Genomic DNA, 56,812 nt, shown 5'->3' with positions numbered 1-56,812 from the left:
ACCCCACGACCGCGTGCTTACTGGCCGCGTAGCCGTCTCCGGCACCGGACCCGTTACCGCCCGCACCGGACAGGCCCTGAGTCGAGCTGGTCAACACGATCGACCCGCCCTGGCCCTTGGCGATCATGCTCGGAACCCCGGCCTGAACGGTGTTCCACACACCGAAGAGATTGACCTCCACCACATCGCGGAAGGTCTTCACTTCGTCGGGGTTTTCGGCACCCTGGGGTGCTATTCCGGCATTCGCCAGAATGATGTCGATGGGTCCGAGTTCGGCTACCGCCGAGTCCACTGCCGCTTTCATCGCGTCGTAATCGCGGACATCGGCTTCCTTGGCGACGATGCGCCGATCGAGCGCCTCGACTTCTTTCACGGTCTGTGCGAGATCTTCCGATGTGGCCATCGGATAGGCGACCGTATCGATCTGTGCGCAGATGTCGACCGCGATGATGTCGGCACCTTCTTGCGCGAGACGAAGCGCATGGCTACGCCCTTGTCCACGTGCTGCACCGGTGATGAAGGCTACTTTCCCGTCGAGCTTTCCCATGATCGAACTTCCTTGATCGTCGGATGAAAACGGTACGAGCGCAGAACGCTTCGACGATTGGCCGGATACGTCCGCGGCAGGATGTCCGATGTGAAGGACATGATTCGACGCTATATGACACCCAGTGCACATGTGGCCGAATTACTTGAATCGTTGTCGATTTACGTTCCGTGGACGCGAGAACAGGACGACCGATTCAGACTTGCACACGCAGTGAAGTATCGAAGTGAATTGCGCGCCGAGCCGTCACGAACTCTGTCGCCGCTGCAGGCCGTCGCCGTGTTCGAGCGCCTCACGGATTCGGCCGAGCAACGCAGTGGCGTCACGAAGGGTGCGTTGCTCGGCCGGCGTCAGGTCGTCGAGGATATTCACGAGAAGCCCCTCTGCCGCAATGTCGTAGATGCGCAATTGCTCTCGGGCAAGATCGGTGAGGCCGACGCGCATGCTTCGAGCATCCGAGTCGTCGGGTCGGCGAGCGACGAGCCCGTCCGATTCCATCGTTCGGACGAGGTTGCTGATCGTTGGGCGAGCCAACCCCAGCTGACGTCCGAGCACTGTGGGGCCCTCCCACTTGTCCGGAAAGAGTCGCCGCAGGATCTCGATCTGTGCGTCGGGCAGGGCTTTGAGCCCCGCGCGGGAGCGGGAGGCGTTGAGCAGCACGCGCCGGAAGGGGCCAATCTCCTCGCTGAGATGGCGGGCAATATCGGCGAGACCGGGTGCGCTGTCGGAATCGTCCACCGCGCCAGACTACTCAGTCTGAATTTAGGTTTGCAACAAACGCATTTCTGGGTGATCATGGAAATCATGAGCATTCACACCAGCGTTGCCGACCCCACTCCCGAACAAGCCCTGGACTCGATCCTCGGCCATCGGTTCATCTACACCTACGCCAACGGGTGGCAGTACGAGATGTACGTCAAGAACGCCACCACCATCGACTACCGGATCCACACCGGAATGGTCGGCGGCCGGTGGGTCAAGGGACAACAAGTCGATCTCGTCGGACTCGGCCGCGGCGTGTACAAGATCTCGTGGAACGAGCCCACCGGCACGAGCGTCGTCGTCAACGTCGTTCCCGAGGACCGCGTACTGCACGGCACCATCTTCTTCCCTCACTGGGTGGAACTCGACGGGTCCAAAACCGTCCTGTTTCAGAACGACCACCTCGACGAGATGCGTCAGTTCCGCGATCAGGGCCCCACCTATCCGATCTACGTCGTGCCGGAGTTCGCGCACATCACCTTGTTCGAGTACGTCGGTATCGACGACGACACCGTCATCGACACAGCACCCGCTGACTTACCGGCAGGCTTCGCCGACCGGAGCAACTGAGATGAACATCCATAACCCCGGCGTGGCCACGCTCACGCTCCCCCACCGTGGGCAGGTGATCCGCGGCCACGAGTATCGACCCACGAACTCCGACAGAACAGCGCCGTCCGTTCTGATCGTGCACGGCTTCAGCGACTCGAGCATCGGACCACAGCGTCTCTTCGTGCAGATCGCTCGACGCCTCGTCGAAGCGGGAGCAGTCGTCCGCGCGTACGACCGACTCGGCCACGGCGTCAGCGACGGAGAGTTCGAGGACATCACCCTGCGCGACGAGGTCGAGCAGGTGTCGACCATGATCCGGGAGTTCGCTGCCGATCGATCTGCACCGGTGCACGTTCTCGCCCACAGCCTCGGCGCAGTGGAAGCGGCAATGGCGGCCACGCTCTTGTCCGACCGTGTCGCCAGTCTCACCTTGTGGTCACCTGCAGGCGTTGTCGTCGACGACATCACCGTCAAGCACGAGATCCAGGGCCAGCCCATCGATTCCGTCGCACAGAACGGCGGCTTCGACTTCGGCGGCATGTGGCTCGGACTGGCATTTTTCGACGACATCCGCAATGGCCTCGATGTGTACGAGGCTGCGGCCGGATACGACGGCCCCGTCGACATCGTCCACGGCACGGCAGACCGGATCGTGCCGCTCGAGTACGGACGCCGTTACGCAGAGTCGTTGCCACACGCGACATTCACCGAGGTCACCGGTGCCGACCACACCTGGTCATCGCGTGCGTGGCGAGGCGAACTTCTCACGCGTCTGCTGTCGTTCCTGGGGTTACCGGACGCTGGGTGAGCAAGGCTCCGGCGCGAGTCCGTCGATCACGATTCCGATCGATCCCGAGCCAGGATGCGTTCGAGGTAATCGAGATCCTCGCGGAGCATCGAGATCGCACGTTCGGGCCCCTCGGGTACGAGAGGCGTTCCGCTGTCCTGGACGACGGTCCGCAATGCCATGTCGGCGAGTTGAGTGGCCACACTCCGATCGACGTCCGGGTCACCGCTCTGATGCCACCAGGCGACCCAGTTGAGCATGCCGATGATGCCGAGTGCTGCTGTGCGCGGGTCGACAGGCCTGAATTCCCCTGCCCTGACGCCATTTTCGACGACCGTCACGAACTCCTTGAGCACGTGCCTGCGACTCTGCTGGTACGTCCGCGAAATCTCCTCGGGCAGATCGGCTTCCGACCTGATGATGAGCTTGAAGCGGTCGGCGGTTTCGGCCTGGTTCAGGGCGATCGCGGTGGCCATCTTGCGTAGCTTCTCGGTAGGGCCGAGATCGGATCGCGCATTGATCTCGTGCAGAACTGCGGCCGGGGTCTCGGTGCTCTCGCTGATCAGGCGCGAGAGTAGCTCGTCCTTGTTCGCGACATAGTGATACAGCGCCGGGCGGGTCAGACCGGTCGCGTCCGCGATGTCCTGCAGTGTGGTGCTGGCAAAACCCTTCTCGGCGAACAATCGCGTGGCCTGGTCGAGAATTTGCTTCTCGACCAGCTCCCGACGCGGATTGCGCGCCGATCCTCGTGGTGAGTCCTCGCGTGTCATGACCGAAGAATAACCGTCACCGTCGTCGAGAACCGACAAACACGAGGTGGGTACGCGCACTGACCAGACCTGCCACCGCATCGGACAAACACTCCTCCGGCACGTCGACGACGACGAGCGCACCGGTGCTGCGCATCATTCGCTCCGCGAAATCGAGTCGGGTCAGGACGTGATCACGCTCGCCGGACCCCGTCAACCACACCGTGGAACTTGCCCTGGACTCGTCGACGATGGCCGTCGCCTTCTCGTTCCACGCAGATTCGACGTCGACGGAGACCACCGTCGTCGTCGGGTCTTCGCGCAGATCGGGCGGGGCGAATCGATCGGAAAACGACCGCCCACCGTGTTCGATGCGCCGCGAGAGGATCCAGCGGGACACATCGGCAGGAACCTCCGAGTCCGCGGGAACCTGCGCGTAGCTCGCGATTCCCTTCCACGCCACCTCGGGAGCAGATTCGAGGAATCGCTCGAGACCGACCTTTCCGGCGCGCGTCATGTACGCCACCATCAGTTGGTCCACGGGCAGATCCATGCGCTGCGGAAAGGACTCCCACCACTGTTCACTTCGCACGGCAATCTGCTGAAGGTGTTCGACCGCGGGGCGACGCACCCGTTCGTACTCGGTGAGGGCATCGCCGACGGTCGCAGCCGACGCCAGTGCCGCATCGAGGGCGATGGCGTCCTCCATGGCCAGCTTCGTTCCCGATCCGATCGAATAGTGCGCAGTGTGCGCGGCGTCTCCGAGAAGAACTATGTTGTCCACCGACCACTTTCGACACTTGACCGTTCGGAACTGCATCCACCGGGTCCGGTTTCCGATGAGGCTGTGATCCTGAAGAGTGACGGAGAACGCTTTCGCGAGATAGCGCAACGATGCCTCGTCGCTGTGGGCTGCGCCCGTGGCAGTAGTTGTGACGTCGAAGCCCGCCCGGTGCCAGGTGTCGAGATCCGTCTCGATCAGGAACGTACTGCGATCCGGCGCATAGGGATACGCGTGGGCAACGAACGTGCCGTGCTCGGTGGTGACGGGTACGAATATGGCGCTCTCTAGTGCGAAATCCGTTCCACACCAGAGGTAGAGGCCTGTTCCGGTGGTGATGTCGGCACCGAATCGACCGTCGGCCGTACGGGTCGCGCTGTTGATTCCGTCCGAGGCGATCACGAGGTCCACATCGAGGTCGGCGGGTTCGCGGCGTTCGCCGAACTCCAGCCGAACTCCTGCATCGCGCGCTTGTTCCTGCAATACGGACAGCAGAGACGTCCGCGCTATCGCGAGAAGATCACCGTGAGCCAAGCGGGCCGTTCTGTTCCCTACCTGCATCGACATCTCGTGTGAGTACGCCTGAGCGACAATCGCATCGAGTGACGCAGCGTCGGCCTGACGGAGATTCCGCTGTGTCCGTGAGGCGAGGCCGACTCCGAACCCGAACGTGGTGTCCGGTGAACTCTGTTCGTAGACGGTGATCTCCGCCTTGGGATTGGACAGTTTCAGCAGCCGTGCGGCGTAGAGGCCGCCGGGGCCCCCGCCGATGACTGCGACGCGGTCGAGTTTCATGGTTGCCTCTCGAGCTTCGCGGCGATGTCCAGCCGCAAACGCTTCTTGTCGATCTTGTTGACGTTGGTTCGAGGAAGCGCGTCGAGCCATTCGAGGCGCTCCGGCCATTTGAACTTGGCCACACCGAGACCCGCGAGATGCTCCTGCACGTCGGCCATCGTCAACGGGTCCCCGTCGGTGACGAGATACGCGCACGTCTTCTCGCCGAGTCGAGGGTCGGGCATCGCGACGACGGCCGCGCCCACGATGGCCGGATGGTCGAGGAGGAGCAGTTCGACCTCCTCGGCATTGATCTTCTCGCCGCCGCGGTTGATGAGGTCCTTGATGCGCCCCTCGATCGTGATGTACCGCTCGCCTTCTACGACGGAGATCGACGCCAGATCGCCGGTCCGGTAGAAGCCGTCCGAGGTGAAGGCAGTCCGATTGTGCTCGGGGGCCCCGAAATACCCGGTGATCGTGTACGGGCCACGGCAACACAATTCGCCGACTTCCCCGTCGGACAGCTCGATCTCCGTGCCGGGATCGAGGATGCGCACCTCGTCCTCGGCGCAGACAGGAGTGCCGACGGTGGTGATTCGAGCGTGGCGAGGGGCGGCTACCGGGGTGACGGTGAGCAGCCCCTCGGACATCCCGAACAGCTGACCCGCCCAATGGTCTCCGCCGTCGTCGACGCGGTCCATCAGCGCCGGTGACACTTTGGCCCCGGACAGGATCACGTGCCGCAGACGCCCACGCACCCGATCGAACTCGGGACTCAGTACGGCCTGGTAATGACCGTGGCCGATCAACACCTCGGTGGCCTCCGCACGCTCCATGAGGTCCAACGCCGATCCGACATCGGCGGTGGAGAGCACGAGACACGCGCCCACCGAATGCGAGGCGTGCAGACCGCAGGCAATGCCTGCGTTGTGCACGATGGGTATCAGATGGGCGACGCGGCTGTCCGACGTCCACTGCAGCCGCTGCGCATACATGAGTGCGTTGTTCCAGTATTCGGCATGGATCCGCGGAATGACCTTGGGTACTCCCGTTGTGCCGCCGGACAATTGGAACGCAACCACATCCTCGGGAGCCGTCTCGGCCTCGATGGCTTCGACGAGAGCTCGGGCCTCGTCGGGGTCGATGTCGCGGCCGATGTCCTCCAACCGCAGTCCGTCACCTTCGTTCGCCCCGACCGTCACCACGTGGCGAACGGTCTCGCTCCCTGCGGCGTGTTCGTGGGCGAACGAGACCAGGTCGAACGACGGCAGACCGGCTTCGACCACGTGCGCGACCGCGCCCACCGCGGCACCGATGTGCGCGATCTCGTGCATTCGGTGCGCGGCCAGTGTGGCGACCGGAACCAGTCCGGCCTTGATGCAGCCGTACCAGGCCAGCACCGTCTCGAGCCGGTTCGTCATCTGGAACAGCACAGGGTCCAGGCGCACCAGTCCCTGTCGAATCAATCCGGCGGCGATGGCATCGGTACGACGATCGAGTTCGGCGAACGTCATCGAGCCCTCGGCGCTGATGATCGCGAGCCTGTCGGGATACCGAAGTGCGATGTCGTGGAACCGGCGACTCGTGGGAAGTGAGCTCCACGAACCACTCCGGCGGTAGCCCTGCGCGCGATCCTCCGGGTATCCCACCAGCCTGCCGTCCCAGTCCGAGTGGGTCGTCTCCGTGGTCACCGTCATCGTTCGGCCACCGCAGGAAGTAGTCGAGAGATCTCCAACGAATGATCGGGATGATCGGCAGGAACGATTCCCGAGTACACGGCAGTCCAGCATCCCGGGCAGCACAGCTGACGGAACACGATGGGTGTGTCGACGTAGATGGAGGGATCCGATGTCACCTGCGGCCCCGCCGCCGAGGACGGCCCCTCGTAGCGAGCCAGATCCAGTACACCACTCGACTTCTCGTCACCGAGGAGCCGGCCGCACTGTGCGCAGGCGATGACCCGAACGTCCCCGACGGTCACCTCGGACAGGTTGTCGTCGAGACGTCTTGCCAGCGAGAGATCCATGGTGGGAGCGTCGGAGTGCTGGGTGGAACGCGTGCGCCGTTCGTCGATCATGTCTCGACGTCGTCGCGCAGTTGCTGCCTCGTCCACCTTTCCCGCGTCGATGACCACGCCGTAAACGACGTTCGCCCCCTCTGCGGTGACCTTGCCCTCGCGTAGGTCCACGACCACAGCCGCCGGATCGCGATGCAACGGATCTCCGTAGCCGCCGCCTCCCTGCCAATGCATGTACAGCACCTCACCGGGAGCGACATAGCTTTCGGCGTAGCACGCGCCGAATTCCTTTCCGCCGCCAAGATCTTCGAGGGCTCCGGGAATCTTTCCCGCTGCGAACTGCTCGATGACGTCGGTACTGCGCGCCAGAATTTCGAGTCCGGTGTTGCCGGGGTACCCGCCGGCCAGGCCGTTGTTCTGCGCCACGGCTTTACCCGCCGAGGCGAGGACGAGGCCCATCGGGAGCGAGGTGCCGTACGGCGTCACAGCGAGCGATGCACTGACGCCACCGCGTTGACGACCGGGTCCACCCGAGTCGGGCTCCTCACGACGCCACAGTGTGAGCAGCGGGTAGAGGAACTCGGTCATTTCCGTATCGGGGATGCGCCCCATCGGAATACAGAAGAGTCCGCCGGTGTCCATGCCGTCGGCGGTCGGTCGTGCGCCGTAACCGCCTGCCATCGGTTCCATCATGATGTTCAGGAACGGAACGGGTTGGTCCCCGCGTTCGTCGAGGCCTGCGATCACCGCGGTGTCCCAGGTACCGCAGCACGCGGCCTGCACGCTCTTGCCGAGGTCGACCGATCGGTCGAGCATCTGCGACAGGCATTCCGCGATGAGGGTTCCGGTCAGCCAAGCGGGTCCGATGGGACCACGGCTGACCGCTGCCGGGAAGCTCGCGTTGTTGATGGTGCCCTCCTCGGACACCAGGTCGAAGCAACGCATCAATCCGCCTGCGGACCAGGGAATGTCACCCGCGAGGATCGGAAGCAACGCGAGCATGACGCCGCCGCGCATCCCAGCGTAGGTGCAGTTGATGACGCCCGTCTGCTTGTCGGTGCCGGTGAAGTCGAACGTGAGATGGTCGTCGGTCTTGCTCATCGCGACGGTGATCTTGTGAACCTCGCGGTCACCGGTGTGCGACTGGTCCTGGTAGCCGGTGGCCTTCCAGGTCCCGTCGGGGAGCGAGGAGAGCTTGCTGCGCAGTCGCCCTTCGGCGTCGGTCATCATGCGCTTCATGACGGCTTTGACGGTGTCGGCACCGTACTGCTCGATGACGGCCAGCATGCGGTTGCGTCCGACGGTGTTCGCCCCGATCTTGGCACGCAGGTCGAGTCCGACCAGCATGGGAACGCGGGAGCGTCGAACCCAGAGGTCTGCGACGTCGCGTTGTAGCTCGTAGTCGCGGACCACCTTGACCGGTGGAGTCGGAAGCGATTCGGAGAAAACATCTTTCGCCGACGGATCGAACGATCCGAGACCGGAACCACCGCGACCGCCTTCGTGGCAGATCGCGCTGGTCCAGGCGAACAGCTTGCCCTCGTGGAAGATGGGTTGGTAGACGATGACATCACTCTGATGTAGTCCCCCGCCGACCCATGGATCGTTGCAGAGGAACATGTCGCCCTCCACGATTCCGGGGTTGGTGGCGCGGTGCTGCAAGGTCCAGTAGATCGCCAGGTCAACGGCTCCGACCAGCATGGTGTTGTAGAGGCCGACCTGAACCTCTTGTCCCAGTTCGTCACTGATCGCGAAGTCGAAATCGTTCGCGTCGGTGACGATGGGTGAGCCGGACATTCGTTTGAGTGCCTCGCCCATCTCGTCGGTGACCGACCAGAGTCGGTGCCGGATGACCTCGTAGGTCAGCGGGTCGAGTTCGTCGATCTGCTGCTGGGTGACGGTGTGCACCGGCAGCGTCGGCGGGAGCGCGCGGGCGAGGGCGTCGGGGTCGACGGGGCGGGACGAGAAGATCTCGGACCCGGGAATCGCTGATGTCATGTTCGGTTCTCCTGTGGTCTCAGCCGGCGACGATGTTGAGGTTGCCGAGGCGGTCGACAGTTCCGGTGGTGCCGTGCGGGACGACGACAGTGGTCGTCGGGACTTCGACGATGGCGGGGCCGGCGAGCACATGCCCGGCGGCGAGCTTGCTGTAGTCGTAGATGTCGGTGTCGACATAGCCGATTCGGCCGTCCAGGTTGACCTTTCGAGTGCCGATGCGAGCGATCGAGGCGTCGGCGGAGTCGGCGGACTTCAGTTCGGGGAGGGTAGGCGAGAACGGCAGGACGCCGGTTGCACGCACGCGATAGGTGATTGCTTGGATACCTGCTTCACGGAATCCGCTGTCCTTGCCGTACAGATCTGCGTAACGCTGCTCGAAGAGATCGGAGGCGTGTGCGACGCTCGCCGAGTCCAGCGAGCCCTCGGGAATGGTTGTTGCAACCTCTGCCAACTGCATCGTGTACCGCATGTCGATTTCACGTTCGACCTGGACCGACGTGAAATTGAGCCCTTGTCGACCGAGGGCTTCGCGGACGCGCTTCTCGAGACTGTCGAAATTCGCTTCTGCGCGAGCAGGATCGAGCGGCATCGCTGCCGGGTCGGACAGCTCGGCCGCGAGCACGATGTTCGACGACGCAAGACCGTAGGCCGAGAACGCCGATGCCACCTGCCCGAGCGGAACGATGACCTCCTTGACTCCGACTTCGGCTGCATAGGCGGCGCAATGTGATGGGCCGGCTCCGCCGAACGCGTAGAGAACGAAGTTGCGCGGATCGTGCCCGGCTTCGACGACGGTCTTGCGCAGAAGGTCGCCGGTCTGTGCGTTCTGGACGGCATAGATCGCGGCGGCTGCGTCCTCGACCGACAGACCGAGCGGTTCCGCGATGCGGCGTCGAATGGCCTCGCGCGCACGCTCTTTGTCGAGTGGTTTGCGTCCTCCCAGCAGGCCGCGCTCGGGGAGAATCCCGAGGACGAGATTGGCGTCGGCGTTGGTGGGTTCGGTGCCGCCCTGCCCGTAACAGGCAGGTCCGGGTACCGCCTGGGCGCTGTGCGGACCGATCTGGAGGTTGCCACCCGCATCCACCCACGCTATGGCACCGCCGCCCGAGCCGATGGCGTGCACCTGCAGGGTGGGGACATTGATCGGGTGGTGGTTGATGATGGTGCTCGACGCACGCACCGGCTCACCGTCCACGACGAGGCCGACGAGGAATGTGGTTCCGCCGACGTCGGTGGCGATGATGTTCTTGTGACCGAGCTGCTTTCCGAGTGATACCGCTCCGACCACGCCGCCGGTCAACACGGACCCGACTGTGCTGATGGCGTTCTTCGGGGCCTCGGCTGCGGCAACGGCACCGCCGTTGCTCTGCATCACCAGCAGTGGTCCCGCGAGATCGAGGGCACGTAGCTTCTTCTCCAACGAGCCGAGGTAATCGCGCAACCCTGGGCCGATCTGGGTACTCATGATCGTGGTTGCGTTACGGGCGAACTCGCGGATGCGCGGGCTCACCTCGGAGGACAGCGAGACGAACATGTCGGGGTCGATCTCGTGCACGAGTTCACGAATGCGTTGCTCGTGCACGGGGTTACGGAACGACCAGAGCAGCGAGACCGCGATGCCGGAGACACCGTCGTCGACGAGGCTTCGGATGGCGATACGTGCGGACTCTTCGTCGAGGGCTACGACGACGTTGCCGTCTCGATCGAGGCGTTCGGTGACCTCCAGCGCATGCCGCTTGGGAACGAGACCGTGGGACTTGCTCTGCCCCAACACGTTCTGCAGTTGCTCGGGCGAGCCACCGAGGTACCGGCCCTCGACGTTCATGATGTAGATCGAATCGCGATGCCCCTTGGTGGTCAGGAACCCGACCGGCGGGACGTTACCCATCACCAGAGCGTTGAGCGAGGACGTGGTGCCGTGCGCGATGTGGTGGGTGTTCGCCAGCATTTCCTGCACCGGGCATCCGAGTTGCTCGGCCAACGCTTCGAGAACGTCGATGACGCCCTGTGAATAGTCGGGCGGAGTCGAGGGCGCTTTTGCAGCGACCACGGTCCCGGAACTGTCGTCGAGTACTGCGTCCGTGAACGTTCCGCCGACGTCCACTCCGATCACATAGGTCATGCCGGTGTGCTCCTTAGGTCCGAGTCGAAGACGTCCTGGCGTGTGAGAGCGAAACACCCTCGAACACTGCTTACGTCTGTGTCGAGTATTCGACGTAGACGACAACATGTCAAGCACGAATGTGAGTGCCGTCACCCTCCTCGATACTGCCCGAACGGACGCATCGATTCGATTTCCCTGGTCCAAGCCGCTTGACGAATCGTCGCAGACGTCGAATACTCGTCATCAGCGTCAATTACCGAAAGGCAGTTCATGAGTATTCATCGTGTGGGCTTGGTCGTACCGAGCTCCAACGTCACCGTGGAAACGGAGATGCCCGCATTGTTGGCGCGACATCGACATGCCCGGTTTTCGTTCCACTCCTCGCGCATGCGCATGCAGGCCGTGTCGCCGGAACAATTGCGGGCCATGAATGCCCAGCGCGAACGGTGCATCCTCGAATTGGGCGATGCCGGAATCGACGCTGTTCTCTATGCGTGCCTCGTCGCCCTCATGGTCGCCGGGCCCGGGGAACACCAACGGGTGGAGGGGCTCGTCGCGGAACAACTCGCCACGGGCGGGTCCGATGCAGCCGTCAGGTCGAGCGCGGGCGCTCTTGTGGAAGGCCTTCGTGCCCTGGACGCCAAGAACATAGTTCTCGTGACGCCGTACATGCGACCACTCGCGGAGAAGGTCGTCGACTACATCGAGGCCGAGGGCATTCGCGTACTCGATTGGCGTGCGCTGGAGGTGTCCGACAACGCCGAAGTCGGCTGCATCCCAGGCGAACGAGTCATGGACGCGGCACGGTCGTTGGATCTCACCGGTGCCGACGCCCTGGTGATTTCCGCGTGCGTACAGATGCCGTCCCTACCGCTCGTCCAGGCTGCCGAGGACGAATTCGGCATCCCCGTTCTGTCGGCCGCGACGGCAGGTGCCTACAGCCTGCTCCGTGCGCTGGACCTACCCGTCGATCTTCCGGACGCCGGCTCACTTCTTCGGGCAGACGCCGTCGTCACGTCCTAGATCGTCACTTTCGTAGAGAGGAAATCTTCATGTCCGACTTGCCACACAAGGTCCGGGGCGTCGACCACGTCGCCTACCCCACGTTCGATCCGGCAGCAACGGTCGAGTTCTACCGTGACGTTCTCGGGTTCCCCGTCGTCCACTCCATCTGCGCAGCAGGATGGGGCCCGGAGAAGCATCCGGACTTCATCCACTTCTTCTTCGACATCGGCAACGACGACCGACTCGCGTTCTTCTACTACTTCGGTCTCGAACCGTTCGACGGAGGACCACAGGGTGATTCGTACTCGCGTTTCGCCGAGGACGTACCGATCTTCTTCATCCGCTCGCGTCATCTCGCGATTCACGTCGACAGCGAAGCGGACCTGATGGAATATCGGCGACGGTTGGACGGCAGTGATTGGCCCGTGGAGATGCAGATCCAACACGAGACGATCGAGTCGATCTACACACACGATCCCAACGGCTACATGATCGAGCTCACCCGCGCGATGCGTCCGGTCACGCCGCAGGAAGATCTCGACGCGAACCTGACGATCGACGCCCTGATCGACATCGTGCGCGGACCCGACCCGAGCATGGCGAACCTGTTGACCCGCAAGGCCGAACTGATCGTCGAACGTGCGGCCGACTGGTCGGCCGAGAACGAGGTGGGAGTGTCGTGACCACGTTGTATGTGCTCGACATACCCGAGAACACCAGTATCGCCTCGGTGGCCGACGTCGACCCAGCCGTACGCGTCGACCACGTCGGCCCGTACTTCCGCATAGTCTCGGACAAGGACATCGTCATCGATCGTCGAGCCACCGGATGCAGGCACGCCGTCTGGTACAGCAGCGTCTCCGGCCTGTCGGAGTCTCGAATCACGCAGTGGGACAAAGACGCCCTGCGCGTCGAGCAGTCATGAATCGGACCCGACTCGGTGCTGGACGCTACCTCGATGCGGCCGAGGCACCGACGAACACCGTCACGTCGACGCACGAGCTGACCACTGCCGATGGCGCCAAGGTCAGTGGAGTGTTGCGAACGGTTCCCGGCGCGGACCTCGTCGTTGCGTTGATGCACCCGCGCCAGGATCTGACGCATCACGTTCTCGTGCCAGAGCTGCTTGCACGCGGATACGCAGTGTGGACCCAGGGCACGCGATCGGTGAACAACGACATCTCGCTGGTGCACGAGCAGGCTTTGCTCGACGCCGCGGCCGGGCAGGTGTTCCTTCGCTCCCGCTCTTTCGATCACGTTGTCACACTCGGACACTCGGGCGGTGGAACGCTGTTCGCGTTCTACTGCGAGCAGGCCGGGCTCACGCCCGAGGAGCGGCTGGCAGCAACGCCGGCCGGCCGGCCGATCGACCTCGCATCCGCGGAGATGCCCGTACCGGACGGTGCGATTTTCATGGCTCCACACCCGGGACAGGGCGCGCTGCTGCTGCGACTGATCGATCCGTCCGTGGTCGACGAATCGGACCCCATGTCCGTCGACCCGGCACTCGATCCTTTCGACAGTGCGAACGGATTCGTCGAGGCACCGGAAAGCTCTCACTATTCCGCCGATTTCGTTCAGAAGTACCGCGCCGCTCAGCTCGAGCGCGTCACTCGCCTCGACGTGATCGCGCGGTCACGGGTCGCCGAAGCATCCGAGGCCCGACGGCGTTTCAAGACAAACGGCAACGCCCACGACCGTCGAGAGGCGTTGGCACCGCGGATATTGACCGTCTATCGCACCGATGCGGACCTGAGATTCACCGACCTGTCGCTCAGTTCCAACGCCCGCCCCTACGGTTCACTGTTCGGCCGGCGGCCCGATCTGACGAACTACGGACTCGTCGGCTTTGCGCGCTTGTCCACGCCGGATGCCTGGCTGTCGACGTGGTCCGGTCTGAGCTCCAATGCCGACTTCGTTCGGTGCGCACCGTCGGTCACGGTCCCGTCGTTGTTCGTCGAATTGACCGGCGATCAGGCGTGTTTCCCGGAGGACGCGTCGAGAATGGTCGAGGCTCTGGGCTCAGTGGACAAGTCTCACGTGGCGATCGAGGGCACCCACTTCGGTGGCCCCATTCACGATGGCGCGCCCACCGGCGCGTCTCTGGCCGCCGCCGATATCGGTGACTGGTTGTCCCAACACTTCATCTGACCCTCTCGCGAGCGGAATATCATGTCACGTAACACTTTTTCTCCCGTCGTTGCGCTGTGCCTGGCGGCCTTGACGTTGGAGGGGTACGACCTTCTGATGTACGGAACGGTGGTGCCGTCGCTCCTGGCGTACGAGCCGTGGGACCTGGATCCGGCGACCGTCGGTGTACTCGGATCCGTGGTGGGAGTCGGCATGCTGGTCGGGGCACTCGCCGCGGGCAGCATCGCGGATCGTTGGGGCAGACGACGCGCCTTGATCGCCGCGGTCGCCCTGTTCTCGGCCGCAATGGGATGCTGCGCAATTGCACCCTCGCCCGAATTGTTCGGAGCAGCGCGATTTGTCGTCGGCGTCGGTGCTGGGGTTCTGATGCCGACCGCGGCGTCGATGCTGATCGAATTTTCCCGCCTCGACACCAGAGCGAGAACGGTCGCACTGGGGTTCGTGGGCACCAGCGTCGGCGGTATCGCAGCGGGGATCCTGTCGCTGTGGCTCGTCCCGGCATTCGGCTTCCGAGCGATGTTCGCAGCTGGGATGATCCCGGCGTTGTTGATTCTGCCGATGATGATCGGATACCTCCCCGAGTCGCCCGCCTTCCTCAACGCGCGGGGTAGGACGGATGCAGCACAAAGGATCTCGACTCGTTACGGACTCGAGGACACAGTCGAGGTTTCCGGTGGTGAGCCGACATCGACAGATCGCGGAATCGCTGCGCTGTTCACCGCGAACCGTGCGCGAGTGACGTTGTCCTTCTGGGTGATGACCCTGCTGTGTCTGCTCGTGTTGTTCGGCGTCGCGACCTGGTTGCCTGCAGTGATGCGATCGGCCGGATACCCGCTCGGTGCCGCACTGTCATTCCTGCTGGTGCTCAACGTCGGCGGTGCAGTGGGCGCGCTCGGCGGCGCTTACCTGGCGGACCGGTTCGGCATCAAGCCGGTGACGACCCTCGGATTCCTTTGTGCAGCAGTGTCGTTGGCATTGATCGCGACCACTCCCCCGATCGGGATCGTGTACGTTCTGGTGCTGATCGCAGGAATGGGAACGACCGGGACGCAGATCCTGCTGAACACCTTCATCGGTGGCTACTACCCCGTGTCCTGCCGGACCACAGGACTGGGCGTCGCGCTCGCGGTGGGGCGACTGGGCGCGATCGTGGGTCCTACCTACGGTGGACTGTTCGTCGCCGCGGGTGCGGGAACCAGCACTCAGCTTCTGGCTTTCGCCTTGCCGGCGATCATCGGAGCCGGGGTGACGATTCTGATTCCGGCGGGACGACAGCTGCGTAGCAGCCGAGCCTCTACGTCGGAAGGTCTACACCAGGTACCCGAGGCAAAATGAGTGCATTCACGATCGGATTCACTTTCCGGTCCATATCGGGTCCCGTTTCTGCATGAAGGCCATGATTCCCTCGACAGTGTCCGCCGATCGGCTCAGTGACTCCAGGGCCTGTTCGCTGAGTTCCCAGCTGCGGGCTTCCGTCTCGATCTCGCCGTCATCGATCCCGCGAGCGACGCGCTTGCTCGCCTGAACAGCGAGAGGTGCGTTCGCGGAGATGACGTCTGCGAGGGCAAGAGCAGTGCTCATCACTTCGGCCTGAGGAACGACGCGGTTGACCAATCCCCACCGGAGCGCGTCCTGGGCGCTCATGGCGTTCCCGGTCAGCAGTAGCTCCAGCGCGACAGCACGCGGCAGGGCTGTGGTCAATCTGAAGACCCCTCCCGCTCCGGCGATGAGACCGCGCTTCACTTCGGGAAGTCCGAAGGTCGAATTCTCCGCGGCTACAACAAGATCACCGGCCAATGCGAGTTCCGTGCCACCGCCCAGGGCGCTGCCGTTCACTGCGGAAATCACCGGTTTCGCAATGTGGTGTTTGACGATTCCGGCGAAACCCCAGTGCGCGGTCTCGGGTGGAGTCACTCCCGCGGGCCCGGATGTGCCGAGAGCTTTCAAATCTGCTCCGGCGCAGAAGATTTTGTTGCCTGCGCCCGTCAACACCACAACTCGAATGTCGTCTGTCTCCTGCGCAAGCTCCCATGCAGCGCCCAAACCGCGGTGCACATCGGCGTTGATGCTGTTGGCTGCCTCCGGCCGGTCGATGGTGACGACGAGGGTGTGTCCCCGCACTTCGGTGAGTACCACTTCGGACACGTCGATCCTCATTCCTTCGGGCCGTGAGACCCCACAACACTAATTCAGACAGTCACTGTCTGCAATGGTTCGGCCTGTAGCCCGGTCGTTCAACGGCTAACTCAACGCTCGCAGAACGGTGTCGACGACCACTGTCGAGTGGTCAACGGCAGCAGTGGTTCTCGATCCTGAGTGCGCCTGCGAGAAGAGCGCACGCGCCAACACCGCTCCCGTCACGAGTTCGAGCAGTAACGTCGTCGACGTGCCCTCGGGCAGCTCTCCACGCGCGACAGCCCGGCGGACGATGCGTCGAGCAGTGACGAGGCGGCTCTGGTTGAGAGTGTCGGTGAGATGGGACAACAGGTCCGGATTCACCCTCGCGTCGAGAGTCACCCGTAGCGAGACCAAGCCGGAGAGCTCCCCGTAGCCGACGGCCAATTGTTCCGCAAGTTCGACGAGGTCCCCACGGACCGATCCGGTGTCGATCGGCGTCGACAGCGGCGACCGAGCTTCGAGCGCCTGGACCAGAAGTTCTTCCTTGTCGGCCCAGCGGCGGTAGAGCGCTGCCCGGCCGACCTTGGCCCGCCGCGAGACTGCGTCGAATGTGAATCCGCGCCAACTGGTTTCCCAGTACACCTCGAGCACGGCGGTGTACACGCGGTCCTCCATGTCCGCGTCACGGGGCCTGCCCGGTCCTCGGGGAGAATCTTCAGACATGACTGCATCCTCTCACCGGTCTGCCGGCCGAACGCGACGATCACATGCAGAAATCGACGGCAAGGTTCCCTTCGCTGTCCACCAGGTCTATTCGGCGTCCGACGGCCGACTCGTTCTGCACGGACACGAGGTCGTGAAGCGTCGTTGCGAATTCATGTCCAGCTCGGCCCGCTACCCGCGCCCCATCGTCGGTGGCAGCCACGACAAACGCTTGCTCCGGCAGGCCGCTACGGTCGTACGTGACCGTAGCCGTCTCGATGGTCGCCGGTCCCGAGTAGCCGTGCACGACGCGTGCCGGCGTACCCGACACAGTCACCTGCTCCGGGTCGCCGATGTATCCGTCGCGATGAGCTCTCGTGGACAGCAGCACCACGTGCTGGTACGTCAGATAACCGCCGTTTGCATGAACCAATGCGACTCCGGAATTCTTGCGCAGCAGTCGCGTCGATTCCGCAATGGCATGGAGCGAGTAGCTGCTCAACGGCCCACCGAAGAACGAATGTCCTCCCAGGACAGTGGGAGTCGCCCCCTCGGCCAGGCCGAGCTCGTCGGCCAACAGGTTCGGCACGATCGGAAAGCAGCTGTATGCATCGACGAATGCCAGGTCCTCGCTGGCCACCTCGGCCCTCGACAGTGCCCGCCGCACGGCCGCGCGAAGAGCTGGTGCGTCGTCGAACACCGGGCGCGCCAACACATCCGGATTGTCGACTGCACCCGCACCACCCCACAGGTACACGATTCGATCCTCCGCCACACCGGCCTCACGGGCGGTCGCCAAGGAACAGACCATGACCGCAGCTGCTTGATCGACGAACGGCATGGCGTTCATCGATAGCGGATAGCAATCGGACACAGACCGATTCGATGAACTGACGGTGCCGATGTCTTCCGGCGTGCGTGCAACAGGGCTCCATGCAACGGGATGTTCGGCCGCAATTGCCGAGAAGCGGGAGTACATGTCGGCCGATTCGCGCATCCCCTGGTCTGGGTTCAGGCCACGGCTGTGGGCACGCGCGTTCTCGAAGAGCGGGTAGATCTGTACCGGTGCCAGGATTCCTGCTCGCTGCATTTCGGCGCTGCCGAGGTCCTCGGGCGAGAACGACGGAGGGCCTCCCGGTACGGTCGTCCAACCCGATTCACCGGGGTCCACACCCGCTTTCGTCATGGCACGGACGGAGGCCTGCGCCTCGCCGCCCACCACCAGTGCTGCAGTAGTGCGTCCTTCGGCGATATCTCGACCGACCTGGTCGAGTAGGCACGCGGGGTGATGCCCACCGATCGTGCTCGAGGAGCTGGATGTGAGGGTGACGCCCAACCTCTCGGCGACCAGAGCCGGAAGATCGGCGTAGTTCCAGCTCGTGGTGCGAACTGCATGTATCGCATCGAGCTGCGCGCTCAGACCCGGTGCTCCTGTGTCCTCGATCGCCGCATTCACAGCGCGCAGAACGAGATCGAGCGGCTCGATGGCGCTCTGCGCAGTGCCGTCGCCTGTGAACTTCAGGTCACCCACACCCACGATGACCGGGACTCGTTCCGCATTGATGGACATGCACACAGGCTATACGGACACAAATTGTCTGCAATCGATAACCGTCCTGTCAAGAACAGCGACTCACCGAGTGACCGCCGGCCGAATTCGGAGCGTCCGTGCACCCACTCCCCCACCACCCCGACCTGGTGATTGACATCACAGGGACCGGCCGCTATCTTTCAAACTGACATCAGTTCAGTTTGACGAACGTTGCGGCTGGTTCGAGCGCGTACGTGAAGTCTGCGATCGATGTCGCCCGACTCCACGTCAAACGATGGCTCGCCGAGTTCTTGGGAAGTCATCGACGTGCCCGAAAGGAACGCAGGCATGAACAAGTTCAGGACGACGCTCGTTGCCGTGATTGCAACGGCCACGATGGTAGGCCTCACCGCATGCGGAGGCTCGTCTTCCACCGCGTCCGCTCCGGTGGAGGGCGACTGGGATGCCGTGATCGCTGCCGCGAAGGAGGAGGGCAGTGTGATGCTCTACTCCAGCCAGAAGCCGGCCAACCTCGATGCGCTGACAGCGGCTTTCGAGGCGCAGTACCCGGAGATCGACATGGAGTACGTGCGCGGCACCGACTCCGAGATCAATCCCAGGGTAGAAACCGAGAACCGAACGGGGGCAGGGATCGCTGACGTCCACATGACCACCGACGCCTCCTGGATCGAGAATGCCGCCGAATCCGGCCGATTCTCCACCGACCTCATCGGCCCCGACCTGGATGCGCCCGCTTTCGATCCTGCGGACAGCGTCATCAACGATCGGTTCTTCCTCTCCAGCGCAGCGGTGTTCGGACTCGGGTGGAATACCGCAGCGGTGCCGGACGGCGTCGACGCTCCCGAGGACCTGATCGATCCGAAGTTCCAGGGCAAGATCGGCATCGTCAACCCCACCGGGTTCGCGTCGTACGTCGATCTGTACAAGTACTACTCCAAGACCTTCGGAGAGGACTACTGGAACCAGATCGCCGAACTCGCGCCCCGGGTGTACCCCAGCGCACTCGCAGTAGCGCAAGCTCTGACCTCGGGTGAAGTGACTGTCAGTCCCATGGTTCAGCCTCTCGTCACCGAGGTTGCCGCAGGCGCGCCGGTCGACTGGGCATTGCCGGACAGTCCGTGGGGAACACCTTGGTACTCAGAGGTTCTCGGTGCTTCCCAGCATCCCAACGCAGCGCAGGTGCTCGCGAACTTCATGGTGACAGCCGAAGGACAGCAAGCACTGAACGGCGGCTACGCGGCCGTTCTGCCGGATATCGAGGGTGCAGTCGCGCGAGCCCAGGACATCGCATCGCCCGACCTCGCCGAACTGACGCCGGAAAAGGTCGAGCAATACTCACAGGAATGGCAGACCCTGTTCCAAGGCTGACCCTCCACTGTTACCGAGTTCGCCTGGGCGCTCGACCCACGACATGCACTGTGACAGCCACGCACACCGATACTCCGAAAGTGAGTACGCAATGACCTCTCGATTCGCGGTCTCCGGACTGACGAAGAAGTACGGTACGAACGTCGTTGTAGACAGCCTCGACCTCGAGATCGAGCAGGGCGAATTTCTGGTCCTGCTCGGGCCGAGTGGTTGCGGCAAGACCACGACGTTGCGGTGCCTCGCCGGACTGGAGACACCCCAGGGCGGCTCCATATCTTTCGCGGGCCGGACAGTGTTCGATGCGTCGTCGAAACTCCATGTGCCTGCGCACAAGCGGAACATCGGCATGGTGTTCCAGTCGTATGCGCTGTGGCCCCACATGACGGTCGCAGAGAACATTCGGTACCCGTTGACGGTGCGCAAGCTGAAGAAGGCGATTGCCGACGGCGCGGTCGAGACGGCCGCGAACATGGTCGATTGCGGTGCGTTGCTCGACCGGTACCCCTCGCAGCTCAGCGGCGGCCAGCAGCAACGTGTCGCGGTCGCTCGCGGGCTCGTGGCGCAACCGGATCTGGTGTTGTTCGACGAGCCTCTGAGCAATCTCGATGCGCGCCTGCGAGATCAGGTCCGATCGCAGATTCACCAGTTGCACCAACAGCTCGGTTTCACCGCCGTGTTCGTCACTCACGACCAGTCCGAGGCGTTCGCTCTCGGCGACCGTCTCGCGATCATGAAGGCCGGAAAGATCGAGCAGTACGACGAGCCCGAGCACGTCTTCGAGAATCCGGCGTCGGAATACGTCGCCGCGTTCATCGGGATGGGTAATCGGCTCGAACTGATGCGCGGCCACGACGGATGGGTCACGAGCGGCTCGGACGTCATCGACCTTCAGACGGCCACCGTTCGTGAGCGTGCCGACGAGGGCACTCGTGCCGTAGCGCGGTTCCGACCGGACGACGTGCTGTTGCACGACACTGCCGACCAGGTGCCGCCCGGAAACATTGCCCTGCACGCAGAACTCGTGACGTACGAATACGGCGGTCGGTACTTCGACGTGGCAGTCAAGACCGGCGACGAGCAGTTGACGCTGCGAGCCACGGCTACCGAACACAGTGCGGCGCTGCGGCGTAGCAGGCCCGGACAGCCGGTACTCGTCAGCTTCGCGCCGTCGTGTCTGCGGGTGTACGCGCTGCCCGACGCGTCGTCGGCCGCGAGCTCCGAGCTCGTCGGTTCCGCAGGAAAGACCTCGTGATGGCCACGCTCGTCGACGTCGAACGTCCCGAGTCCACCGAGACGACCGGTAAGCGCTCACTGGCGATCTCGCCGAATTGGCGCGCGCGAATCGGGTACGCCGCCGTCCTCGCCGTGTTGGCCTACCTGGTGGTACTCCCCATGGTGCGTCTGCAGATGCTCGCGTTCGAGGACGGAGCTGCCGGATACCGAAGTCAGTACGGCCGCTTCGACATCGGCGTCACCCTTCGAACCACGGTGGCGTTGGCGCTGGGTTCGTTGGTCATCGCGATGGTGCTGGGAACGCTGCTCGCCTTCGCCGCGAGCAGGCTTCCCGCCAAGCTCGGTTGGCTGCGTGTCATTCCCATCCTGCCGATCGTGATGCCGGCGGTGGCAAGCGTGGTGGGGTGGGCATTCCTGCTCTCCCCCGGGCCCGGTTACCTCAATGTGGTGTTGCGCCTGCTGCCGTGGTGGAGCGGATCGGACAGTGGGCCGATCGACGTGTACACCGTCCCGTGGATCATCGTTCTCACCGGCTTCGGTCTGACGTCGTTCGTCTATCTGTTCGTCAGTTCCGGCATGCAGAACATCAGCTCCGAGCACCTCGAAGCAGCTCAGGTCAGCGGATCGTCCACGGTCGGAATCTTTTTCAAGATCGTCCTCCCGCTGCTTCGACCGTCCCTCATCTACGGCGGCGGTATCGCGCTGCTCCTCGGACTCGGCCAGTTCACCGGCCCCCTGCTACTGGGTGCGAACACCGGAGTCAAAGTGCTGACCGCCGAGATGTACCGCCGGGTGTCGGAGTCCCCGTCGGACTTCGCCGCGGCAGCGGCCGCCGGGTCTCCGCTGGTGATCTTCGGACTGGTACTCGTGCTGGCGCAGAAGGCGTTGCTGGGCAACCAGACTCGTTTCGTCACGCACGGCGGCAAGGCATTCGCGCCGTCCACCGGTAAAGCCACGTGGGCCACGGTCACCATCGTGGTGTTCGCACTCTTCGCCCTGGTCATCCCGCTGGTCGGTCTGATCATCGTCTCGTTGACGCCGTACTGGTCGGGATCGTTGTCGCTGAGTCTGTTGACGCTGGACAACTTTCGGGCACTGATGGATACGACGGCGGTGGTGGAGTCGGTCCTGACCAGTGTGCTGACCTCACTGGGCGCGGTCGCGATCTGCATTCCGCTCGGATACCTGATGGCAAACCTTCTCGTCCGCGGTCGTCGGTTCAGAATTCTCGCGCTGATCGCAGACCTCATGACCGCACTGCCACTGGGCATCCCGGCCGTGATCTTCGGCGTCGGATTCCTGCTCACGTACACCGAACCGCCGCTGATCCTCTACGGAACCAGAACGGTGATCATCCTCGTGTACATCGTGCTGATGCTGCCGTTCTCGACGAGGATGCAGATGACGGCCATGCTCTCGCTCGGCAACACGTACACCGAGGCGTCGGCCACCAGTGGCGCGTCGCCTTTCGTGACGAATCTACGAATCATGTTGCCGCTGATGCGTCCGACGATCCTCAGTGCCGTCGCGCTCATGTTCATCCTGCTGACCCATGAATTCGCCGCGTCACTTCTCGTGCGAGCGTCCACCACTCAGGTGATGGGCACGCTGCTGTTCGACATGTGGCAGAACGGCTCCTACCCACTCGTGGCTGCAATGGCACTACTGATGACTGCTGTGACCACGATCGGTGTCGCCGCGGCGATGCTCGTCGGTGGGCGCAACGTACTGAGCAAGCTCTGATGGGCGCGCAGTCCCGCCTCCAGGACAAGGTCGTTCTGGTCACCGGGGCAACCGGAGGAATCGGCACCGCGATCGTCGAGCGTCTGGCCTCGGAAGGGGCCGTGATCGTGGTGACCGACGTCGACGGTAACGCGTGCGCAGCCCTCGTGGCGGACCAGGCCGACAGTGAACGCCATCTCCCGATCGCACTCGACATCACCCGGGAAGATCAGTGGCACAGCGCTGTCGAGGCAGTGGCCGCGCAGTACGGTCGGCTCGACGCCGTGGTCAACAACGGTGCCATCGGTAGCCTCGGAACCGTCGTCGACGAGGATCTCGACCGCTACAACCGAGTTGTCGAAGTCAGTCAGACCGGGACGTGGCTCGGAATGAAGCATGCCGGCGCGTATGTCGAGCGCTCCGGAGGAGGATCCATCGTCAACATCTGTTCCATCCTCGGCAGCGTCGGCGGCCTCGGCAACAGCTTCGCCTACGCCGCGGCCAAAGGCGCTGTGCGCACGATGACCAAGAATGCAGCCCTGCACTGGGCCACGAAGGGTGTTCGAGTCAACTCCATCCACCCTGGCTTCATCGGCACAACGCAGTTGCTCGAACGCTACGAGGGCTCCGAACGTCACAGCGCCATGATTGCGCACACTCCGATGGGTCGACTGGGGACCGGGGCCGAAGTGGCTGCCGCCGTTGCCTTTCTGGCCGGGGACGACTCGACGTTCGTCACCGGGACCGAGCTGTACGTCGACGGCGGTTGGACCTGCGACTGACCGCTCGGGTAGGGCTCTCGGGGCGGATGCTTCAGCAGGTGGTGAAGAAGTCCACCCCGTTGGAGGTCCGCGCCGACAGTCTGCCGCGCTGGACCAGAACGTCCAGGTGCGCCAGCGTCTCGCAGGTCGCCACCATCTGGTTGAAGCTGTCCAGGCTGGCGAACGATCGATCGTGCCGAGTCCACGTCAGGCCGGCCGCCACGTCGACCCCGGTTGCCCGAGCAGCAGATTCGACGCCGCTCTCGGTAGCGGCGAGACGGCGATCGTGGTGTTCGAGCAACTGCCGGCAGCGCTCGTGCACGCCGGCACCCGGATGGCCGTGCGACGGCAACATCGCCCGGTCCGGTTCGTCGAGCATCGCGGTCAGCGACGTCAGGTACTTGCCCAATGGAAGGTCCCACTCACCGAGCTCGAACCCGATCGACGGCGTGATCGTGGGCAGAACGTGGTCTCCCGTGTAGCACACGTTCCGGTCGGTGTCGTGAAAAACCATGTGACCCTTGGTGTGCCCGGGGGTGTGTACAGCGACAACCGCATGGCCGGGAATGTCGACGGGACCGGGTTGCAACCACGCGTCCGGTAGCTCCCAGTCCGAGGCGTCGAAGGGTTCGGCCTTCCCGCTCTCGGAGGCGGTGCGAGCGATCTCGAACGCGCCCGCTCGCTCGAGTTCACGGATCGAGCTGACCGGCACGTTGCTGCGCAACCGACCGATCGCTTCGATGCCCGGTGCCTCTGCGGCACCGAGATGCACCCGGGTTCCGTATCGACGACGCAGCTCGACGGCGAACGTGTAGTGATCACGATGCACGTGGGTGACGTACACGTCGTGAATTTCGGACGGCCGACGTCCGATGCGACGCAAGGCGTCGACGAGCTCGTCGTGGGTGGAGGCTCGGTGCCAACCGCCGTCGATCAGGACCAGCCCCGTATGAGTCTCCAGCACGTAGACATTGATCGCGCGCAGACCGTCCTGAGGCATCTGCAGAGGAACGCGATGGACGCCGTCTGCCACTGCAAAACAGCCTGGATCGGCCCACGACGAGGTCATCCCGCGTCGCTCGCGAGAGGCACCATCGTCTTCTCGTCGCCATACCACATCATCCGTCGACCACCCATGGTCCCGACGTGGTCGACAGCGGCTTTCCACTCGTCACTGGCCAAGGCGGCCTCGAGCGCGTCGCGCGACTCGAAGCTGAGCACCGACAGCCCGTCCCACCCATTGGACTTGCTCCCGAATGCTTCGAGTAGTTCGGTGTGCTGCCAACGGAGCAAGCCGGGCAGGGGGTACGTGACATCGGCGTGCTCCCCGCGCCACCACGTGATGAACTGCTCGTGCGTCCACTCTTCCGGACGGGCGGCTACGAGTACCAAATTGTACATTTCTCTCCTAAGTGAATTCTGTTCAGTTCAAAAGAGGGTAAAGGTCCGCTGCAGATACAGCTCGCGCTGTTACTTGCGGACCACTCGGATGGCGGCGTCCGTCACCAGTGCAGTGATGTCGTCGATGGTCAGTCGGCCGTCGGGCCGGTACCACCGCCATACGCTGACCACCAGAGCGAGCACCAAACGCGCAGACATCGTCGGATTCGACTCCGCGAACTGGCCCGCCTCGATCCCCCGCACGATCAATGCGGTCCAGTTCTTTTCGATCCGTTGCACGAGTTCACGGCACTCGACCCGTTCGGCCTCTTCCTTCGCGGACTGGCGTTCGGTCGCCAAGAGGTCCATGTGGTTGTGCAGAATGCGACGGGCCAATGCGTCCTGAGGAGATGCCGCCAACGACGCGGCAATCGCCGCGCGCAGTGCATCCTCGGCATGCGTCACGCCGTCGGTGGCCGCCACGAAACGGGCGGCGGAGTCGGCGAGTTCGATGCGCATGATCGTCAGCAAGCAGTGCGCTTTGGATTCGAAGTAGTGATAGAGCGCGGTCTGACCGATACCGACCTCGTCGGCGATGGACGCCCACTTGGTGTGCTCGTATCCCACTTTGCCGAAGTGGTCTATTGCCGCCGTCAGAATGCGCGTTCGCTTGGACCGCGGGCTCTCGCGCCGAACATCGGTTCCTACGGTCATGACTGCCCCTACTGATAGAACGTACAACCCTCCGGTGGGAGTTTACATTTTTCGATGTGAATTCGAGTCAGTTGCGGCCGCAAGCTGTCGAGCCAGCGCCGTCGCATCGGGCCGGGACAGCTTGCCGACACGATTCTGCGGTAAGTCGGCGACGGTGAAGACGTACTCCGGCCACTTCGACTTGGGGAAGTCGTCGTGTGCCAGCTGCGCCGTGACGTCGTCGAGTCCGAGGTCCTCACCACCGGTGACCACGAGAGCTGCTGCGCGCTCCCCCAGCAGATCGTCGGGCACCGGAACGACACACACCTGCACCACGGACTGCAGCGATGCGATGGCCGACTCGACCTCGTTGATGTCGATGTTGCGTCCGCCGCGGATGATGATCTGCTTCTGCCGACCCATCACACGAATCGAACCGTCCGACGCGACCTCCACGAGATCACCGGTCGGAAGGAATCCGTCGGGCGTCAACTCGGGCGGGACCGGAGTCCCGGCTCGGGCGTACCCGACGAACAGCGACGGGCCCTTGACCTGGGCGGCACCGATATCGTCCGCGGGGAGCGGACGGCTGTCCGAGCCGACGGCCCGCACGGTGGTACCGGGAAACGGCCGACCGTCGCGTCCGAGGCGGATCGACGTCGGGTCGTCGAGAGCAGGTGTGGTGTGCCCCAGGCACTCGGACATTCCGAACACCCGTAGGAACGTGGTCTGCAGCCACTGTTCGGCCTTGGCGAGCGCGCGCTCGTTCATCGGTCCGCCGCCGACCGTCATGGCGCGCATCGTGTCCAGCGCGCCTTCGGAGTTCGGTGCGACCGAGAGCTGCAGCGCCATGGTCGGTACCAGCATCGTCCAGGCAATCCGGTGTTCCTTCGCTGCCCGCAGAGCCGCCTCCGGGGACCACTTCCCGATGGCGACCATCGGACCTCCCAGTAGCGCAGGCAGATACATTCCGAAGCAGAATGCGGCAACCGACGACAGCGGAACGAAGGCACCGATCGCCTCACCCGGGCGGAGGCCGACGGCATCGATTGTGGATCGAGCCGCATACCTGATGGCGTCCTCGGATTGCACCACGCACTTCGGCCGGCCGGTCGAACCCGAGGTCATCGCGATCGCATCACCTCCGTTCCATCGGGCGACGGAGGCGAACGGTGCATTCGATGCCCGCACGCGATAAGGGCCGAAGACGGGCTTCTCCACGGGAAATCGGTCGTCGGGCACACCCCAACGACGCAGGGTCTCGGACGTTCCCACGACGACGTCCGGTCGAATGTCCTCGAGTGCCAGCGCGAACTCCGACTCCGTTGCATGCGGGCTGACCACCGCAACCACACCGCCGGCGAGACCGACTGCGAGCGCAGCCGCGACGGTGCCCCAGGTGTTGTCCGCCTGAATCACCACGGTCGGCGGGCTGGGGTCGATACCGCCGAACACGTCGGCGAGGGATGTCGCCGCCTCGACCACGGTCCGGATCGTGTGACTGCCGTCCTCGTCGACGACTGCGACGGCATCGGGGGTCTGTTCGGCGCGGATGACCATCTCGCGAGCAAGCCGTTTCACTGGTGTGACTCTTTCCTGGTACGTGATGCGCTCATGTCGAGAACTGCACGGCCGGTGACGGATCCATCCCGCAACCGGTCCTATGCCGAGATCGCATCGGTGAAGGGGAAGGTGGTGATTTCAGCGCGCAGCAGGCCGTCCTGCGCAAGTGCGACAACGGCTTCCAAATCGGCACGCGTACCCCAGAACGGCGCATCCACTGTCCATCCCGCGGCCAGACCGACGTCCTTCCCGGCTGTCAGTCGACCGCCGGCACTTCCTACCACCACGAGTGACCCACCTGAACGAAGCAAGTCGGCCGCAGGCGCGGTCGTGGTCGGCGCGCCGACGAAGTCGAGGACGAGATCCGCACCGTTCGGTGATTCGACCCGTTGCGCCGCAGCGGAAACGGAATCGTAGAACTTGTGCGCTCCTGAGGACTCGGCCAGGGCACCGGCCTCGGCCTTGGAATCGATCGCGATGATGTGCGGCACGCGCATGGTGCGCAGGATCTGCAGGGCAAGGTGGCCGAGACCGCCGACTCCGATCACGACCACGTTGCTTCGGTCGTCGATCACGGCGGAGTTGGTGCGAATGGCGTGATACGCGGTCAGTGCCGCGTCCGCCAAAGGCGCGGCACCGAGAGGATCGAGATCACCGATCGGAACCAGTACGCGCTCGGACGGCACCAGCATCAGCTCCGCGATGCCGCCCGGGTACCCCAGACCGTTTCCGATGGGGGCCAGCCGACCGTCGGGACGCCGAGCGAGGCTGCGACAGTAGTTCTCTCTGCCCCGCAGGCAGTTCGGGCACGTTCCGCAGCTCCAGATTCCGTGTACGACAACGGCGCGACCGATCCACGAAGGGTCTGCCGACGGTCCCGCCGAGACGACCGTTCCGGCCACTTCGTGCCCCAGAGTCAGCGGCAGGTCGTAGTCGAAAGTCTCTGCGCTCGAGCTCATCACGTGCAGATCGGATCCGCACAATCCGGCGGCATCCACCCGAAGCAGAAGTTCGTGGCCGGTCGGCACCGGGTTCGGCACCTCCCGGAACTCCGGTGCGCTCCCCCACTCGCGGACCTGCACGGCCAACATCAGCGAGCAGTCCATCCGCCGTCGACCACCAAGGTCTGACCGGTCATGTAGGAGCTGGCGTCCGAGGCCAGAAACAGCACGGCACCGTCGATCTCGCCGTCGACGCCGCCGCGTCCGAGCATGGTGTTTCGCCGCACCCACCCTGCGGACTTGTCGTTGGTGAACAGGCCATCGGTCATCTCGGTATCGAACCACCCCGGCACCACGGCGTTGACGCGAACGCCTCGACGACCCCACTGACCGGCGAGTTCACGGGTGAGGCCGAGCGTGCCGGCTTTCGACGCCGCATAACTTGCACCCCCGATGGGAGCCGTGGACACCAGGCCGATCACCGAGGAGATGTTGATGATCGAGGTCGCGGTACCGCTCGGAATCTTGCTCACCGCGTACGTGGCCAGATGGAAACCGGCGACGAGGTTGACGTCGAGGATGGACTGGAAACCGTCCAATGTCTCGTCCTCGGCGTTGGGAGGGCCGGGCTTTCCGGCATTGTTGATCAAGACATCGAGCCGGCCGGATTCTTCGAAGCAACGGTCGACGAGAGCCTTTCGGTCTCCGTCGTCGGTGACGTCGCACCGAACGGGCACGATGGCCGGGATCTCGGCCGACAACGCTTCGAGGCGGTCGAGCCGTCGCGCGGCGGCGTACACCGTGGCTCCTGCCGCGGCTAGAGCCCGGGCGAAACCGAGGCCGAGCCCCGACGAGGCACCGGTGACCACAGCGACGCGACCGGTCAGCGAGAACATGTCCTGGGTCATGTGTCCACTTCCAAACTGATTGTCGGACAATACGAGTGATCGGTCAGTAGACGGAGGTTCGGCCGCCGTCGACCGGGATGATCGCGCCCGTCGTGTACCCGGCGTCGTCCGAGGCGAGATGGGTGATCAATCCGGCGAGCTCGTCGGGCCGCCCCAGCCGCCCGGCCGGGAGCCGATCGACAATCTTGCCGATGAACTCCTCGTCCCAGTTCTCCGACATGTCGGTGGCGAAACCGCCGGGCATCACACAGTTGACGCGCACGGTGGGCGCGTATTCCTGGGCGAACGCGCGGGTCAGCGCATTGAGCCCGTTCTTGGCTGCTGCATACATCGCCTCGGGTGGGCTTGGTCGCTCGGCACCGATGCTCGAAATATTGATGATGGATCCACCTCCCGCAGCCGCCATCCGGTTCCCGGCCACGGCCATCAACCGGAACGGACCCTTGAGATTGACCTCGATCGTCTTGTCCCACAGTCCTTCGGTAACCGACACGAGGTTCTCGGCCAGCGGCGCGATCCCGGCGTTGTTGACGACGATGTCCAGGCCACCGAATCGCGTGATGATGTCGTCGACGGCCGGTTCGATGCTGTCCCAGTGCCCCACGTGCAGCGCGTACGGATGTGCGCTGCCCGGGCCCGAGTCGCCCAGGCTCGCGACTGCACTCTCGCAGGCGTCTAGCTTGCGGCTCGACACGATGACCGTCGCGCCTGCGTCCTTCAGTCCGCGCGCGATCGCCAGACCGAGGCCACGGCTCGCTCCTGTCACCAAGGCGACCTTGCCGCTCAATTTCGGTGTGCTCATGAGTACCTCTTCACCTCGAGTCGGGCGATGGTCCGCAAATGGACTTCGTTGGGGCCGTCGGCAATCTGCAGAGCTCGGGTGATGGCATACAGCCGAGCGAGAATGGTGTCGTTGCTGACTCCGGCCGCGCCGTAGGTCTGCACCGCTCGGTCGACGACCTTGTGGGCCACCTCCATCGCTGCCACTTTGATGGCAGCCACTTCCGAACGGGCCGAGGCATTTCCGGCGGTATCCATCAACCAGGCCGACTTCAACACCAACAACCGGATCTGGTCGATCTCCATGCGGCTGCGGGCAATCCACTCACGCACCACACCTTGATCGGACAACGGTCCGCCGAATGCCTGCCGAACGAGCGAGCGCCGACACATCATTTCAAGAGCGCGCTCGGCCATGCCGATTGCCCGCATGGCGTAGTGCATGCGGCCGGGGCCGAGTCGCCCCTGTGCGATGGCGAATCCGTCACCCTCCTCGCCCAGCATGTTGGCAGCGGGCACGCGCACGTCGGTGAACTGAACTTCGCCGTGCCCAAGACGATCCTGGAACCCGAACATGGGTAGGTCGCGCACTACCTCTACGCCGGGGGCGTCGGCCGGAACCAGAATCATGCTCTGCCGGCGGTAGGTGGAACTGTCCGGATCCGACTTCCCCATGAAGATCATGAGCTTGCAGTCGGGATCGAGAACGCCGGAGGTGTACCACTTTCGGCCGTTGACGACGTACTCGTCCCCGTCGCGAGTGATGGTCGAGGTGATGTTGGTGGCGTCCGAGCTGGCGACATCGGGTTCGGTCATGGCGAACGCAGAGCGAATGGAGCAGTCCAACAGCGGCTTCAGCCACTGCTCCTTCTGCGCCTCCGTGCCGTACATGGCCAGAATTTCCATGTTGCCGGTATCGGGTGCGGAGCAGTTGATCGCCTCGTTCCCGATGATGGAACGGCCCACGATCTCGGCGAGCGGCGCATATTCGAGATTGGTCAGCCCGGCACCGAGGTCGTCGTGGGTCATGAACAGGTTCCACAGCCCCAGATCGCGAGCGCGTGCCTGCAGATCCCGCATGATCTGCGGTTGCTCGTGCGGATTGTCGTTCGCGGCGATCTGAGCGTCGTAGACACTCTCGGCCGGGTAGACGTGATCGTTCATGAATGTCTCGAGCGTGGCCGACAATTCGGCCGTCCGCTGTGAGTAGGAAAAGTCCACTTCCGTGTGCTCCTGTCGAGTGATGGTGCGTCAGCGCGCGAGCAATGCGGTGCCGGTGTCGATCAACCTGCGGATGGTCGCGGGCAGCTTTTCCTGATCCGGGTCGATGTGCCGCCCCTCGCGGTGCCGACGCAGGTTGTGGCCCATGATCGCCGCCATCTTCAGCCGTCCCAGGGCGTCGAACCATGTCATGTCCGGCAGCGCCGGACCGCTTCCGGTATAGCAGGCGATCAGTTCGTCGGTACTGGGCAGACCGGGCACGTCGCGGCCGACACCGGGAAAATTGGTGCCGTCGGCGAAGACGAGAAACCATCCCAATTCGACGCGTGGATCACCTGCGCTCCAGATCTCCCAGTCGATCAGAGCCGCCGGCTCGAGACCGTCGGAAATGATGTTTCCCAACCGATAGTCCCCGTGGACGAGTGTGGGTGTGATCGCGGTCGGAATGTCTCGGCGGAGCAGTCGAACCAGCTCGTCGGCACCCTCGACGAGTTCCACCGGAACCGCAGCGAGCGTCTTGGACCATCGGTCCAATTCGTCTGCCGGCGAGAGAGTGTCGCCCGTATCGGGAATGCGCTCGAGCGGCACGGCATGCAATGCCGGCAGCACCTCTGCGGCTCGCCGCATGCGAGCGGCAGCGATGCTCGATTCCACCTCGGGGTCGTCCAGGACCGGTTCGAGTGATTCACCGACGACGAGTTCCATCGCGAACCACGCCGGCTCCTGCTCATCGACCGCCACGATTGCCGGTACCGGCACGTCTGTGTCGGCGAGCGCACGCAGAATGGATGCCTGCCGGAGCATGTCGTGCCGCCCGACCGAACGCTGACCCTCCGGGACGGCCTTGACGACGAAGTCGCCGTCGGACGTTCCCACTCGATACGTCAATCCGGAATGGCCGCCGAGGAGCGGTTCGAATGTACTGACGGTGACGCCCAGCTCGGCATGCAGCGCGGCGGTCACACGAGTGCGCAGTGAGGATTCGGTCACGGTCGTGGCTCTCTCGGCAGACCGAGCACACGCTCGGCGATGATGTTGTGCTGAATCTCGTCGGTACCGCCGGCAATTCGATATCCCGGGGCCCCGAGTAGGTGCTCGGACCACGCGAACGTGCCCCACCCTCCCGAGTCGGACGTCAGTTCACGCCCGAGCAGCAAGCGCGCGACTTCGGAGGTCCTGGCCATCGTGTCGGTGGCCAGGAGCTTTCCCAACGATGCTTCCGGACCTGGATCGTTGCCGGCGATGACGGCACCGGCCACTCTCATGTTGCCGATTCGCTGCACGAAACTACGTGTCACCAGATCGGCCACGGCGTCGCGCTCGATCTCGGTCAGCTCGCGGCCGAGGTTCTGGGCAAGGGCCACAGCGCGATCCGCGTTCGCCAGGCCGAGGTTTCCGCCGTCGAGACGTTCGGCCGCGAGCACTGTCAGTGCGACCTGCCAGCCCTTGCCGACCGGACCCAGCCGGTAGTCGTCGCTCAGGTGCACGCCGTCGAGATACACCTCGTTGAACGAGCTTCCCCCTGTCATCTGACGAATGGGGCGTACGTCCACCCCCGGCGCGTCCATCGGGATCAGGAACATGGTCAGACCGGCGTGCTTGGCGACGGTGGAGTCGCTGCGGCACAGAGCGACTCCGTAGTCCGCGACCCGCGCCCCCGACGTCCACACCTTGTGCCCGTCGATCGTCCATGAGCCGTCGTCGGCCTGCGCCGCTCGTGTCCGTACCGCCGCGAGGTCGGAACCGGCCTCGGTTTCGGAGAACAACTGACATGCAATGACGTCGGCACGAAGCATCGCGCGGACGAACCTCGTCCGCTGCGGTTCGGTGCCCCACTGCGCGATGGTGGGTGCCACCAACTGCTGAGTGACAGAGAACATCTCGGTCCTCTTCGGCACGTCGAACATGTCCTCGACGCGTTTGAATGCCAGTACGTACGACAGTGGCAGATCGCGACCGCCGTACTCGATCGGTGAGTTCAACGCGCCCCACCCGGCATCGAACTTCGACTGCTCGTACGCAGCGATTTCGTCGGTGTGCGCCTGCTCTTCCTCCGCGGTCCAGTTCTCGAACACGGCTACCGTGTCGGGACCGACGCCCCAGATGGAGTCTGTTCGCGGTGCTGCAACGGTTTTCAACCACTCCGTTGCCTGGTCGGTGAATTCACCGATGCCCAAAATCGTTCCTTGTGTCACTGTATTGCCTCGGGTTCGTGTCGTGTCAGACTGTCAGCACGGTGCAGGCGCTGATGCCCGGTGCGCCGTACACGTGGGTGAAGCCCACTCGCGGATTGCCGGGCACCTGGCGTTCGCCGGCCTCGTCACGTAACTGAGTGACGATCTCGTGCACCTGGCGGAGACCGGAGGCCCCGATGGGTTCTCCGTTCGCGATGCATCCACCGTCGGTGTTGATCGGCAGTCGCCCACCGATGTCGGTTTCCCCCGCCGCGATCAGGACTTCCTGCTCGCCGGGCTCACAGAACCCACATTCGGCCATGTGCATGATTTCGGCACCGCTCTCGGTGTCCTGAAGCTGCGCGACGTCTACGTCCTGCGGGGTGATACCGGCCTGCTCGAAGGCTGCGCGTGCAGCGTCGGCGCTCACACTCGTCGGCTCGCCCTCACCTTGGATGGACGGACTGAACACCTCGAAGGATCCGAACCGGCGGGTCCGGTGGGTGATGGCGGCGAGCTTGATCGGACGACCACCCGCACGCTCGACGTATTCCTCGCTGGCAACGACGATCGCTGCTGCCCCCTCACCCGGCGAGCAGAACATGTAACGGGTGAGCGGATCGTTGACCATGTCGGCTTCGGCGATGGTCGTGGCATCCATTGCTTCCCGACGCCAGGCATTGGGGTTCAGAACTCCGTTGCGGTAGGCCTTTTCGGCGACCAGGGCCAGCGTCCGACTCGAGATGTCGTGTCGCCGCATGTACCGGGAGATCTTGGCACCGAAGAACTGAGTGGTCACCATCAAGCCGGCCTCGCCGTAGCCGTCGGGTAGTCCCCATTCGGCCGGTCGTGGATCGAAAGCGCCGCGCGGATGTTTGTCGAAACCCACCGCCAAGGCGACGTCCGCGGAGCCCGAACGCACCGCGTTGACGGCCGAGAACAACGCGCTTCCGCCTGTTGCGCAACCGTTCTTGACGTTGGTGAACGGGATACCGGTGAACCCGAGTTCGGCGACGAGAGTATCGGCGAGACCCGAGCCGTCGCTACCACCGAACGCGACCTGCACATCCGGCCAGGCCAGACCGGCATCGCGCAACGCGCTGCCGATCGCGGTGACGGCCATCTGACGACCGGACACTCCTGGCTGGCGTCCGAATTTGGACAGACCGGCACCGATGATCGAGACATTCTGTGTCACTGCGTCATTCCTGTCGATTCCGGTCGCGGACCGAGTGTGTCGACCGCGAATCGGGGCACCGGCACGGTGGACGTCAGACGCACCGGTGCCCCATCCAGTTCGTCGAAGCTCTCACAGTCGATGATCGCTTCGATCTTGATGCCCTCGGGCAGTTCCACGTAGCCGACTGCGAAGGGCACGAACCCTCCGACCGGTGGCACGTATGGAGGAGACTTGGGCGCGAAACGCTGAATCGTGTAGGCCCACAGGTTGCCTCGCGTACTCAGGGTGATGTTCTCCGCAGTGGGTGTGGCACACCTGCTGCACATCTCACTCGCGGGGAAAGCCACGGTACTGCACACCGTGCACTTGCTGCCCTCGAGTGCGACGGCCGTTGCCTGCTCCATTGATGCTGCCTTTCGGGCTGTTCGGTCAGAACGCGGACGTGGTGCGGATCAGCGCCCGACCCACTTGGGCTCACGCTTCTCGAGGAATGCGGTGACGCCCTCCTTGCCGTCCTCGGACTGGAGCGCATTGCCGACTGCGAGATGCTCCATGACCATGAGCGACTGGATGTCTGCATCCAGACCGCGGTCGATGCACATCTTGGTCAGCTTCATCATGAACGGGCTCTTGTCAGTGAGGTTCCCGATGAACTCGTCGACGGTCTTGTCGAGGTCCTCGGCCGGCGCGGACGCATTGATCAGGTCGAAGTCGACCGCCTCGGTGCCCGAGAGCAGCTTGCCGGTCAGCATGAGTTCCTTGGTCTTCCGGATACCGATCATGCGGGGCAGGCGGTAGATCGGGCCGGCACCACCGAACAATGCACGGCGGATGTGGAAGTCGCCGATTCTTGCGTCGTCCGCCGCGATAGCGAAGTCGCACGAGATCATCAGTTCGAATCCACCGGCGGTGACGTAACCCTCGAGCACCGCAACGGAGGGAGTGTTCATGGAGTACAGACGATCGCACACCTTCGCCGACAGGACGGCGACGTCCATTGCGGTAGTAGTGCCGATGAAGTCCGACAGCAATTCGTCGAGGTCGAAGCCCGAGCAGAAGGTGTTGTTGACTCCGCGGAGCACGAGAACCTTGAGGTTCGGATCGTTGTCCACCTCGACGATGATCTCGTCCAGACGATGCAGCAGCTCTACTGTGACAGCGTTCTTCTTGTGCGGGCGGTTGAGCCAGACGCGAGCGACGTCGCCGTCCTTCTCCAACAGAATGTGGTCGGTGTCGATCATGTGACAGCCTTTCGAGAGTGTGCAATTTGAACTGGATTCACTTCAGTATTGATCATCGAGGCGATGGCGTCAATAGCCGATCCCCGGCGACCGCAGCAATCGGTCTACACGGCAAGGAAATCGGCGATCCGCGCCCGATGTGCCCGCGAATCCCCCTGCAGCGCTTCGTTTCCCAGAACTCGGCGGAAGTAACTGTGTGCAGCGTGCTCCCACGTGAACCCCACTCCCCCGTGCAGTTGCACGGCCTCGTAGGCCACGTGCACCGCGGCGTCGCCACACACAGCACCCGCGACGGCAATCGCCAGACGGGCCTCGTCGGGATCCTCGTCGTGCACCGCAGCGGCATACCGGGCGGCCGATCTGGCCCGCTCGAGTTCGATCAACATGTCTGCCAACCGGTGTTTGATCGCCTGGAACGAACCGATGGGACGGCCGAACTGATGACGCGTCTCGACGTGATCGAGAGTCATCTGCAGTAGGGCGTCGGCGATACCGGTGTTCTCGCACGCGAGCGCCAGAGTCGCCACGTCCTGTATCCGCGCGATTGCGTCGCCGGCCTTCTCGGCCGGCACCAGAAGCGTCGCCGGGGCGCGGTCGAACGAAACGTCCGCTTGTCGCCTTGTGGAGTCGACGACGCGTCGATCATGCAGCGCGGAAAAGCTTTTCGCAGACACGCCGAAGAGTGCGACGCCGTCCGGGCATCGGGCACTGACGACCACGAGATCGGCTGCTCCACCTCCGACGACGAACCGCACCTGTCCGCTCAGGACCCACCCGTCGTCGGTCCGGTCGGCATCGACGTCGTCGGACTCGGCGGTCAGTGCGCTCACTGCGGCAACCGTGGTGCCGCCGAGAACTCCCTCGAGCAGGTTTGAGTTACCCGCCTCCATCATGGCGCGAACGCCGACGGCCGCATGCTGATAGACGGGTTCGACAACCAGAGCGCGACCACATTCCTCCAGAACGATGCCGAGCTCGACCATGCCGTAGCCGAGTCCACCCGACTCCTCCGGAACAGCCATGGCGGTTACGGACATGTCGTCGACCAGGCGTTTCCACAGTTCGACCGAGTAGCCAGGGGCAGAGTCCGCAGCGGCGCGCACCTGCTCGATCGTCGAGTACTTGGCGAGCACGCCACGGATGGTCTCGCGTATCTCGGCCTGCTCGCTGCCGGGCGTCAGCGCCGGCGGCTCCGAACGAGGCCAGGGGACTTGTGCGTCGCGGTGAGATGAGGTCATGTCGCTCCACTCGAGTTGAATTCAATTCTTGTGCGAACTCTAACGGGTGAAACGCTCGACAAACAGGGTTTGCCTGAACTAAGTTCAATTCATGCCATTGGAGATTGTGGAGTATTACGCCACCCTGGACGCCGGGCACCTGGACGAGGCGGTTGCGATGCTCGCCGAGGACGTCGCCTTCTCGATGATCCTGCCGGGCGGGGCCAATCGAAAGACCGGACGGGCCGCCATGCTCGAATACCTGGCGGGTCGGCCTCCCGTCGACCGAAAGCACCGAGTTCTCCGATCGTCCGTCGACCACGACCTGCAATTCGTACACGGCGCGGTGACCGAGGGCGATCGGACCACGGGCTATTTCGTCGGGGTCATGCACATGCGCTCGGACGGCCTGATCGACCGGTACCAGGTCTCGTTCGATGCCGAATTCGCCCTCCTCGATACCGATGAAGGATCGTCGATGAACTCGAACATGCAACCGACGCCGACTCTCCAGCGCTGGTTCGAGTACATGGATTCCGACGACCCGGATCGGGTCCTGACCATGATCTCGGCGGACTTCCGTATGTCCGTGCAGTTTTCCAAGGGACACGGCGAGGCAGCCGAGTTCGTGGGCGACCGCGACGGGCTCGTCGCCTACCTCCAGCAACGCGAGAAGAGCACCCTGATTCATCATCTCGATCGCGGCGCGTCGGTCGACGGCACCGAGATGGTGCTGGGACGGACCACCCGCGACGGAGCCTTCGAGGCGTCGTTCAACGCCTCGGCCCAACTCGACGACAACGGGCACGTCCGACGGTTGCTCATCGCCCGCACGCCGGAATTGGCGTTCGACTAGGAGCCGATCGGCTCGCGAAACAGAGAAGAAAAGAGCGAGATGCCTGAGCAAGCACTGATTTTCGAGGCCATTCGTACCCCGAGAGGCAAGGGGCGCAACGGATCGCTGCACGGCACCAAGCCGGTGGACCTCGTCGCGGGGTTGATCACCGAGCTCCGGGCTCGATTCCCCGATATGGATCCATCCGACATCGACGACGTCATCCTCGGCGTCGTCTCTCCTGTCGGAGAACAGGGCGCGGTCATCTCGCGCGCAGCCGCATTGGTGGCGGGCCTCCCGGAATCGGTCCCCGGCACCCAGATCAATCGTTTTTGCGCGTCCGGGCTCGAAGCGACCAACCTGGCCGCCCAGAAGATCGCGTCCGGCTGGGACGATCTGGTGATCGCCGGCGGCGTCGAGTCGATGTCTCGGGTACCGATGGGCAGCGACGGCGGTGCCCTGTTCACCGACCCGGCCACCGCATACGACCTCTACATCGTTCCGCAGGGAATCGGTGCCGACCTGATCGCTACGGTCGAGGGTTTCTCTCGTCACGACGTCGACACCTACGCGGCGGAGTCCCAACGACGCGCCGAGGCCGCCTGGAGTGCAGGCTATTTCAAGAAGTCCGTCGTTCCGGTCGAGGACTTCAACGGCGTCACCCTGCTCGACCACGACGAGCACCGGCGCCCGGGAACCACCACCGGCAGCCTGGGCACATTGAAGCCGGCCTTCGCCGCGCTGGGCAAAGCCGCGGGTTTCGACGACGTAGCGCTGCAGAAGTACGTCGATGTCGAACGCATCGATCATGTTCACACCGGCGGTAATTCGTCGGGGATCGTCGATGGTGCCGCCCTGGTTCTCATCGGTAGCGACGCGGCCGGAGCACGCGCAGGCCTGGTTCCCCGTGGCCGCATCGTGGCCACCGCTCAGGTCGGCAGCGAACCGACGATCATGCTCACCGGTCCGACCCCGGCCACGGTGGCCGTGTTGAAGCGAGCGGGCCTGACCGTGGACGACATCGACGTGTTCGAGCTGAACGAGGCATTCGCCTCCGTGGTGCTCAAGTGGATGAAGGACCTCGACATCCCGCACGAGAAGACCAACGTCAACGGCGGAGCGATTGCGATGGGCCACCCGCTCGGGGCCACCGGCGCAATTCTGGTGGGCACCGTGCTTGACGAACTGGAACGAACCGGTGGCCGCTACGGCCTGATCACCCTGTGCATCGGCGGCGGCATGGGTGTTGCCACCGTCATCGAACGCCTCTGAACTGCCCATCGTCGACACAGAGAAATACGAGAAAACATGAGCGAGAACATGATCGGATGGGAACGCGGTTCCGACGGCATCGTCGTACTCACGATGGACGACGCAGGCAAGAGCGCGAACACGATGAACGATACGTACATCGCGTCGATGGCCGCCACTGTCGAGCGGCTCGAAGCCGAGAAGGACGACATCACCGGTGTCGTGATCACCTCGGCCAAGAAGTCGTTCTTCGCGGGCGGCGATCTGGGCGACATGACGGCCGACCCCGGCGATGCAGACAAGCGCGACGTCGCACGTGCCTTGACCGAACGGATCGACGGGATCAAGGGCGTTCTGCGACGGCTCGAGACTCTCGGTCGCCCCGTGGTGGCCGCGATCAACGGCGCAGCTCTCGGCGGCGGCTTCGAGATTGCGTTGCACACCCATCACCGCATCGCAGCGGACCTGCCGGGCACCCGAATCGGTCTCCCCGAGGCCACGCTCGGATTGTTGCCCGGGGGCGGCGGGATCGTCAGAACGATCCGGCTGATGGGAATCGATGCCGCCCTGGCGAAGGTATTGACGAAAGGCCAGCAGCACTCGGTGGCCGACGCGACGAAGCTCGGGCTGATCGACGCCACCGTTGCCGGTGTGGACGAGTTGATTCCGGCGGCGAAGGCGTGGATCGCCGAGAACCCGTCGGCTGTGCAGCCGTGGGACGTCAAGGGTTTCGAGATTCCCGGTGGTGGACCGACCGATCCTGCCGTTGCTCAGAATCTGCTGGCCGCAACGGCATTGCTGCGTAAGCAGCTCAAGGGCGCACCCGCCCCGGCACCGAGGGCGATACTCGCCGCCGCAGCGGAGTGCGCGTCGGTCGACGTAGACACCGCGGATCGCATCGAGACCCGCTACTTCGTCTCTCTGATGACCGATCGAGTCGCACAGAACATGATTCGTGCGTTCTTCTTCGACATGCAGACCATCCGACGCGGCACGTCACGCCCGGCCGGCCACGACACGTTCACCGCCCGTACCGTAGCGGTCGTCGGGGCAGGAATGATGGGTGCCGCCATCGCCTACGTGTGCGCCAGGGCCGGTATCGAGGTCGTACTGAAAGACCTCGACCAGGCCGCTGCTGACCGCGGAAAACTCTACGCCGAGAAGCTCGAAGCGAAAGCCCTCGAGCGGGGGTCGACGACGGCCGAGAGGTCGGCGGCACTGCTCGACCGGATCCGGCCGACCGCGGACGCGGCCGACTGCGCCGCAGCCGATCTCGTGATCGAAGCGGCATTCGAATCCGTGGACGTCAAAAATCGGGTGTTCGGGGAGCTCGACGGTATCGTTCCCGCCGATATCGTCCTCGGCTCCAACACCTCCCAGCTTCCCATTTCGATCTTGGCCGACGGCGTCGTCCGACCCGAGAATTTCATCGGAATCCACTTCTTCTCCCCTGCCGACAAGATGCCCCTGGTCGAAATCATCCGTGGCCGAGAGACTTCGGACTCGACAGTGGCCAAGGTCGTCGATTTCGTGTTCCGGATCGGCAAGACCCCCATCGTCGTCAACGACAGTCGTGGGTTCTTCACCTCACGGGTGATCGGCGCGTTCCTCGACGAAGCGATGGCCGCGGTCGGCGAGGGCGTCAACCCGGTATTCATCGAGCAAGCGGGTGCGCAGGCCGGCTACCCCGTCCCACCTCTGCAGTTGATGGACCAAGTGACTTTGTCTCTGTCGCAGAGGATCCGCAAGGAGAACGAACGCGCGCTGGCGAGCGAAGGCAAGCCGCCTCGCCGACACGGCTCGGATGCGGTGATGGACAAGATGGTCGGAGAACTCGATCGTCCCGGGCGTGCCGGCGGCGGCGGTTTCTACAGCTACGACGAATCGGGCACGAGAACCGGGATCTGGCCGGGCGTACGCACGTCTTTCGATTCGGGTTCGACTCGAATTCCTTTCGTGGACATGCAGGAACGGATGCTGTTCGCCGAGGCGATCGAGGCGGTCAAATGCCTCGACGAAGGTGTGTTGACGAGCGTGGCCGATGCGAACATCGGGTCGCTGCTGGGTATCGGATTCCCGTCGTGGACCGGGGGCGTCATCCAGTACATCGATCAATACGACGGCGGGCTGCCCGGCTTCGTCGACCGAGCACGAGAATTGGCCTCGAAGTACGGGGCTCACTTCGAGCCACCCCAGTCTCTGGTGAACAGAGCAACGCGCGGAGAGCGTGTCCATACACTCGCGTCCTGAACGAAGAGAGAATGCTGTGAACGCACTACGTCGATCGGTGATGTCCGTCGCAATTGCCGCAGTGACTCTCGTTGCTGCGGCGTGCGGGCAATCCTCGCAGGAAGCCGAATCCGGACCGGTACAGGGCACATGGGACGACGTTGTGGCCGCGGCCGGTGCCGAAGGGACCGTGCACCTGTACTACAGTCAGCATCCCGCGAACCTCGCGACACTGGAGACCGCTTTCGAGTCGAAGTATCCCGACATCGATCTCGAGTTCACGCGCGGCAGTGACGTCGAGCTCAACCCGCGGGTGGAGACCGAAGCCCGGACCGGTCGTGGAACGGCCGACGTACACATGTCGACCGATCCCGCGTGGATCGCGACTGCGTCCGAATCGGGCACCTACTCGACAACGATAGTCGGGCCGGCCTTCGACGACTCGGCGTACGCTCGGTCGACCAGCGTGCTGAACGATACGTTCTTCCTCACCAGCGCAGCAATATTTGCGCTCGGGTGGAACACCGATGCAGTTCCTGCCGGGCTTTCCTCCCCGCAGGACCTGTTGGATCCGGCGTTGAAAGGCCGGATCGGCGTCGTGAATCCTGCCGGGTTCGCCGCCGTTGTCGACGAGTACCGATTCTTCGACGAGAACTGGACCGGTGGCGGTTTCCTGGACAAGCTCGCTGCGCAGGAACCTCGGGTCTACCCGGGCGCGCTGGCCGTCGCTCAGGCATTGAGCTCCGGTGAGATCGCCGCATCGCCGATGGTGCCGCCACTGGTCCGGGAGAAGGACGCAGGCGCACCCGTCGAGTGGACACTTCCCGATCCGGCGTGGGGTGCGCCGTACTACTCCCACGTGTTGTCCTCGGCTCCGCATCCCAATGCCGCACAAGTGCTGGCCGACTTCATGGTGTCGGCCGACGGGCAGCGCGCTCTGTCGAAAGGCTACGGCAGCGCCTTGCCCGACATCGAGAACTCGGTCGCGTCGGCCCAGAACATCCCGCTGCCCGATACGGATTCACTGACGCCCGAGAAGGTCTCGCAGTTCCAACAGGAGTGGGAAAGCAAGTTCAACTGAAATCTCGGACTCGAAGGAAGCCCAGCGCGACCATGAACAGCCGAACCCTCTGCCTCACCTCATTTCCGAGCGGAAAACTCACGACCGAACAGCTGGAGCTGACGGACATCCCGCTCGCCCCACTGCTCGATGGCGAAGTGCTGGTACGAAATACGTGGCTCTCGATAGATCCGTCGATTCGTCTGCGATTGGGTGAATCGGCACCGTCCGGATATCTCCCACCGCTCCGGATCGGAGACGCGCTGGTGGGGTTGGCACTCGGCATCGTCGTCGAGTCACGGCACGACAATTTTCGGCCCGGAGATTTGGTGTCACACATGCACGGCTACCGCGACTTCGCAGTGGTCTCCGCCGCGGCCGGCGGGCTGGGCGGCGCGGGCACGCTCACCAGAATCGACGCCCTCGACTGGCCACAACAGTGGTTTCTCGGCCCGCTGGGCAGTTCCGGCCTCACGGCCTATGTCGGCCTCTTCGAGGTCATGGACCTTCGACCGTCCGACACCGTCTGGATCTCCGCCGCGGCAGGAGCAGTCGGCAGTATCGCTACCCAACTCGCCGCCCATCACGGGTGCACGGTGATCGCGTCCGCAGGCAGCCGACGCAAGGCCGATCACCTGGTCGATACCCTCGGAGCCTCCCGCTCGTTCGATTACCACGACGGTGACATGGACAGCCTGCTCGCGCGGGCTGCCCCGGACGGGATCGACGCATACTTCGACAACGTAGGCGGTTCTCACTTCACCGCCGCCCTCGACGCGCTCCGACCCCAAGGACGGGTCGCGATGTGCGGCGCAATTTCCACCTACGAGTCATCGAACACGTTGCCGTCGAACCTGTTTCAGATCACCGCCAAGAGCTTGTGGGTACGAGGGTTTCGAGCCGGCTCGTTCGGCCATCTCTACGACACGATGCGATCCACTGTCGGAAGCCGACTGACCGACGGAACCATGATCTACGAGGAATCGATCTACGACGGCCTCGAGCACGCCTCCGCCGCACTGGTCGATCTACTCAACGGACGAACCAGCGGAAAGACGCTGTGCCGACTGTGAACCTCTGACGCACCGGTTCAGAGCGGTCCGGCGTTCGACTGCACGACGCGCGGCGGCGTCCATCGCTCGCTCAGGGCATCCTCGGCCGGTTGATAGATCCTCAGGACCAGGAAGAACGGATGCTGGGGCGCCGGAAGCCAGGCGTGGTCGGGACGGTCGGTCGTGAGCGGCGATGCGCTCACTGTGATCGTCGACGGTCCCGATGCTCCGTCGCCTCCATTGACCGCTGATCCCACCGAATGCTTCTTCCCGGGTGCGTCGTACAACCAGCCGGTCTTTGCGTCGTAGAGTGTGATGCTCCAAAAGGCCTGTGCCGGAGGTAAAGCGAAAAATTCGATGCGGTATTCATCTCCGCCTTCGCACGACAGTCGTTGTCCATCGTGGTCGACGTAGGTGTTGTACGAGCAGTTCTCCTCGACAACGTTCGCGCCGAGACCGACGTAGTTCATGACCGCACGTGCAAAGAAGTTGTGCCCGTGTGCACCCTTGCCGAGCACCCGCGTCCAGCCGGTTTCGGTACGACGCCCCAGCAGCGATCGAGAGCGGGACAACATCGTCATCGCTGAATCGAAACCCTGTTCCAGGCCTTTCTGTGTGTCCTCATCGAGGTCGTGCACGGAAAAGGTGCCCGTACCCACCCCGAGCTGAAGAAATTGGTGTACGTGGGCTATGTCGGTGAACGGCACTCCGTTCACCGACAGCGACACATCGAGGGCCGTGAAGAACGCCTCCGAGGAGACTTCGACCGCACGAGGATTGACCGCCGGCCACGCGTGTGCCGACGCGGTCGGTGCGTCGATCGTGACCGCATCCTGCAGACCGTGCACGGTCGGCAGGTCCGAATCTCCGAACGCCTGTATCCGCATCAACAACCACATGATCGGTGTGGCGACTCTGAACACCTCCATACCGTCGGGAACCGAACCGGTCCAGTCCGAACACGCCACGAGCAACGCACGCGGCTGTTCGGGGTGCGTACGCCGACTGACATTACTGGCGTTGCTGTAGGCGTCCAAAAAATTCAGCGTGTAGTACCGACTACCGAAATCGGGAAGTACGACGACGATCGGTCCATCCGAAAGGTCCAGCCAGGCATTGGAATACAGCGTATCGACATTGGGGACCCGGAAGGCCTGGAAATCTGCACCGGCAATCGTACGCTCGTGAACCAGAGCGTTGAGCGCCCAAGGCCCGTCGCTGACGGCCGGGGCACACGCGTCGCACATCCCGGCGTACTGATACACCGATGGCAAGCCGTAGACCACGGCGTGCATCGCCAGTGATTGCGCCCAGTGCTGCCGGTCGATGGCCTCCGACGGGTGTACGTCCGCCGCATCGATCGCAGCGATCTGATCGGCCGAACTCGGGTCGTAAGTGCGCATCGGTGAAAAGCCTCGTCTCGTCGAACGATCACACCGCCCTTGGGAAGTGATTGACATCACGTACCTTACCTGGTGAACTGATCTCAGTTCAAACAGGAGGACAACACATGCGACATTCGGTCCGGACGAAACACATCATCGCGATGCTCGTCGCCACATCGACCGTCGCGCTCAGCGCGTGCGGATCGTCGGGCGGAGACACTGCATCGGTGGAGGGAAACTGGGAAGACGTAGTCTCGGCGGCCGAGGAAGAAGGCTCGGTGACGCTCTACTCGAGCCAGAACACCACCATTCTCGACAGTGTCGAAGCCGCATGGAATGCGAAGTATCCCAATATCGCTCTCGAGTACGTGCGAGGTACCGATGCGGACCTCAACCCGCGTGTCGAGGTGGAGAACAAGACAGGAAAGGGGATCGCCGACGTCCACGTCGTCACCGATACAGCGTGGATCGCGTCCGCCGCGGATTCCGGGAGTTACTCACAAGAGCTACGCGGCCCGAGTTTCGACAACCCCGAATACGACCGGGACTCCAGCATCAAGAACAATCGCTTGTTCCTGAACGTCGCGGCCACCTTCGGCATGGGCTGGAACACCGATGCGGTTGCAAACGGCCTGGCCGATCCCCGAGATGTTCTCGACCCCGAATACAAAGGGCGCGTGGGCGTTGTCAGCCCTGTAGGCATCGCATCATACGTCGATCTGTACCGCTTCTACGGCGAGAATTTCGGCGACGACTTTCAAGAACGGCTCGCCGCGCAGGAGCCGAGGATCTACCCCAGCGCCCTCGGCATCGCACAGGCGCTGACATCGGGCGAAGTAGTCGTAGCGCCGATGGTGCAGCCGCTGGTTCAAGAGGTGGCGACCGGTGCACCGGTGAATTGGGCTCTTCAGACCCCATCGTGGGGTACCCCCTTCTACGGTCACGTCACCTCGGTAGCGCCACATCCCAATGCGGCTCAGGTTCTGGCGGACTTCCTCGTCAGCACGGAGGGACAAACTGCGCAGGCCATCGGAGTAGCGACAGCACTGCCCGGTATCGCTGGGGCTACGGCTGACGCACACGATGTCCAAGCCCCCGACCCCGAGCAATTGACCAAGCAGTACGTCGATCAGCAGTCCGCGGAGTGGGAACAGCAGTTCGTCAGGTAGCGACCAGCAGCCGATCAGAATCGAGCGCAGGCCGTGACGGTATCGCACCGTCACGGCCTGCGCTTTTTCCACATCACCGTAATCACGCGGTCCAGATGACGAAACTCAGGGCGATCAGCCCGAGGGTCGGAATCAACAGTGCGATGGCATGGGCACGCAACGGAAACGCCGGCGGCCTCAGCCTTTCGGCACCGGCAGTACGTGCGGCTCTCGTCCGCGCGACCCATCCCGAGATCAGCAGCACCGCCGCGCCGAAGCTGACGAGGACGGCCAGCGCGACCAACACCGGCTGGCGAGTGTGCGCGCTCAGGCGGATGCCGATAACTGCACACACGGCGACCGCCGACTCCGTTCGCGCCCAGGCCAACTCGGTTCTCTCGACTTGCAGACCTCCGTCCCCGAGTGTGCCCCCAGGCCGCCCGGAGGGACGCTCACGACGGCCTCGCCGCATCATCACAGGACGGACCAGAGCACCAGAACTCCGACCGTTGCGAGAATTGCCGCCAGGGGCAGGGCGATACGAGGAGACGGAAGGGCCTCCGAGTTGCGCATGGACTTCTCGGTCCGCGCCCAGCCCCACCAGGCATGTAGTGGAACTCCGATCGATGACGCGATCAGCATCACCGAGGCGACCACACTCGGCGTGGACCCGCCCCCGATGTCGAAGACCTGCAGAGCCACCCCGGCTGCCATCAACGCAAGTGACGTTCGAATCCACGCGAGATAGGTTCGCTCGTTCGCAAGACTGAAGCGTGGATCGGGCTCGACACCAACGGAATACACCGACCGGGGAAATCTGCGACGCGCGCCGTCTTTCACATCGACCTCTCGAACTCCACTGCAATCGCAGCATCGCCGTGTCCAAGTTTTCACGTATTACGACCTTCGATACGTGCTCCAGACTACAGTGGAGGTGAATTCAGTTCATCTCAAGGGGGCCTCCGTTGCTCGACACCGAATCAGAACGTACCGATCTGCGCGACGATGCGTGCGCACTCCAGGTCTGGGGATTCCCCGTGATCTTTGCCCAACGCCTCCGGCTGCGGTTCACCGATCCGTCGAGTCCACACTCCCAGCGGCCTTCCACGTCCGCCGGTGCCCCACTGAATTGTCTGGGCCACCAACGTGAACTCTCGAATCCCACGCTGACGGCCGGTGTCGCCCCGAATGTCGACACGCTCTACTCGTTGGCGTTCGTCGACCTGGCCTCCGGCACCTTCGAGCTACGCCTACCGGACTTCGGAACCCGTTACTACAGCGTGCAGATCGGCGAGGCGGACTCGTCCACCAATATGGTTGTCGGACAGAGGACTCACGGGTCTCGAATCCCTCAGATCACCTTGTTTCGACCGACATCCGCGCCGACCGAGGTTGCGGACGGATGGATCGCCTGTCGGTCGAGATTCGTGATGATCGCCATCCGAATTCTCGTCGATCCATCCCGGGGCGGAGACATGAACACGGTGAACGAGCTACAGAACCACATCGTTCTGTCCGGCCCGCCTACACCGCCGGCTGCGCGTGCCGACCTCGCCCTGAGCAACGTCGACCGTTCCGACGAACTGCGGCGTCCCGTCGAATTCCTCGCTGCCCTCGATCAAGCGATCGGCAACCTTGCCGATTCGGACGTACCGAGCTGGGTAGGCAAGGCGTACCGCCGTCTCGTCGATGCACTCGACCGCGATGCGCCGGAGCACGACATCGCCAGCGGCCTACAGACCGGTCTCGGAGACATTGCTGCGCAGGTGAAATCGATGGGCCGCATTGTCAACGGCTGGGCAATCAACGACGCGGGGGCGGACTTCGGCGCAGACGATCTCCTACGGGCCGCCGTTGCTTACTCCCAGATCTACATCAACCCGGCAGCCGAGGCTTCTTACCCTGTATGCGAGCAAGACGAGGAGGGCCGTCAGCTCGACGGCTCGAACAACTACACCATCACTTTCGGGGCCGACCAGTTTCCACCCGCGGACTATTTCTGGTCTCTGACCGTCTACCACGCGCAGGGACTGCTCTACGCCAACGAACTCGACCGGTACGCCATCACCGACCGCACACCGGGCCTGAAACACGACAAGGACGGGTCACTGACCATCGCGGTTCGAACGACCCGTCCGTCCGATGAAACCACGCCCAATTGGCTACCTTGCCCGCCTGGCGAATTCAGACTCATGCTCAGAATCTACGGACCCCGGCCGGGCTGCTGGTCTCCCCCACCAGTGAACCGAGAAGAGTGAGCTGGTTCAGCGTGTTCAGCAACAAATCGATATCGGTGGCGACCGGTTACTCCAATTCCCTATGTGCCGAGCACGATTTGCAGGCGTTGATCGTAGCCTCGGGTCTCTCACATCGTCGAGAAACCTCTCTGCATATGAACCCTCAGACCCTCTGGTCCAGTCGTTGCCAGATCCGCGTGAACAACAAACCGATCGCCATGGACAACGTCGAGATGACAACGGCGGACGTCACGCGCGTGGCGGCCGCCGATTCCGCCACGATGAGCAACGACGTGATGAAGGCAAGCAGGCCAAGAAGTGCAAACGCTCTGTCCTGCCAGTGAATCCAGCGGCGAGACCACTTCGAGTCCCCTTTCTCACCCTCGTTACGGGTATCGAGAAACAGCGTGATGAGCAACAGCGGAACGATCTGCATCGTCGTCTCGTAGAGCAGCATGTCGGCTCCCTGTGTCGGTAGTGCGAGGATGAAGCGCCGGCGCTTCGTTGCGCTGCACGACATTCCAAACCGTGCCCCTGGGACATGGTCAAGACCACTGCCGATCCGGCTCCGCTACAGACCCTGTCAGGACTACCGACATGTGATGCCCTCGGACGGCATGGTGCCGTCGACCAGATAATCGGCGACAATGTCCTGAGCGCACGCGTTCTTTCCCAGGACGAAGACACCGTGTCCGCTGCTGTCGACGGTCAGCAGGGTGGAACGCTCACCGAACTTCTCGTCGAGCAACCGACCCCCGGCCAGTGGAGTGACCGGGTCTCGCCGATTCTGCGCAAGAAGGATGTTCGCGGGCCCCTCGCCGTCGATCTGCACCGGCCGCTCGGACGGCGCGGACTTCCAGAAGGCGCACGGCATGATGTTCGCGGCGGCTGCGCCGAACAGTGGATGCGTTGTGCGATCGTCTTCGACTGCCTGCCTGTATGTCGCAACGTCTTTCGTCCATTCGACGTCGTTGCATGTCACCGCCAGAAACACCGACCAATTGTTGTCCATTGCGGGTGCCTCGTTCCCCACGACGGAGTCCCCTGAAGGATCCCCGCCCACGTGGGTGGAGAAGTACTGCCAACTTTCGGCGGCCGCCTCGTACGATAGCGAGTTGTACAGCGTTGCAAAGGTGGACAGGCGGAACAGGCGGCCGTTGATTCCGTCCACTGGAGCCCCGTCGAGTTTCTCGGCGATCCTGAAGTAGGTGTCGCGAACATCCTCTGCCGTTGCACCCAAGCCGTACAGATCATTCTTGGCTGCAACCCATTCGGCGAAGTCCGGAAACGTCTCCTCCATCCCTTGCGCATACCTGCGTAGTCCGTCTCGGTCGAGGTGTGTGTCACCTATGTTGCTGTCCAACACGATTCGATCGGTCGTGTCGGGAAACATCGAGGCATACGCAGCGCCCAGCGCCGAACCGTACGAGTATCCGAGGAAGCTTGCTCGTTCTTCGCCGAGCGCCGAACGGATACGGTCCAGATCGCGTGCCATATTCGCAGTGGTCACGTGACGCAGCGTCCCGTCCCTGTCGTTGGCGGCGCAGCGTTCGGCGACCTCTTTCGACGTCGTCGCCTGTTCAGTGAACGCGGCCTCGTCGACTGCATAGGGAGGAACTGCACCGTAGTACTCGAGGTCCTCGCTGAAGCCGCAACTGACAGGCGCGGAGTGCCCGACACCACGGGTGTCCATTCCGATCAGGTCGTAGCTGTCGAGGACGCCCTTCGGCATCCCCAACGACTCGAGGAACTTCGGTTGGTCCAAACCGGTCCCGCCCGGACCACCTGGATTGAGGAGCAGCACACCTCGTCGTTCATCGGGGTTCTCGGATGGCAGTCGCGAGATCGTGATATCGATCCGGGTACCGTCCGGATTTTCGTAATCGAGCGGCACCGGTACTGTGGCGCATTGCAATCGAGCTGGGCCCTCCTCCGGATTCTCGACGCCGTCGGGACATACGGACCAGCGCAGGGTGGATTCGGGTTGCGATGCCGTGTTCGACGGCGTCGAACTCTGGGCACAACCGGCCACGAGCAGGCCCGTCATCGTGATCGCTATGGTCGTTGAACCGAATCGTTTGTAGCTCAATGCTTTCCCTCCGTAGATGGTGTCAGTTTCCGGCGCCGTCGAGAAGCCAGTGGTAGCGAAGCCGCAGACTGCGCTCGATGCTCCCGACGGCGGCACCGACTCCCAGGGCGATGTTGAGCCACAACGGAAGATCGACCGGGGAGGTGAAACTACCGACGGACTCGACAATCGGCGGAATCTGCGAAATCGGTTCCACCAGTTGAAGTGCGAGCAGAACAAGGCCGATGAGTAGCATGACGACCGAGGTGAAGCCGATCAAGCGACTTGCGTTCGGATGCTTGCCGTCGAGACGCGCGCGACGGCCTTCCGCGGACGCCGGGTCAGGACGCAGCGGCAGCTCGCGTCCGTAATCGGTCACGAAGTGGCACCGTTTCATACCGACGCCGCTCATCGCGACCTCGATAGTGCCGCCTTCGACGACGAAAGTCGCTGGGATCTTCGATTTCGCCACCTGCTTTCCGTCGCGGAAGAGCTCGGCCTTCACGCCACCCGAACCCTGGTTCTGCCAGTGCCTGACATCGACGGCATAGTCGATGACGTAACGGTTTTCCGGGTCCCCCTGCAGGCGAAACAGAGCACGGCCCGGCAGTTGCCACCACTTGAATCCTTGAAGCGTGCGACCATCACCCGGCTCGACCCTTTTTGCGGCGCGTTTCTGTTGCAGCTTTCGGAGCACGACCATCCTCACCTTCGCTCGAGAACGACTAGCACGCTGTACTGTCGATGTCGGTGACAACACGCTAGCACGGCGTGCTAGCACAGTGTGCTGGAATGACGGAAAGGGCGCTGCATGGACGACCAGGATCAAGGTCGGCTGGACTCACGCGCAAAGATTCTCATTGCCGCGTGCACCATGATCAGCGAAGATCCGGCATCGACGTTGAGCGTGCGGTCCGTTGCATCTCGCGCCGGCGTGAGCATGGGTTCACTACGCCACCACTTCCCCACTCAGCGCGCGTTGCGCGCCGCTGTCCTCGACACGATCTACAACGTCGTCGAATACGAGGACGACATCATCAGCGACAAGTCGATCCCTGCTCGCGACAGGCTCGTTCGATGCTTACGGCAGCCTCTGTCCATGGGAGTCGGCGACGAGGCACGGCGGGCCTGGACCAAGTTCTTCGATGCGTTCATCGCTCCCGAACCCACCGACGATATCCGCGCTGCGTATTCATCCTTCGTCAACGAGGGGCAACGCCGAATGGAACGCTGGCTCAACGTCCTCGCCGAGGAAGGGGCTCTCCTGACTGACGACGTCGAAGGATATGCCAGATTTCTGAACACGGTGCTGAACGGACTATCACTGGAACGCGCAGCACCGATCGACGGTCCGATCGTTCAGCGAGAAACGGCAACCCTGTACGCCGCAGTCGATGCCATCCTGAGGAGGCCGCCCTGAGCAGATCGCCACTGCGACAGGGCCGACGGGTCTGATCACTCACGGAGCAGTGCCACCGGCGTCGTCGATGTGGCGATCTGTATCCGCAACAGCATATTTGGGCAGGACTCGGCGCATGATGGAACGTGCCGCAGCGACGACGGTCAACCGGTCGTGTGTCAGTAGGAACGCAAACCGACGGTCGTGATCGAGACCGTCGTCGCCGAGGTCGCGGGCGATGAGGGCTGCGCAGTAGTGGGATCCGACGATCGTGATGGTCCATTCGCCGACGAACCGTTCATCGGGGTGAAGTTCCGCACCACGCACACCTGCTGCGGGTTCGGTGTCCATCCCGACTCCCAAGGCCGCCACGAACGGGTTGACAGCGGCAAGCCTCGCATAGCGGTCGGCCACCGACTGCGTGAACCACGCCGAGTCTTGAAATGCAGCCTGAATGGTGAGTGGATCGGGCATGTGGCGCGCGTGATCTTCGAGTTGCCGGGTCAACGCCAATAGCAACGATTTACTACCCACCTGCGCCGACGAAGTTGTCAGAAGGTCCGACGGAACCGAGGGCACCGCTGTGTCCGCTCGCGCGTGCGCACCTGATTTCACGGACAGGATGGGTCGGGCAGAGATGGCACCCGAGTGCTGCCGGTCTCCGAGGGTCGGAAGCGGCGCGGGACGGCCGAGCATCCAGCCTTGTCCGAAAGCGGCTCCGAGCGCGGTCGCACGACGAAGGTGAGCATCTGTTTCGATGCCTTCCGCTACTATTCGTGCCCCACTCGACTCCACGTACGCAGCGACGGCGAGGACGACGGCAGCCTGCTGCGGCGATGGATCCGACTGCGAGAGAGTGTAATCGAGCTTGATGATGTCCGGGGCGACGAATTCCAGCAGAGCGAGCGAGTCGGGATGCGATCCGACATCGTCCAGGGCTATCAGACAACCGCTCTTTCGAGCACGCCGCACCGTTTCGAGTAGCTCGGCGGGGTCGGCCAACAGTGAGCGCTCGGTGAGCTCGACTACGACATTCAACCGGGTCGCAGCCATACCGATGATCTCACGCGCGTACGCGGGAACGATGCGCGAGGAGAGCGGCTCGATATTGATGAACAGCGAAACATCCTCTGAGATGCCGGCATCGAGTGCGCCGGTCATCGCAGCGCACCGGCAAGCCCAATCGACCTCGTCGATCACTCCGCATTCGGCAGCACTCGAGAACACAACACCGGGGTCCACCGACGGGTGGCCCGGCCACCGTGCAAGAGCTTCGTAGCCGACTACCTTGCCACTGTCGAGTTCGACGATCGGTTGGTAATGCGGGCGAACGGACCGAGGATCCGCGAGGATGCTGCGAACGGCGCGGGAGTTCAAGGTTTCCTCGTGCTCCTCTTCATCATGGTCGGGCCGGTCGGTGACCAGGAATCGCGTCTGCGGCCGTAGGTGCAGCAACTGTGGCCCGGGAGGCACGGCGCTGGCGGTACAGGTCCCTGTCTGCATTTTCGATCACATCGGCGACTGTGTCCCTCTCGCGCGCGAACGCGATGCCGCATGTGATCGCTATGTCATCGCTTGCGCGAAGTCTGGCTTCGATTACATCGGTGGTGTCGTCGATGTCGAGAGCAGCCGGACCGAGCACGGAGAAGATGAACTCGTCGCCGCCGTACCGCAACAGGGTGTCGTCGCAGTCCAAATGATCGTCGATGACCTCCGCGACCCGTCGGAGTATGCGATCACCGGCCGGATGTCCGTCGGTGTCGTTGACGGCCTTGAGGCCGTCCACATCGACAAAACAAACGACCATGGCGGTACCCGAGTCGCGGGCGATACCGAGGCTGCGTTCGAGTTGACCGATCCCCGCGTCCCGGCGGTATGCAGAGGTCAGCTCATCGGTGGCCGAAGTACGGCGATCATGCGCTGCTGCGATTCGATCCTGGCGGGACGCGGACCTATCCGCGCCGGCCCGGGCACGGTCACCGGCCGCCGTGAGCCGATGCGCTCGGCCCCGCCTGTGGCACTGATCGTGGGATCGGTCGTCACAATCCAAGCTCAGGGCCACCGCGTCACGGGCATCAGCAGCACGGTCGGCTCGATCGGCTACGGCGTCGCGATCCGCTGCCGCGACGTCACGATCGTCGCCGGCATCCGGCACGGGCCGAACACACGGGGGCGAATGGCTGCATATCCGAGGCACAAGCAACTCCTGACAATTCGAGACCTCACACGCAGTGAACGACTGTCGCGGAAGTAGGCGCGCACGGGCCCCCCGAGCCGGTTACTGAAGCCTACGGCGAGAAACTACGCCGCGCTGACCGACAGCCCAGTTCCCGGTCGGAGCCGTCGGGCCGAATAGGTCCCGTGCGCTGTGCGGGCACCGACCTCGCCGACAAGATCCAGACCGGCGAGAGATGTCCCCTCGATGGCACGTGGGCGCGAGATGCAGTGCATCGGTGCCGTCGCCCCTGGGAGCATCGCGAGGGTATGTTTTGGTGGATGAGCTCGCCGTGTCGCGTGAGACCAACGGGCATCGAGTCGCTGCATCAGGACCGCGAAGAGGGAGGCGGCATGGCCGAGGAACATTCCACACGGCCGCTTTTTCGCAACGGCGCCGGCAGCGCCGCACTGATCCTGGGCATCATCGCTCTGGTCTGCGCGTTCGTACCCTTCATCGGGGATTTCGTCGCTATCCCCACAGGGGTCGCCGCGGTGGTGTGCGGGTGGGTCGGCGTCGGTCGGGACGAACAGGGCCACGCGACCAATGGCCGCGAGGCCATGATCGGCGCAGCTCTCGGCGGCGCGGCCATGTTCGTGGTGTTCGTGGCGTACGCGGCCACCGTCGTGTGAGCGATGAGCAGTAATACGAAAACCTTTGTCATCGATTGCTGTGCGATACCTCTCGCACGATTGCACAGAAGCGACTCCTCGCGGCTCAGCCGACGAGTCCAGTCACAGTACTGCCTGCTGCACTGTCTCCCCGCCTGATCGAAGCGCAGGCGCACAAACAGTCAACCTTGCGATCGACTGTCGAGTGCCTTCAAGAAGTCGTTGATACCCAGGTTTCCCATTGGAGTCGTCTCGACCTCGAGCGGCACTCCGGACGTAGTGTCCGTGAACGTCAAATGAAGAACGGTTCCGCGCCTTTTGTGCGCCACGGTCAAGTGCGAACGTGGAATCTTGGTCAGTAGCCCCAATTTCTTCCACGATCCGAACAGTCCGGATCGCTTGCGCGCCAGCGCATACAACATCGTCTCGGACATCGCGAGTACCACCGACGGTGGCATCTTCTGACGTCGAGCCGCGCCGGCGCGCCCCGCCATCAGACCACCCATCTCCCATGCGGTAGTCGAGCTACCTCCGCCGCCGATACCGGCACCGAGACCCATACCTACGGCACCGGCGAAAGTCGAGCCGCGTGGAACCGCAAGAGCCACATCGAGAATGCGGTCACCACCGACGGCCGCCTCCGCCCCCGCCCTGGCTTTGCTCTCACGCGACATGCTTCACCACCGCGACGTCGAAGCGGATTGCGGCCGGACGAGCCGACGCGCTGGAGCACCCCTTGTTCCGATGCATTGTCATTCGTCTCCTCGGTTGGCTGGTGCCGTTGGAACCCGACACGACGGTCGGATCTCGAGCAGTGCGGTCTGACGAATTCATGTCGACAGACGTCCTTCGGTTTTGCGCTGTCGCACCCCGAATACCGTGAACAACGCGGCCAAGAATGCGGTGACCACCAACAGAACGAGGCCGATCGTGTAGGTGTGTTCGACCGAGTCGTACGTGGCACCCATGACCAGCGGTGGGAAGAAGCCGCCGAGTCCGCCTGCGGCACCGACGATACCGGTGATCGAGCCGACCCTCTCCTGTGGAGCTTCCTTGGCGACCCAACTGAACACCGATCCCGAGCCCAGGCCCATGAATACGGCCGTCAACACGAAGTTCAGTCCGGCGAGGAACTCGAGGGGAGGTTGAGTGATCATCCAGACCGCCATCAGCGCGGCACCACCACAAGAGATCGCTGTGATCAGGCGCGCACCGAAGCGGTCCGACAGCACACCCCCGATGGGACGCGCGACGACCGCGGCAATCGCGAACCCGGCGGTGCGGGTACCGGCCGCTGCGAGATCGAAGTCGTACACGTCTTTCAGGTACGTCGGCAAATACGTCGAGAAAGCGACGAACCCACCGAACGCGGCGGCGTACAGGAAACCCATCTGCCACGTGATCGGCAACTTCGCCGCGCCGACCAGCTTGGGTACGACCGCATCGTGGTTGGGAGACCACCGTGGAGAATCACGCATGAACAGCCAGCACACTGCGGCAGTGACAACCAAAGCAACCGCGATGACGGCATGGGTGGTCACATATCCGAACCACTCGACGAACCGCGGTGTGAAGAACGCCGACAATGCAGTACCGCCCATACCGGCTCCGAAGACTCCCGTCGCAAATCCCCTGCGAGACTTGTCGTACCAGCCGTTGACGAACGGGATTCCGACCGCGAACGAGGTGCCGGCGATTCCGAGGAAGAATCCCGCTACGAGCAGAATCGTGTAGTTGCCCAGGTGTCCGCCGAGAGCGACGAGGAAGACGAACGGCACGGACGCCAGCAGCAGAACCGGAAACATGAGCCGACCACCCAACCGGTCGGTGAGCGCACCGGTCAGGATGCGCCCCAGTGAGCCGACCAGAATCGGTATCGCGACCAACACCGACTTCGCGGTAGCCGATAGTTCCATGTCGGACGCGTATCGAACGCCCAACGGGCCGATCAGGTTCCACGCCCAGAAGCTGATCGTGAACGCGAGTGTCGCGAGAGCAAGGTTCAGCGATTGCGCGCGTCGATCGAGTGGGGTCTCGACGGGAGTACTCATCGATCACGATCCTTGGTTCCGACCGGGGCCCAGCCGGGCCGGTACTGGCGATTTCCTGGCGACGAGTGCCTGTCGCGACTGCGGTAGACGATGTAGGGCCGAAAGAGGTAGTGCACCGGCGCGGTGAACATGTGCACCAGCCGAGTGAACGGCACCATGGCGAACACCAGCATCCCGACGAGGACATGGATGTGAAAACGCATGGGCGCGTTGCTCATCGCCTCGACATCCGGCTGCAGATAGAAAAGAGACCGGAACCACGGCGAGACCGTCTCTCGATAGTTCACCCC

Annotated in this window: 56 protein-coding genes and 1 pseudogene (1 of these 57 cut by a window edge); 21 read left to right on the top strand and 36 right to left on the bottom strand. The window is 63.5% G+C overall.

Annotated features, from left to right (window positions below):
* The 3 genes from A2J02_RS03375 to A2J02_RS03370 all read right to left on the bottom strand — a co-directional run.
* Positions 1-547, bottom strand: partial view of a mycofactocin-coupled SDR family oxidoreductase gene (locus tag A2J02_RS03375; protein ID WP_068046760.1) — the 5' portion only. Its footprint begins 275 nt before the window's first position; 547 of the gene's 822 nt are visible here — the first part of the coding sequence; its start codon is at positions 545-547; its stop codon lies beyond the left edge, outside the window.
* Positions 523-648 (bottom strand): hypothetical protein, encoded by a 126-nt coding sequence (locus A2J02_RS28880; protein ID WP_255183353.1) that lies wholly within the window; start codon positions 646-648, stop codon positions 523-525. Before A2J02_RS28880 ends, A2J02_RS03375 begins: the two co-directional genes overlap by 25 nt.
* A 145-nt stretch (positions 649-793) precedes the next feature.
* Positions 794-1,285 carry a MarR family winged helix-turn-helix transcriptional regulator gene (locus tag A2J02_RS03370; protein ID WP_068046757.1) on the bottom strand — a complete coding sequence of 164 codons (492 nt, stop codon included), beginning with the start codon at positions 1,283-1,285 and terminating at the stop codon, positions 794-796.
* Between the two features lie 66 nt (positions 1,286-1,351).
* Between A2J02_RS03370 and A2J02_RS03365 the strand changes: the two genes are divergently transcribed.
* Complete coding sequence (locus tag A2J02_RS03365; RefSeq protein WP_068046934.1) at positions 1,352-1,879, top strand: phenolic acid decarboxylase; 528 nt, start codon at positions 1,352-1,354, stop codon at positions 1,877-1,879.
* A 1-nt stretch (position 1,880) separates the two neighbouring features.
* Positions 1,881-2,669, top strand: a complete 789-nt coding sequence (locus A2J02_RS03360; protein WP_068046755.1) for an alpha/beta hydrolase — start codon at positions 1,881-1,883, stop codon at positions 2,667-2,669.
* 26 nt (positions 2,670-2,695) lie between these two features.
* Here A2J02_RS03360 and A2J02_RS03355 read toward each other — a convergent pair whose 3' ends face one another.
* Genes A2J02_RS03355 through A2J02_RS03335 form a run of 5 tightly spaced genes read right to left on the bottom strand, consistent with a single transcriptional unit; the run spans position 2,696 to position 11,089 of the window.
* Entirely contained in the window at positions 2,696-3,418 is a 723-nt protein-coding gene (locus A2J02_RS03355; protein WP_068046932.1) for a TetR/AcrR family transcriptional regulator, read from the bottom strand.
* A gap of 16 nt (positions 3,419-3,434) precedes the next feature.
* On the bottom strand, positions 3,435-4,973 hold the full coding sequence (locus A2J02_RS03350) for an FAD-dependent monooxygenase (protein WP_068046752.1): 1,539 nt from the start codon (positions 4,971-4,973) through the stop codon (positions 3,435-3,437).
* The gene (locus A2J02_RS03345; RefSeq protein ID WP_068046748.1) at positions 4,970-6,649 is read right to left on the bottom strand and encodes a (2,3-dihydroxybenzoyl)adenylate synthase; all 1,680 of its coding nucleotides are present in this window, start codon (positions 6,647-6,649) and stop codon (positions 4,970-4,972) included. Before A2J02_RS03345 ends, A2J02_RS03350 begins: the two co-directional genes overlap by 4 nt.
* Entirely contained in the window at positions 6,646-8,967 is a 2,322-nt protein-coding gene (locus tag A2J02_RS03340; RefSeq protein ID WP_068046745.1) for a hydantoinase B/oxoprolinase family protein, read from the bottom strand. Before A2J02_RS03340 ends, A2J02_RS03345 begins: the two co-directional genes overlap by 4 nt.
* 19 nt (positions 8,968-8,986) lie before the next feature.
* Positions 8,987-11,089, bottom strand: a complete 2,103-nt coding sequence (locus A2J02_RS03335) for a hydantoinase/oxoprolinase family protein (RefSeq protein ID WP_068046742.1) — start codon at positions 11,087-11,089, stop codon at positions 8,987-8,989.
* A 252-nt stretch (positions 11,090-11,341) separates the two neighbouring features.
* Here A2J02_RS03335 and A2J02_RS03330 point away from each other — a divergent pair, with 252 nt between their 5' ends.
* From A2J02_RS03330 to A2J02_RS03310, 5 genes are read left to right on the top strand one after another with little or no spacing between them, the layout of a single operon-like run.
* On the top strand, positions 11,342-12,094 hold the full coding sequence (locus tag A2J02_RS03330) for a maleate cis-trans isomerase family protein (protein ID WP_068046738.1): 753 nt from the start codon (positions 11,342-11,344) through the stop codon (positions 12,092-12,094).
* 29 nt (positions 12,095-12,123) lie between these two features.
* On the top strand, positions 12,124-12,759 hold the full coding sequence (locus A2J02_RS03325) for a VOC family protein (RefSeq protein WP_068046735.1): 636 nt from the start codon (positions 12,124-12,126) through the stop codon (positions 12,757-12,759).
* Positions 12,756-13,001, top strand: coding sequence for a hypothetical protein (locus A2J02_RS03320; protein ID WP_068046732.1), 246 nt, complete (start codon positions 12,756-12,758; stop codon positions 12,999-13,001). Before A2J02_RS03325 ends, A2J02_RS03320 begins: the two co-directional genes overlap by 4 nt.
* Positions 12,998-14,227 carry an alpha/beta hydrolase gene (locus A2J02_RS03315; protein ID WP_068046728.1) on the top strand — a complete coding sequence of 410 codons (1,230 nt, stop codon included), beginning with the start codon at positions 12,998-13,000 and terminating at the stop codon, positions 14,225-14,227. Before A2J02_RS03320 ends, A2J02_RS03315 begins: the two co-directional genes overlap by 4 nt.
* 21 nt (positions 14,228-14,248) lie before the next feature.
* Positions 14,249-15,562 carry an MFS transporter gene (locus A2J02_RS03310; protein ID WP_068046725.1) on the top strand — a complete coding sequence of 438 codons (1,314 nt, stop codon included), beginning with the start codon at positions 14,249-14,251 and terminating at the stop codon, positions 15,560-15,562.
* Positions 15,563-15,580: 18 nt separating this feature from the next.
* Here A2J02_RS03310 and A2J02_RS03305 read toward each other — a convergent pair whose 3' ends face one another.
* From A2J02_RS03305 to A2J02_RS03295, 3 genes are all read right to left on the bottom strand, one after another.
* Positions 15,581-16,372, bottom strand: a complete 792-nt coding sequence (locus A2J02_RS03305) for an enoyl-CoA hydratase-related protein (RefSeq protein ID WP_068046929.1) — start codon at positions 16,370-16,372, stop codon at positions 15,581-15,583.
* A 96-nt stretch (positions 16,373-16,468) separates the two neighbouring features.
* Complete coding sequence (locus A2J02_RS03300; RefSeq protein WP_068046723.1) at positions 16,469-17,068, bottom strand: TetR/AcrR family transcriptional regulator; 600 nt, start codon at positions 17,066-17,068, stop codon at positions 16,469-16,471.
* 40 nt (positions 17,069-17,108) lie between these two features.
* Positions 17,109-18,617, bottom strand: a complete 1,509-nt coding sequence (locus A2J02_RS03295) for an acetyl-CoA acetyltransferase (protein WP_068046720.1) — start codon at positions 18,615-18,617, stop codon at positions 17,109-17,111.
* A gap of 309 nt (positions 18,618-18,926) precedes the next feature.
* Here A2J02_RS03295 and A2J02_RS03290 point away from each other — a divergent pair, with 309 nt between their 5' ends.
* The 4 genes from A2J02_RS03290 (at position 18,927) to A2J02_RS03275 (ending at position 23,704) form a co-directional block, all read left to right on the top strand.
* On the top strand, positions 18,927-19,967 hold the full coding sequence (locus A2J02_RS03290; RefSeq protein ID WP_068046718.1) for a substrate-binding domain-containing protein: 1,041 nt from the start codon (positions 18,927-18,929) through the stop codon (positions 19,965-19,967).
* A gap of 91 nt (positions 19,968-20,058) precedes the next feature.
* Positions 20,059-21,219 (top strand): ABC transporter ATP-binding protein, encoded by a 1,161-nt coding sequence (locus A2J02_RS03285; RefSeq protein ID WP_068046715.1) that lies wholly within the window; start codon positions 20,059-20,061, stop codon positions 21,217-21,219.
* Positions 21,219-22,943 carry an ABC transporter permease gene (locus A2J02_RS03280; protein ID WP_082899473.1) on the top strand — a complete coding sequence of 575 codons (1,725 nt, stop codon included), beginning with the start codon at positions 21,219-21,221 and terminating at the stop codon, positions 22,941-22,943. Before A2J02_RS03285 ends, A2J02_RS03280 begins: the two co-directional genes overlap by 1 nt.
* On the top strand, positions 22,943-23,704 hold the full coding sequence (locus tag A2J02_RS03275) for an SDR family NAD(P)-dependent oxidoreductase (protein ID WP_068046713.1): 762 nt from the start codon (positions 22,943-22,945) through the stop codon (positions 23,702-23,704). The genes A2J02_RS03280 and A2J02_RS03275 overlap by 1 nt, the downstream gene beginning before the upstream one ends.
* A gap of 31 nt (positions 23,705-23,735) precedes the next feature.
* Here the strand turns inward: A2J02_RS03275 and A2J02_RS03270 are convergent, their stop codons facing one another.
* The 14 genes from A2J02_RS03270 to A2J02_RS03205 form a co-directional block, all read right to left on the bottom strand.
* A complete protein-coding gene (locus A2J02_RS03270; RefSeq protein WP_068046709.1) occupies positions 23,736-24,752 on the bottom strand; it encodes an MBL fold metallo-hydrolase in 1,017 nt (338 codons plus the stop codon).
* Complete coding sequence (locus tag A2J02_RS03265; protein WP_068046706.1) at positions 24,749-25,084, bottom strand: EthD family reductase; 336 nt, start codon at positions 25,082-25,084, stop codon at positions 24,749-24,751. Before A2J02_RS03265 ends, A2J02_RS03270 begins: the two co-directional genes overlap by 4 nt.
* A gap of 69 nt (positions 25,085-25,153) precedes the next feature.
* Entirely contained in the window at positions 25,154-25,777 is a 624-nt protein-coding gene (locus A2J02_RS03260; protein ID WP_068046703.1) for a TetR/AcrR family transcriptional regulator, read from the bottom strand.
* A gap of 42 nt (positions 25,778-25,819) precedes the next feature.
* Complete coding sequence (locus A2J02_RS03255; protein ID WP_094639732.1) at positions 25,820-27,337, bottom strand: class I adenylate-forming enzyme family protein; 1,518 nt, start codon at positions 27,335-27,337, stop codon at positions 25,820-25,822.
* Between the two features lie 80 nt (positions 27,338-27,417).
* The gene (locus tag A2J02_RS03250) at positions 27,418-28,410 is read right to left on the bottom strand and encodes an alcohol dehydrogenase catalytic domain-containing protein (RefSeq protein ID WP_082899474.1); all 993 of its coding nucleotides are present in this window, start codon (positions 28,408-28,410) and stop codon (positions 27,418-27,420) included.
* Positions 28,410-29,168: an SDR family NAD(P)-dependent oxidoreductase gene (locus A2J02_RS03245; protein ID WP_068046695.1), complete on the bottom strand. Its 759-nt coding sequence runs from the start codon at positions 29,166-29,168 to the stop codon at positions 28,410-28,412. The genes A2J02_RS03250 and A2J02_RS03245 overlap by 1 nt, the downstream gene beginning before the upstream one ends.
* A 43-nt stretch (positions 29,169-29,211) precedes the next feature.
* Positions 29,212-29,970: an SDR family NAD(P)-dependent oxidoreductase gene (locus A2J02_RS03240; RefSeq protein ID WP_068046692.1), complete on the bottom strand. Its 759-nt coding sequence runs from the start codon at positions 29,968-29,970 to the stop codon at positions 29,212-29,214.
* A complete protein-coding gene (locus A2J02_RS03235; RefSeq protein WP_068046689.1) occupies positions 29,967-31,169 on the bottom strand; it encodes an acyl-CoA dehydrogenase family protein in 1,203 nt (400 codons plus the stop codon). The genes A2J02_RS03240 and A2J02_RS03235 overlap by 4 nt, the downstream gene beginning before the upstream one ends.
* 30 nt (positions 31,170-31,199) lie before the next feature.
* Positions 31,200-32,159, bottom strand: coding sequence for a phosphotransferase family protein (locus A2J02_RS03230; protein WP_068046686.1), 960 nt, complete (start codon positions 32,157-32,159; stop codon positions 31,200-31,202).
* Complete coding sequence (locus A2J02_RS03225; RefSeq protein ID WP_068046683.1) at positions 32,156-33,364, bottom strand: acyl-CoA dehydrogenase family protein; 1,209 nt, start codon at positions 33,362-33,364, stop codon at positions 32,156-32,158. Before A2J02_RS03225 ends, A2J02_RS03230 begins: the two co-directional genes overlap by 4 nt.
* Positions 33,365-33,389: 25 nt before the next feature.
* Entirely contained in the window at positions 33,390-34,541 is a 1,152-nt protein-coding gene (locus A2J02_RS03220) for a thiolase family protein (RefSeq protein ID WP_068046680.1), read from the bottom strand.
* Positions 34,538-34,927 (bottom strand): Zn-ribbon domain-containing OB-fold protein, encoded by a 390-nt coding sequence (locus A2J02_RS03215; protein ID WP_068046677.1) that lies wholly within the window; start codon positions 34,925-34,927, stop codon positions 34,538-34,540. Before A2J02_RS03215 ends, A2J02_RS03220 begins: the two co-directional genes overlap by 4 nt.
* A 48-nt stretch (positions 34,928-34,975) precedes the next feature.
* Positions 34,976-35,764: an enoyl-CoA hydratase/isomerase family protein gene (locus tag A2J02_RS03210; protein WP_032366859.1), complete on the bottom strand. Its 789-nt coding sequence runs from the start codon at positions 35,762-35,764 to the stop codon at positions 34,976-34,978.
* A gap of 104 nt (positions 35,765-35,868) precedes the next feature.
* The gene (locus A2J02_RS03205) at positions 35,869-37,002 is read right to left on the bottom strand and encodes an acyl-CoA dehydrogenase family protein (RefSeq protein ID WP_068046675.1); all 1,134 of its coding nucleotides are present in this window, start codon (positions 37,000-37,002) and stop codon (positions 35,869-35,871) included.
* A 91-nt stretch (positions 37,003-37,093) separates the two neighbouring features.
* Between A2J02_RS03205 and A2J02_RS27065 the strand changes: the two are divergent.
* The 6 genes and pseudogenes from A2J02_RS27065 to A2J02_RS03180 all read left to right on the top strand — a co-directional run.
* Positions 37,094-37,390, top strand: a pseudogene (locus tag A2J02_RS27065) (nuclear transport factor 2 family protein); the annotation flags it as partial.
* Positions 37,391-37,459: 69 nt separating this feature from the next.
* Positions 37,460-37,837 carry a hypothetical protein gene (locus A2J02_RS03200; protein WP_068046924.1) on the top strand — a complete coding sequence of 126 codons (378 nt, stop codon included), beginning with the start codon at positions 37,460-37,462 and terminating at the stop codon, positions 37,835-37,837.
* A 39-nt stretch (positions 37,838-37,876) separates the two neighbouring features.
* Complete coding sequence (locus A2J02_RS03195; RefSeq protein WP_068046672.1) at positions 37,877-39,088, top strand: acetyl-CoA C-acetyltransferase; 1,212 nt, start codon at positions 37,877-37,879, stop codon at positions 39,086-39,088.
* Between the two features lie 36 nt (positions 39,089-39,124).
* A complete protein-coding gene (locus A2J02_RS03190; RefSeq protein ID WP_068046669.1) occupies positions 39,125-41,317 on the top strand; it encodes a 3-hydroxyacyl-CoA dehydrogenase NAD-binding domain-containing protein in 2,193 nt (730 codons plus the stop codon).
* Positions 41,318-41,357: 40 nt separating this feature from the next.
* Positions 41,358-42,377: an ABC transporter substrate-binding protein gene (locus tag A2J02_RS03185; protein ID WP_068046921.1), complete on the top strand. Its 1,020-nt coding sequence runs from the start codon at positions 41,358-41,360 to the stop codon at positions 42,375-42,377.
* Between the two features lie 32 nt (positions 42,378-42,409).
* Positions 42,410-43,429 carry an NADP-dependent oxidoreductase gene (locus A2J02_RS03180; protein ID WP_068046665.1) on the top strand — a complete coding sequence of 340 codons (1,020 nt, stop codon included), beginning with the start codon at positions 42,410-42,412 and terminating at the stop codon, positions 43,427-43,429.
* Positions 43,430-43,446: 17 nt separating this feature from the next.
* Here the strand turns inward: A2J02_RS03180 and A2J02_RS03175 are convergent, their stop codons facing one another.
* The gene (locus A2J02_RS03175; protein WP_068046662.1) at positions 43,447-44,811 is read right to left on the bottom strand and encodes a DUF1254 domain-containing protein; all 1,365 of its coding nucleotides are present in this window, start codon (positions 44,809-44,811) and stop codon (positions 43,447-43,449) included.
* A 107-nt stretch (positions 44,812-44,918) separates the two neighbouring features.
* Here A2J02_RS03175 and A2J02_RS03170 point away from each other — a divergent pair, with 107 nt between their 5' ends.
* Positions 44,919-45,962, top strand: coding sequence for an extracellular solute-binding protein (locus tag A2J02_RS03170; protein WP_068046657.1), 1,044 nt, complete (start codon positions 44,919-44,921; stop codon positions 45,960-45,962).
* An 82-nt stretch (positions 45,963-46,044) separates the two neighbouring features.
* On the opposite strand, the gene A2J02_RS03165 is transcribed toward A2J02_RS03170, so the two are convergent.
* A complete protein-coding gene (locus A2J02_RS03165) occupies positions 46,045-46,413 on the bottom strand; it encodes a DUF202 domain-containing protein (RefSeq protein ID WP_269454879.1) in 369 nt (122 codons plus the stop codon).
* A gap of 2 nt (positions 46,414-46,415) precedes the next feature.
* Positions 46,416-46,745, bottom strand: a complete 330-nt coding sequence (locus tag A2J02_RS03160; RefSeq protein WP_231893899.1) for a YidH family protein — start codon at positions 46,743-46,745, stop codon at positions 46,416-46,418.
* Between the two features lie 161 nt (positions 46,746-46,906).
* Between A2J02_RS03160 and A2J02_RS03155 the strand changes: the two genes are divergently transcribed.
* The gene (locus tag A2J02_RS03155) at positions 46,907-48,199 is read left to right on the top strand and encodes a DUF1214 domain-containing protein (protein WP_068046649.1); all 1,293 of its coding nucleotides are present in this window, start codon (positions 46,907-46,909) and stop codon (positions 48,197-48,199) included.
* A 142-nt stretch (positions 48,200-48,341) separates the two neighbouring features.
* On the opposite strand, the gene A2J02_RS03150 is transcribed toward A2J02_RS03155, so the two are convergent.
* The 3 genes from A2J02_RS03150 to A2J02_RS03140 form a co-directional block, all read right to left on the bottom strand.
* Positions 48,342-48,635, bottom strand: coding sequence for a hypothetical protein (locus A2J02_RS03150; RefSeq protein ID WP_068046646.1), 294 nt, complete (start codon positions 48,633-48,635; stop codon positions 48,342-48,344).
* A 132-nt stretch (positions 48,636-48,767) separates the two neighbouring features.
* Complete coding sequence (locus tag A2J02_RS03145; protein WP_068046643.1) at positions 48,768-50,225, bottom strand: alpha/beta hydrolase; 1,458 nt, start codon at positions 50,223-50,225, stop codon at positions 48,768-48,770.
* A gap of 64 nt (positions 50,226-50,289) precedes the next feature.
* Positions 50,290-51,075: a hypothetical protein gene (locus A2J02_RS03140; RefSeq protein WP_231893900.1), complete on the bottom strand. Its 786-nt coding sequence runs from the start codon at positions 51,073-51,075 to the stop codon at positions 50,290-50,292.
* On the opposite strand from A2J02_RS03140, the gene A2J02_RS03135 reads away from it, so the two are divergent.
* Positions 51,058-51,666 (top strand): TetR/AcrR family transcriptional regulator, encoded by a 609-nt coding sequence (locus A2J02_RS03135; protein ID WP_068046640.1) that lies wholly within the window; start codon positions 51,058-51,060, stop codon positions 51,664-51,666. The two genes, A2J02_RS03140 and A2J02_RS03135, sit on opposite strands and share 18 nt — an antisense overlap.
* 39 nt (positions 51,667-51,705) lie before the next feature.
* Here A2J02_RS03135 and A2J02_RS03130 read toward each other — a convergent pair whose 3' ends face one another.
* Complete coding sequence (locus tag A2J02_RS03130) at positions 51,706-53,118, bottom strand: sensor domain-containing phosphodiesterase (protein WP_231911400.1); 1,413 nt, start codon at positions 53,116-53,118, stop codon at positions 51,706-51,708.
* On the bottom strand, positions 53,045-53,707 hold the full coding sequence (locus A2J02_RS29010; RefSeq protein WP_442971444.1) for a GGDEF domain-containing protein: 663 nt from the start codon (positions 53,705-53,707) through the stop codon (positions 53,045-53,047). Before A2J02_RS29010 ends, A2J02_RS03130 begins: the two co-directional genes overlap by 74 nt.
* 506 nt (positions 53,708-54,213) lie before the next feature.
* Between A2J02_RS29010 and A2J02_RS03115 the strand changes: the two genes are divergently transcribed.
* Entirely contained in the window at positions 54,214-54,492 is a 279-nt protein-coding gene (locus A2J02_RS03115; protein ID WP_068046628.1) for a hypothetical protein, read from the top strand.
* Positions 54,493-54,653: 161 nt separating this feature from the next.
* Here the strand turns inward: A2J02_RS03115 and A2J02_RS03110 are convergent, their stop codons facing one another.
* From A2J02_RS03110 to A2J02_RS03100, 3 genes are all read right to left on the bottom strand, one after another.
* Positions 54,654-55,145: a hypothetical protein gene (locus A2J02_RS03110; protein WP_068046625.1), complete on the bottom strand. Its 492-nt coding sequence runs from the start codon at positions 55,143-55,145 to the stop codon at positions 54,654-54,656.
* 156 nt (positions 55,146-55,301) lie between these two features.
* Positions 55,302-56,522, bottom strand: a complete 1,221-nt coding sequence (locus A2J02_RS03105; protein ID WP_068046621.1) for an MFS transporter — start codon at positions 56,520-56,522, stop codon at positions 55,302-55,304.
* On the bottom strand, positions 56,519-56,812 hold a 294-nt coding region (locus A2J02_RS03100; protein ID WP_197477917.1), incomplete at its 5' end, for a respiratory nitrate reductase subunit gamma. The genes A2J02_RS03100 and A2J02_RS03105, both read right to left, overlap by 4 nt.

Origin of the sequence: Rhodococcus sp. EPR-147, assembly GCF_001647185.1 — a bacterium.
Classification (GTDB): Bacteria; Actinomycetota; Actinomycetes; order Mycobacteriales; family Mycobacteriaceae; genus Rhodococcoides.
This window is presented reverse-complemented; position numbering and strand designations above follow the sequence as displayed.

What these genes read in the sequence shown, in the direction of transcription:
- A2J02_RS28880 (WP_255183353.1), bottom strand. Translation starts at nt 648, where the DNA reads ATGTCCTTCACATCGGACATCCTGCCGCGGACGTATCCGGCCAATCGT.
- A2J02_RS03365 (WP_068046934.1), top strand. Translation starts at nt 1,352, where the DNA reads ATGAGCATTCACACCAGCGTTGCCGACCCCACTCCCGAACAAGCCCTG.
- A2J02_RS03360 (WP_068046755.1), top strand. Translation starts at nt 1,881, where the DNA reads ATGAACATCCATAACCCCGGCGTGGCCACGCTCACGCTCCCCCACCGT.
- A2J02_RS03355 (WP_068046932.1), bottom strand. Translation starts at nt 3,418, where the DNA reads ATGACACGCGAGGACTCACCACGAGGATCGGCGCGCAATCCGCGTCGG.
- A2J02_RS03350 (WP_068046752.1), bottom strand. Translation starts at nt 4,973, where the DNA reads ATGAAACTCGACCGCGTCGCAGTCATCGGCGGGGGCCCCGGCGGCCTC.
- A2J02_RS03345 (WP_068046748.1), bottom strand. Translation starts at nt 6,649, where the DNA reads ATGACGGTGACCACGGAGACGACCCACTCGGACTGGGACGGCAGGCTG.
- A2J02_RS03340 (WP_068046745.1), bottom strand. Translation starts at nt 8,967, where the DNA reads ATGACATCAGCGATTCCCGGGTCCGAGATCTTCTCGTCCCGCCCCGTC.
- A2J02_RS03335 (WP_068046742.1), bottom strand. Translation starts at nt 11,089, where the DNA reads ATGACCTATGTGATCGGAGTGGACGTCGGCGGAACGTTCACGGACGCA.
- A2J02_RS03330 (WP_068046738.1), top strand. Translation starts at nt 11,342, where the DNA reads ATGAGTATTCATCGTGTGGGCTTGGTCGTACCGAGCTCCAACGTCACC.
- A2J02_RS03325 (WP_068046735.1), top strand. Translation starts at nt 12,124, where the DNA reads ATGTCCGACTTGCCACACAAGGTCCGGGGCGTCGACCACGTCGCCTAC.
- A2J02_RS03315 (WP_068046728.1), top strand. Translation starts at nt 12,998, where the DNA reads ATGAATCGGACCCGACTCGGTGCTGGACGCTACCTCGATGCGGCCGAG.
- A2J02_RS03310 (WP_068046725.1), top strand. Translation starts at nt 14,249, where the DNA reads ATGTCACGTAACACTTTTTCTCCCGTCGTTGCGCTGTGCCTGGCGGCC.
- A2J02_RS03300 (WP_068046723.1), bottom strand. Translation starts at nt 17,068, where the DNA reads ATGTCTGAAGATTCTCCCCGAGGACCGGGCAGGCCCCGTGACGCGGAC.
- A2J02_RS03295 (WP_068046720.1), bottom strand. Translation starts at nt 18,617, where the DNA reads ATGTCCATCAATGCGGAACGAGTCCCGGTCATCGTGGGTGTGGGTGAC.
- A2J02_RS03290 (WP_068046718.1), top strand. Translation starts at nt 18,927, where the DNA reads ATGAACAAGTTCAGGACGACGCTCGTTGCCGTGATTGCAACGGCCACG.
- A2J02_RS03285 (WP_068046715.1), top strand. Translation starts at nt 20,059, where the DNA reads ATGACCTCTCGATTCGCGGTCTCCGGACTGACGAAGAAGTACGGTACG.
- A2J02_RS03280 (WP_082899473.1), top strand. Translation starts at nt 21,219, where the DNA reads ATGGCCACGCTCGTCGACGTCGAACGTCCCGAGTCCACCGAGACGACC.
- A2J02_RS03275 (WP_068046713.1), top strand. Translation starts at nt 22,943, where the DNA reads ATGGGCGCGCAGTCCCGCCTCCAGGACAAGGTCGTTCTGGTCACCGGG.
- A2J02_RS03270 (WP_068046709.1), bottom strand. Translation starts at nt 24,752, where the DNA reads ATGACCTCGTCGTGGGCCGATCCAGGCTGTTTTGCAGTGGCAGACGGC.
- A2J02_RS03265 (WP_068046706.1), bottom strand. Translation starts at nt 25,084, where the DNA reads ATGTACAATTTGGTACTCGTAGCCGCCCGTCCGGAAGAGTGGACGCAC.
- A2J02_RS03260 (WP_068046703.1), bottom strand. Translation starts at nt 25,777, where the DNA reads ATGACCGTAGGAACCGATGTTCGGCGCGAGAGCCCGCGGTCCAAGCGA.
- A2J02_RS03250 (WP_082899474.1), bottom strand. Translation starts at nt 28,410, where the DNA reads ATGTTGGCCGTGCAGGTCCGCGAGTGGGGGAGCGCACCGGAGTTCCGG.
- A2J02_RS03245 (WP_068046695.1), bottom strand. Translation starts at nt 29,168, where the DNA reads ATGACCCAGGACATGTTCTCGCTGACCGGTCGCGTCGCTGTGGTCACC.
- A2J02_RS03240 (WP_068046692.1), bottom strand. Translation starts at nt 29,970, where the DNA reads ATGAGCACACCGAAATTGAGCGGCAAGGTCGCCTTGGTGACAGGAGCG.
- A2J02_RS03215 (WP_068046677.1), bottom strand. Translation starts at nt 34,927, where the DNA reads ATGGAGCAGGCAACGGCCGTCGCACTCGAGGGCAGCAAGTGCACGGTG.
- A2J02_RS03210 (WP_032366859.1), bottom strand. Translation starts at nt 35,764, where the DNA reads ATGATCGACACCGACCACATTCTGTTGGAGAAGGACGGCGACGTCGCT.
- A2J02_RS03205 (WP_068046675.1), bottom strand. Translation starts at nt 37,002, where the DNA reads ATGACCTCATCTCACCGCGACGCACAAGTCCCCTGGCCTCGTTCGGAG.
- A2J02_RS03200 (WP_068046924.1), top strand. Translation starts at nt 37,460, where the DNA reads ATGAACTCGAACATGCAACCGACGCCGACTCTCCAGCGCTGGTTCGAG.
- A2J02_RS03195 (WP_068046672.1), top strand. Translation starts at nt 37,877, where the DNA reads ATGCCTGAGCAAGCACTGATTTTCGAGGCCATTCGTACCCCGAGAGGC.
- A2J02_RS03190 (WP_068046669.1), top strand. Translation starts at nt 39,125, where the DNA reads ATGAGCGAGAACATGATCGGATGGGAACGCGGTTCCGACGGCATCGTC.
- A2J02_RS03185 (WP_068046921.1), top strand. Translation starts at nt 41,358, where the DNA reads ATGTCCGTCGCAATTGCCGCAGTGACTCTCGTTGCTGCGGCGTGCGGG.
- A2J02_RS03180 (WP_068046665.1), top strand. Translation starts at nt 42,410, where the DNA reads ATGAACAGCCGAACCCTCTGCCTCACCTCATTTCCGAGCGGAAAACTC.
- A2J02_RS03175 (WP_068046662.1), bottom strand. Translation starts at nt 44,811, where the DNA reads ATGCGCACTTACGACCCGAGTTCGGCCGATCAGATCGCTGCGATCGAT.
- A2J02_RS03170 (WP_068046657.1), top strand. Translation starts at nt 44,919, where the DNA reads ATGCGACATTCGGTCCGGACGAAACACATCATCGCGATGCTCGTCGCC.
- A2J02_RS03165 (WP_269454879.1), bottom strand. Translation starts at nt 46,413, where the DNA reads ATGCGGCGAGGCCGTCGTGAGCGTCCCTCCGGGCGGCCTGGGGGCACA.
- A2J02_RS03150 (WP_068046646.1), bottom strand. Translation starts at nt 48,635, where the DNA reads ATGCTGCTCTACGAGACGACGATGCAGATCGTTCCGCTGTTGCTCATC.
- A2J02_RS03145 (WP_068046643.1), bottom strand. Translation starts at nt 50,225, where the DNA reads ATGACGGGCCTGCTCGTGGCCGGTTGTGCCCAGAGTTCGACGCCGTCG.
- A2J02_RS03135 (WP_068046640.1), top strand. Translation starts at nt 51,058, where the DNA reads ATGGACGACCAGGATCAAGGTCGGCTGGACTCACGCGCAAAGATTCTC.
- A2J02_RS03115 (WP_068046628.1), top strand. Translation starts at nt 54,214, where the DNA reads ATGGCCGAGGAACATTCCACACGGCCGCTTTTTCGCAACGGCGCCGGC.
- A2J02_RS03110 (WP_068046625.1), bottom strand. Translation starts at nt 55,145, where the DNA reads ATGTCGCGTGAGAGCAAAGCCAGGGCGGGGGCGGAGGCGGCCGTCGGT.
- A2J02_RS03105 (WP_068046621.1), bottom strand. Translation starts at nt 56,522, where the DNA reads ATGAGTACTCCCGTCGAGACCCCACTCGATCGACGCGCGCAATCGCTG.